The sequence below is a fragment of the Alphaproteobacteria bacterium genome (assembly GCA_039980135.1).
Classification (GTDB): Bacteria; Pseudomonadota; Alphaproteobacteria; order UBA6615; family UBA6615; genus UBA8079.
Genome location: JBDXCV010000011.1, coordinates 173014 through 229194 on the forward strand (window position 1 = coordinate 173014; position 56181 = coordinate 229194).

General features: G+C 61.4%; 57 protein-coding genes (1 of these 57 only partly in view). 21 read left to right on the plus strand and 36 right to left on the minus strand.

Annotated features, from left to right (window positions below):
• On the plus strand, positions 1-413 hold the end of the coding sequence (locus ABJ363_15445) for a phosphotransferase family protein (protein MEP4380388.1). Its footprint begins 583 nt before the window's first position; 413 of the gene's 996 nt are visible here — the last part of the coding sequence; its start codon lies beyond the left edge, outside the window; it ends in the stop codon at positions 411-413.
• Between the two features lie 5 nt (positions 414-418).
• On the opposite strand, the gene ABJ363_15450 is transcribed toward ABJ363_15445, so the two are convergent.
• From ABJ363_15450 to ABJ363_15460, 3 genes are read right to left on the minus strand one after another with little or no spacing between them, the layout of a single operon-like run.
• Positions 419-1483 carry an alcohol dehydrogenase gene (locus ABJ363_15450; GenBank protein ID MEP4380389.1) on the minus strand — a complete coding sequence of 355 codons (1065 nt, stop codon included), beginning with the start codon at positions 1481-1483 and terminating at the stop codon, positions 419-421.
• A gap of 36 nt (positions 1484-1519) precedes the next feature.
• Positions 1520-2314, minus strand: a complete 795-nt coding sequence (locus ABJ363_15455) for a fumarylacetoacetate hydrolase family protein (protein ID MEP4380390.1) — start codon at positions 2312-2314, stop codon at positions 1520-1522.
• A 6-nt stretch (positions 2315-2320) separates the two neighbouring features.
• Complete coding sequence (locus ABJ363_15460) at positions 2321-3268, minus strand: alpha/beta hydrolase (protein MEP4380391.1); 948 nt, start codon at positions 3266-3268, stop codon at positions 2321-2323.
• A gap of 178 nt (positions 3269-3446) precedes the next feature.
• Here ABJ363_15460 and ABJ363_15465 point away from each other — a divergent pair, with 178 nt between their 5' ends.
• From ABJ363_15465 to ABJ363_15480, 4 genes are read left to right on the plus strand one after another with little or no spacing between them, the layout of a single operon-like run.
• A complete protein-coding gene (locus ABJ363_15465; GenBank protein ID MEP4380392.1) occupies positions 3447-5507 on the plus strand; it encodes a hydantoinase/oxoprolinase family protein in 2061 nt (686 codons plus the stop codon).
• Positions 5508-5523: 16 nt separating this feature from the next.
• The gene (locus ABJ363_15470; protein ID MEP4380393.1) at positions 5524-7281 is read left to right on the plus strand and encodes a hydantoinase B/oxoprolinase family protein; all 1758 of its coding nucleotides are present in this window, start codon (positions 5524-5526) and stop codon (positions 7279-7281) included.
• 38 nt (positions 7282-7319) lie between these two features.
• Positions 7320-8081: an SDR family oxidoreductase gene (locus tag ABJ363_15475; protein MEP4380394.1), complete on the plus strand. Its 762-nt coding sequence runs from the start codon at positions 7320-7322 to the stop codon at positions 8079-8081.
• Between the two features lie 9 nt (positions 8082-8090).
• A complete protein-coding gene (locus ABJ363_15480) occupies positions 8091-9293 on the plus strand; it encodes an MFS transporter (GenBank protein ID MEP4380395.1) in 1203 nt (400 codons plus the stop codon).
• A gap of 5 nt (positions 9294-9298) precedes the next feature.
• On the opposite strand, the gene ABJ363_15485 is transcribed toward ABJ363_15480, so the two are convergent.
• The 4 genes from ABJ363_15485 to ABJ363_15500 all read right to left on the minus strand — a co-directional run bounded on the left by ABJ363_15485 (position 9299) and on the right by ABJ363_15500 (position 13102).
• Positions 9299-10135 (minus strand): nitroreductase family protein, encoded by an 837-nt coding sequence (locus ABJ363_15485; protein ID MEP4380396.1) that lies wholly within the window; start codon positions 10133-10135, stop codon positions 9299-9301.
• A gap of 51 nt (positions 10136-10186) precedes the next feature.
• On the minus strand, positions 10187-11809 hold the full coding sequence (locus tag ABJ363_15490; GenBank protein ID MEP4380397.1) for a 3-(methylthio)propionyl-CoA ligase: 1623 nt from the start codon (positions 11807-11809) through the stop codon (positions 10187-10189).
• An 89-nt stretch (positions 11810-11898) separates the two neighbouring features.
• Positions 11899-12699, minus strand: coding sequence for an alpha/beta fold hydrolase (locus ABJ363_15495; GenBank protein MEP4380398.1), 801 nt, complete (start codon positions 12697-12699; stop codon positions 11899-11901).
• 163 nt (positions 12700-12862) lie between these two features.
• On the minus strand, positions 12863-13102 hold the full coding sequence (locus ABJ363_15500; GenBank protein MEP4380399.1) for a hypothetical protein: 240 nt from the start codon (positions 13100-13102) through the stop codon (positions 12863-12865).
• Positions 13103-13633: 531 nt separating this feature from the next.
• On the opposite strand from ABJ363_15500, the gene ABJ363_15505 reads away from it, so the two are divergent.
• The 3 genes from ABJ363_15505 to ABJ363_15515 all read left to right on the plus strand — a co-directional run bounded on the left by ABJ363_15505 (position 13634) and on the right by ABJ363_15515 (position 16541).
• Complete coding sequence (locus tag ABJ363_15505; protein MEP4380400.1) at positions 13634-14134, plus strand: flavin reductase family protein; 501 nt, start codon at positions 13634-13636, stop codon at positions 14132-14134.
• Between the two features lie 125 nt (positions 14135-14259).
• On the plus strand, positions 14260-15759 hold the full coding sequence (locus tag ABJ363_15510; protein MEP4380401.1) for a CoA-acylating methylmalonate-semialdehyde dehydrogenase: 1500 nt from the start codon (positions 14260-14262) through the stop codon (positions 15757-15759).
• Positions 15756-16541 (plus strand): ATP-binding cassette domain-containing protein, encoded by a 786-nt coding sequence (locus ABJ363_15515; GenBank protein ID MEP4380402.1) that lies wholly within the window; start codon positions 15756-15758, stop codon positions 16539-16541. The genes ABJ363_15510 and ABJ363_15515 overlap by 4 nt, the downstream gene beginning before the upstream one ends.
• Before the next feature lie 6 nt (positions 16542-16547).
• On the opposite strand, the gene ABJ363_15520 is transcribed toward ABJ363_15515, so the two are convergent.
• Genes ABJ363_15520 through ABJ363_15560 form a run of 9 tightly spaced genes read right to left on the minus strand, consistent with a single transcriptional unit; the run spans position 16548 to position 25135 of the window.
• A complete protein-coding gene (locus ABJ363_15520; protein MEP4380403.1) occupies positions 16548-17456 on the minus strand; it encodes a PfkB family carbohydrate kinase in 909 nt (302 codons plus the stop codon).
• 9 nt (positions 17457-17465) lie between these two features.
• A complete protein-coding gene (locus ABJ363_15525) occupies positions 17466-18413 on the minus strand; it encodes a DmsC/YnfH family molybdoenzyme membrane anchor subunit (GenBank protein ID MEP4380404.1) in 948 nt (315 codons plus the stop codon).
• A gap of 20 nt (positions 18414-18433) precedes the next feature.
• Positions 18434-19183, minus strand: a complete 750-nt coding sequence (locus ABJ363_15530; GenBank protein ID MEP4380405.1) for a 4Fe-4S dicluster domain-containing protein — start codon at positions 19181-19183, stop codon at positions 18434-18436.
• Positions 19180-22131, minus strand: coding sequence for a molybdopterin oxidoreductase family protein (locus tag ABJ363_15535; GenBank protein ID MEP4380406.1), 2952 nt, complete (start codon positions 22129-22131; stop codon positions 19180-19182). The genes ABJ363_15530 and ABJ363_15535 overlap by 4 nt, the downstream gene beginning before the upstream one ends.
• A gap of 10 nt (positions 22132-22141) precedes the next feature.
• Entirely contained in the window at positions 22142-22660 is a 519-nt protein-coding gene (locus tag ABJ363_15540) for a universal stress protein (GenBank protein MEP4380407.1), read from the minus strand.
• Positions 22661-22665: 5 nt separating this feature from the next.
• Positions 22666-23457 (minus strand): TIGR02186 family protein, encoded by a 792-nt coding sequence (locus ABJ363_15545; protein ID MEP4380408.1) that lies wholly within the window; start codon positions 23455-23457, stop codon positions 22666-22668.
• Positions 23454-24380, minus strand: a complete 927-nt coding sequence (locus ABJ363_15550; protein MEP4380409.1) for a sulfite exporter TauE/SafE family protein — start codon at positions 24378-24380, stop codon at positions 23454-23456. The genes ABJ363_15545 and ABJ363_15550 overlap by 4 nt, the downstream gene beginning before the upstream one ends.
• A gap of 60 nt (positions 24381-24440) precedes the next feature.
• Positions 24441-24782, minus strand: coding sequence for a rhodanese-like domain-containing protein (locus ABJ363_15555; protein MEP4380410.1), 342 nt, complete (start codon positions 24780-24782; stop codon positions 24441-24443).
• 29 nt (positions 24783-24811) lie between these two features.
• Positions 24812-25135, minus strand: coding sequence for a metalloregulator ArsR/SmtB family transcription factor (locus ABJ363_15560; GenBank protein ID MEP4380411.1), 324 nt, complete (start codon positions 25133-25135; stop codon positions 24812-24814).
• A 69-nt stretch (positions 25136-25204) separates the two neighbouring features.
• Between ABJ363_15560 and ABJ363_15565 the strand changes: the two genes are divergently transcribed.
• Both ABJ363_15565 and mtnA read left to right on the plus strand, forming a co-directional pair.
• Positions 25205-25456 carry a sulfurtransferase TusA family protein gene (locus tag ABJ363_15565; GenBank protein ID MEP4380412.1) on the plus strand — a complete coding sequence of 84 codons (252 nt, stop codon included), beginning with the start codon at positions 25205-25207 and terminating at the stop codon, positions 25454-25456.
• Positions 25453-26556, plus strand: coding sequence for an S-methyl-5-thioribose-1-phosphate isomerase (mtnA, locus tag ABJ363_15570; protein MEP4380413.1), 1104 nt, complete (start codon positions 25453-25455; stop codon positions 26554-26556). Before ABJ363_15565 ends, mtnA begins: the two co-directional genes overlap by 4 nt.
• Positions 26557-26565: 9 nt before the next feature.
• On the opposite strand, the gene ABJ363_15575 is transcribed toward mtnA, so the two are convergent.
• The 3 genes from ABJ363_15575 to ABJ363_15585 form a co-directional block, all read right to left on the minus strand.
• Positions 26566-26874, minus strand: coding sequence for a DUF1330 domain-containing protein (locus ABJ363_15575; protein MEP4380414.1), 309 nt, complete (start codon positions 26872-26874; stop codon positions 26566-26568).
• A gap of 33 nt (positions 26875-26907) precedes the next feature.
• On the minus strand, positions 26908-27771 hold the full coding sequence (locus ABJ363_15580) for a c-type cytochrome (protein MEP4380415.1): 864 nt from the start codon (positions 27769-27771) through the stop codon (positions 26908-26910).
• A 70-nt stretch (positions 27772-27841) separates the two neighbouring features.
• Positions 27842-28309 carry a cytochrome c gene (locus tag ABJ363_15585; GenBank protein MEP4380416.1) on the minus strand — a complete coding sequence of 156 codons (468 nt, stop codon included), beginning with the start codon at positions 28307-28309 and terminating at the stop codon, positions 27842-27844.
• A gap of 234 nt (positions 28310-28543) precedes the next feature.
• Between ABJ363_15585 and ABJ363_15590 the strand changes: the two genes are divergently transcribed.
• Positions 28544-29308 (plus strand): DUF1223 domain-containing protein, encoded by a 765-nt coding sequence (locus tag ABJ363_15590; GenBank protein ID MEP4380417.1) that lies wholly within the window; start codon positions 28544-28546, stop codon positions 29306-29308.
• 12 nt (positions 29309-29320) lie between these two features.
• Here the strand turns inward: ABJ363_15590 and ABJ363_15595 are convergent, their stop codons facing one another.
• Positions 29321-30286: a GDP-L-fucose synthase gene (locus ABJ363_15595; GenBank protein ID MEP4380418.1), complete on the minus strand. Its 966-nt coding sequence runs from the start codon at positions 30284-30286 to the stop codon at positions 29321-29323.
• Positions 30287-30304: 18 nt separating this feature from the next.
• A complete protein-coding gene (locus ABJ363_15600; protein ID MEP4380419.1) occupies positions 30305-31099 on the minus strand; it encodes an enoyl-CoA hydratase-related protein in 795 nt (264 codons plus the stop codon).
• A gap of 107 nt (positions 31100-31206) precedes the next feature.
• Between ABJ363_15600 and ABJ363_15605 the strand changes: the two genes are divergently transcribed.
• The 3 genes from ABJ363_15605 (at position 31207) to ABJ363_15615 (ending at position 33173) form a co-directional block, all read left to right on the plus strand.
• Positions 31207-31590: a VOC family protein gene (locus ABJ363_15605; GenBank protein ID MEP4380420.1), complete on the plus strand. Its 384-nt coding sequence runs from the start codon at positions 31207-31209 to the stop codon at positions 31588-31590.
• 107 nt (positions 31591-31697) lie between these two features.
• Positions 31698-32438, plus strand: coding sequence for a hypothetical protein (locus ABJ363_15610; protein ID MEP4380421.1), 741 nt, complete (start codon positions 31698-31700; stop codon positions 32436-32438).
• A gap of 12 nt (positions 32439-32450) precedes the next feature.
• On the plus strand, positions 32451-33173 hold the full coding sequence (locus ABJ363_15615) for a hypothetical protein (protein MEP4380422.1): 723 nt from the start codon (positions 32451-32453) through the stop codon (positions 33171-33173).
• Between the two features lie 20 nt (positions 33174-33193).
• Here ABJ363_15615 and ABJ363_15620 read toward each other — a convergent pair whose 3' ends face one another.
• Both ABJ363_15620 and ABJ363_15625 read right to left on the minus strand, forming a co-directional pair.
• Entirely contained in the window at positions 33194-33778 is a 585-nt protein-coding gene (locus tag ABJ363_15620; protein ID MEP4380423.1) for a cupin domain-containing protein, read from the minus strand.
• A gap of 70 nt (positions 33779-33848) precedes the next feature.
• Complete coding sequence (locus ABJ363_15625) at positions 33849-34514, minus strand: hypothetical protein (GenBank protein MEP4380424.1); 666 nt, start codon at positions 34512-34514, stop codon at positions 33849-33851.
• 179 nt (positions 34515-34693) lie between these two features.
• On the opposite strand from ABJ363_15625, the gene ABJ363_15630 reads away from it, so the two are divergent.
• Positions 34694-35158 (plus strand): nuclear transport factor 2 family protein, encoded by a 465-nt coding sequence (locus ABJ363_15630; protein ID MEP4380425.1) that lies wholly within the window; start codon positions 34694-34696, stop codon positions 35156-35158.
• A gap of 61 nt (positions 35159-35219) precedes the next feature.
• Positions 35220-35474 (plus strand): hypothetical protein, encoded by a 255-nt coding sequence (locus tag ABJ363_15635; protein ID MEP4380426.1) that lies wholly within the window; start codon positions 35220-35222, stop codon positions 35472-35474.
• Positions 35475-35485: 11 nt separating this feature from the next.
• Here the strand turns inward: ABJ363_15635 and ABJ363_15640 are convergent, their stop codons facing one another.
• The 3 genes from ABJ363_15640 to ABJ363_15650 all read right to left on the minus strand — a co-directional run bounded on the left by ABJ363_15640 (position 35486) and on the right by ABJ363_15650 (position 38501).
• On the minus strand, positions 35486-36121 hold the full coding sequence (locus ABJ363_15640) for an NIPSNAP family protein (GenBank protein ID MEP4380427.1): 636 nt from the start codon (positions 36119-36121) through the stop codon (positions 35486-35488).
• Positions 36122-36223: 102 nt separating this feature from the next.
• Positions 36224-36784, minus strand: coding sequence for a hypothetical protein (locus ABJ363_15645; GenBank protein MEP4380428.1), 561 nt, complete (start codon positions 36782-36784; stop codon positions 36224-36226).
• 73 nt (positions 36785-36857) lie between these two features.
• Entirely contained in the window at positions 36858-38501 is a 1644-nt protein-coding gene (locus ABJ363_15650; GenBank protein MEP4380429.1) for an FAD-dependent oxidoreductase, read from the minus strand.
• A gap of 150 nt (positions 38502-38651) precedes the next feature.
• On the opposite strand from ABJ363_15650, the gene ABJ363_15655 reads away from it, so the two are divergent.
• Positions 38652-39089, plus strand: a complete 438-nt coding sequence (locus ABJ363_15655) for a DUF6789 family protein (GenBank protein MEP4380430.1) — start codon at positions 38652-38654, stop codon at positions 39087-39089.
• A gap of 21 nt (positions 39090-39110) precedes the next feature.
• On the opposite strand, the gene ABJ363_15660 is transcribed toward ABJ363_15655, so the two are convergent.
• The 3 genes from ABJ363_15660 to ABJ363_15670 all read right to left on the minus strand — a co-directional run bounded on the left by ABJ363_15660 (position 39111) and on the right by ABJ363_15670 (position 44029).
• Positions 39111-40145 carry a 2-oxoglutarate and iron-dependent oxygenase domain-containing protein gene (locus tag ABJ363_15660; GenBank protein ID MEP4380431.1) on the minus strand — a complete coding sequence of 345 codons (1035 nt, stop codon included), beginning with the start codon at positions 40143-40145 and terminating at the stop codon, positions 39111-39113.
• Between the two features lie 110 nt (positions 40146-40255).
• Entirely contained in the window at positions 40256-41992 is a 1737-nt protein-coding gene (locus ABJ363_15665) for a thiamine pyrophosphate-binding protein (GenBank protein ID MEP4380432.1), read from the minus strand.
• Between the two features lie 93 nt (positions 41993-42085).
• Positions 42086-44029, minus strand: coding sequence for an autotransporter domain-containing protein (locus ABJ363_15670; protein ID MEP4380433.1), 1944 nt, complete (start codon positions 44027-44029; stop codon positions 42086-42088).
• A 172-nt stretch (positions 44030-44201) separates the two neighbouring features.
• Here ABJ363_15670 and ABJ363_15675 point away from each other — a divergent pair, with 172 nt between their 5' ends.
• Positions 44202-44972 (plus strand): fumarylacetoacetate hydrolase family protein, encoded by a 771-nt coding sequence (locus ABJ363_15675; GenBank protein ID MEP4380434.1) that lies wholly within the window; start codon positions 44202-44204, stop codon positions 44970-44972.
• Between the two features lie 3 nt (positions 44973-44975).
• Positions 44976-45524 carry a hypothetical protein gene (locus tag ABJ363_15680; GenBank protein ID MEP4380435.1) on the plus strand — a complete coding sequence of 183 codons (549 nt, stop codon included), beginning with the start codon at positions 44976-44978 and terminating at the stop codon, positions 45522-45524.
• Between the two features lie 10 nt (positions 45525-45534).
• On the opposite strand, the gene ABJ363_15685 is transcribed toward ABJ363_15680, so the two are convergent.
• Positions 45535-45690 carry a hypothetical protein gene (locus ABJ363_15685; GenBank protein MEP4380436.1) on the minus strand — a complete coding sequence of 52 codons (156 nt, stop codon included), beginning with the start codon at positions 45688-45690 and terminating at the stop codon, positions 45535-45537.
• A gap of 170 nt (positions 45691-45860) precedes the next feature.
• Here ABJ363_15685 and ABJ363_15690 point away from each other — a divergent pair, with 170 nt between their 5' ends.
• Complete coding sequence (locus ABJ363_15690) at positions 45861-47456, plus strand: choline dehydrogenase (protein MEP4380437.1); 1596 nt, start codon at positions 45861-45863, stop codon at positions 47454-47456.
• 15 nt (positions 47457-47471) lie between these two features.
• Here ABJ363_15690 and ABJ363_15695 read toward each other — a convergent pair whose 3' ends face one another.
• Positions 47472-48515, minus strand: a complete 1044-nt coding sequence (locus tag ABJ363_15695; protein ID MEP4380438.1) for a 2-dehydropantoate 2-reductase N-terminal domain-containing protein — start codon at positions 48513-48515, stop codon at positions 47472-47474.
• Positions 48516-48537: 22 nt separating this feature from the next.
• A complete protein-coding gene (locus ABJ363_15700) occupies positions 48538-49695 on the minus strand; it encodes a cobalamin-independent methionine synthase II family protein (protein ID MEP4380439.1) in 1158 nt (385 codons plus the stop codon).
• A 158-nt stretch (positions 49696-49853) separates the two neighbouring features.
• Between ABJ363_15700 and ABJ363_15705 the strand changes: the two genes are divergently transcribed.
• The gene (locus ABJ363_15705) at positions 49854-51596 is read left to right on the plus strand and encodes an adenylate/guanylate cyclase domain-containing protein (GenBank protein ID MEP4380440.1); all 1743 of its coding nucleotides are present in this window, start codon (positions 49854-49856) and stop codon (positions 51594-51596) included.
• Positions 51597-51646: 50 nt separating this feature from the next.
• Here ABJ363_15705 and ABJ363_15710 read toward each other — a convergent pair whose 3' ends face one another.
• The 4 genes from ABJ363_15710 to ABJ363_15725 all read right to left on the minus strand — a co-directional run bounded on the left by ABJ363_15710 (position 51647) and on the right by ABJ363_15725 (position 55780).
• Positions 51647-52675, minus strand: coding sequence for a 2-oxoglutarate and iron-dependent oxygenase domain-containing protein (locus ABJ363_15710; GenBank protein MEP4380441.1), 1029 nt, complete (start codon positions 52673-52675; stop codon positions 51647-51649).
• 110 nt (positions 52676-52785) lie between these two features.
• Positions 52786-53778 (minus strand): zinc-binding dehydrogenase, encoded by a 993-nt coding sequence (locus tag ABJ363_15715; GenBank protein ID MEP4380442.1) that lies wholly within the window; start codon positions 53776-53778, stop codon positions 52786-52788.
• A gap of 38 nt (positions 53779-53816) precedes the next feature.
• The gene (locus tag ABJ363_15720) at positions 53817-54722 is read right to left on the minus strand and encodes an amidohydrolase family protein (GenBank protein ID MEP4380443.1); all 906 of its coding nucleotides are present in this window, start codon (positions 54720-54722) and stop codon (positions 53817-53819) included.
• 8 nt (positions 54723-54730) lie between these two features.
• A complete protein-coding gene (locus ABJ363_15725; GenBank protein MEP4380444.1) occupies positions 54731-55780 on the minus strand; it encodes a 2-dehydropantoate 2-reductase N-terminal domain-containing protein in 1050 nt (349 codons plus the stop codon).
• Between the last annotated feature and the right edge of the window lie 401 nt (positions 55781-56181).

Consider the following 56181-nt stretch of genomic DNA (forward strand, 5'->3'; position numbering starts at 1 on the left):
CCGAGGAGGTGCCGGCTGTGCTGGTGCATCGGGATTTCCGGACGGGAAATTTCCTCGTCGAGAACGGGCGGTTAACGGCCGTGCTGGACTGGGAGTTCGCAGGCTGGGGCGACCGGCATGAGGATATCGGATGGTTTTGTGCCCGATGCTGGCGCGGCGAGGCTCCGACGCGGGAGGCCGGCGGGCTGGGTGACCGGCATGTTTTCTATGACGCCTATATCGCGGCCGGCGGGGACATGCCGGACCCCGAGCGCATCCGTTTCTGGGAGGTTTTCGCACATTTGCGCTGGGCTCTCATCGCCCTGCAGCAGGGTGTGCGTGCGCGCGCCGGTGCTTTTCCGGCCTGGGAGCTTGAAGAAGCAGAAGCCCGGGTCCCTGGATTGCTGCATGTTGTGGCGGAAATGACCCGCTAGCGCGTTCAGGCCCCCTCGGGCACCACGACCACGCGGCCGATGATTCGCCCGTCTTCGAGATCCTGCAGGGTTTCCGTCACTTCCGACATGGGACGTGACGCCACGGGAATAGGGTCGACCTTGCCGGCCTTCACCAGTTCCATCAGCTCGTGCATCTCGCTGAGCGTGCCCACATAGGAGCCGCGCAGGGCGATATCGCGGGTCGGCAGCGCCAGCGTCGGGAGGTCGATCCGTCCGCCATACAGGCCAACCGCGATATAGCTGCCGCCCCTGCGGATCACGTCGATGCCCAGGCTGGCGGTCTCGGTGTTTGCCACGAAGTCGACGACGGCGCCCGCACCGGCGGTGGTGAGTTTGGCGATTTCTGCTCTTGCATCCTCGCGCAGGGGGTTGATCGTGTGGTCGGCGCCCGCTTCACGCGCGGCGGCGAGTTTCTCTTCGTCCACGTCGACCACGATTTTCTCGTTGGCGATGTAATCGGCGGCGATGCCCACGCCCGTCAGCCCGACACCACCCGCGCCGATGATCACGAGCTTGTCGTCGGGTGATATCTCCTTCGCCTTGCGGATGGCGCTGTATGACGTGATTCCGGCACAGGCGAGCGTGCAGGCGTAGTGGGGGTCAACCCCCTCGATATCCACGAGATATTTCTCGTCGGGGATGATCACGTGGTCGGCATAGCCACCCGGTCGCCGCACGCCCAGGGGGGCGGTGTTGGCGCAGTCGTTCTCACGGCCTTCGTTACAGCGTGCGCAGTCGCCGCAGCCCAGCCACGGGAAAATGAGATAGGTCTGGCCGACTTGCACAGTCCCGGCCGCGTCGGGGCCGAGCGCCACGACCTCACCCACGGGTTCATGGCCCATGGTGAACGGCAACTCGATGTTGCGGTCTTCCAGGGTCATCTTGTTGCCGTCGCCCAGATCGTAGTAGCCGTGCCAGAAATGCAGATCCGAATGGCACACGCCGCAGGCGGTGACCCGGAGCAACACTTCGCTGCCCTGGGGTTCCGGGGTCGCGCTCTCGACCAGTTCGAGGGGCTGGTTTGCGGCGACTAGCTGATAGCTTTTCATGGAATGTCTTTTCCCTGTGTCCTGTGCGGCTTGGTACTACGCGAAACTAATGGAAACCGAGCCGAGGCCCGGAATGGAATGGTCGATGCGGTCACCCTGTGAGACCCAGTGTGTCGCAATGACCGAACCGAGAGTCACGAATTCACCGGCTTTCAGATGGCGCCCGCGCTCGGCCAGGCGATTGGCGAGCCAGGCGAGCGCCTCGAGCGGATGACCCATGATGAGTGACCCGAGCCCGGTGCCGAGGTGTTCACCATTCAGCAGGACGGTGCCTTCGACGGCGGCGAGGTCGAGGTCATGCCAGTTCGGGATCGGATCACCCAGGATGACGGCTGCGTTGAAGAAGTTGTCGGCGGCCATGGTCGGCGTATCGAGTTCCCGATAGTTGCGGTAACGCGCCTCGACGAGTTCGATGGAGATCATCGCCGCACCCACGGCATCGCGGACGCTGTCTCTTGTGTAGGGGCCGCCTTCGGCGGGCATGTCCTTGGCCAGGGTCACCGCTATTTCGGTTTCCACGCCGGGATTAACATAGTCCGCGAATACAAGGTCCGCGTGATTCTGGTGCACGGTTGAATCGAAGACTTCGCCGTAGGCCGGTTCATGGATGTCCATATATGCCTGCATCACCGGCGTCGTGCAGCCGATCTTGTAGCCGACCAGAGTGCCAAGGCCGTGCCGGCCCAGAATTTCGTTGTGGCGCTCCTGCACGGCGTAGGCATCGTTCAGGTCTTGCGGTCGGTAGTCGGCCGGCAAGGAGTCGAGTTTCGTCCGGTTCAGCCTGTTTTCGGCAATGACCGTGGCGGCCTGACTGATTGCGTCTGTATCCATGAAATTCTAACTCCCGACGGAAAAAGCGCGTTGCAGGGCATCGATGGAAAGGTTCAACGCCTCGGCGGAAGCGTCGATCAGTTTGCCGTAGTGCCAGTAGCCATGGATCATCCCGGCCATGCAGCTGTATTCGACGGCGACCCCCGCCTCGAAGAGTCGCTCACCATAACGTTTACCATCGTCGCGCAGGGGATCGAACTCCGCCGTGACGATCTGGGTGAACGGTAATCCGCTCAGATCGTCGGCCATGCACGGAGACAGCAGGATGTCGTCTGTCGCCGTCACGCCGGGAGCATAGCAATCATAGTACCAGGCCATCTGATCGCGGGTCAGGAAATAGTCCTCGTCGAGGAACGCGTAGGACGGGAGATCCTGTTCAAAGAACATATCGGTCACGGGGTACACCAGAATTTGCGCAGATACGGAAGGCGCGCCGGCATCCCGCGCGCGTAGCGCCAGGCCGGCCGCCAGGTTCCCGCCCGCGCTTTCGCCGCCCACGGCGATCCGTGCCGGATCGCCGCCGAGTTCTTCAGCGTTTTCATGGACCCACTGCAGGGCGGCCCAACAATCCTCGGGAGCAGCCGGGTAGGGGTGCTCGGGTGCCAGCCGATAATCGACAGAAACGACGATGCACGGGACGTCGCGGCAGATCAGCCGGCATTGCGGGTCCCGGCTTTCGATGCTGCCGATGACGAAGCCGCCGCCGTGGATGAACAGGAAGACGGGCAGGGGACCGGTATCGGCTTCGGGCGTGTAGATGCGCACACGGATTTCTCCGTCGGCACCCGGAATCTGCCGGTCCTCGACATTGCCGACCGGCACGGAGTCGAAATTTCGAGGCACAATAAACCGGTCATAGGCCGCACGCGCTTCTGCCGGCGGCATGTCCTTGAGCGGTGTCGGCGCCTGATTGAGCAAATCGAGGACCGCCTGCGCTTGCGGGTGCAGCGTCATTTTCCATCCCTGTAGAGCCGAACTTGAGCGCCAGCTTGGTGGGAAAGAAGCATCCGCCGCCGATCCGGAGGCGTCAACCGGAATGAAGGGTTTCCCGTCCCATTTGATTGCGACAAACCCTATGAACATGGCCTTCGGAGTGCTTCAATCCGCGCTTGTTTGTTGAGGGAATGATTTGATGCGGTTTGCTTGCGACACCGGGGGCACGTTCACGGATCTGATCGTCGAGGACGATGATGGTGCCCTGTCCATGTACAAGGCATCGACGATACCTTCCGACCCGGTGAAAGGCGTTCTGGACGCGCTGGCACTCGCCGCGACCGACCTCGGTATCCCGCTTGGCGACTTGCTGGCCCGCGGCGAGATGCTCATCCACGGCACCACCCATGCCATCAATGCGATCATTACCGGTAATACGGCGCGAACGGCCTTTCTGACGACATCGGGGCACCCCGACATTCTGGTTTTGCGTGAGGGCGGACGGATCGAGCCCTTCAACTTCGTGGCACCCTATCCCGAACCCTATGTCCCGCGCGCGCTGACTTTCGAGGTGCCGGAACGGGTGAACAGCGCAGGGGAGGCACACACCCCGCTCGATGAAGCCGCGACGGTGGAGATCATCGGAAAACTGAAGGACGCCGACGTCGAGGCTGTCGCCGTCTGTTTTCTCTGGTCGATCTCCAACCCGGCGCATGAACTGCGCGTGGGCGAATTGTTGGAAAAGCATCTGCCAGGCGTGCCGTACACGCTTTCGCACCAGATCAATCCGGCCTTGCGTGAGTATCGCCGCGCGTCGGCAACGGCGATCGATGCGTCCCTGAAACCGCTGATGGGCAAATATCTTGGCGGGCTGACCGAACGCCTTGCGGCCGCCGGCTTCAAGGGGCGTACTCTCGTCCTGACGTCCCAGGGTGGGATGCTCGATGCCAGCGATCTGGCGCAAAAGCCGATCCATGCGATCAACTCCGGGCCGTCGATGGCGCCGATCGCCGGCCGTAATTATGCGGATATCGATTCGGCCTCATCGAACGTCATCATCGCGGATACGGGCGGGACGACCTATGACGTCAGCCTCGTGCGCGACGGGCGTATCCCCCTGACCAAGGAAACCTGGATCGGGCAGCCCTATCGGGGCCACATGACCGGGTTTCCCTCGATCGACATCAAGAGCGTCGGTGCCGGGGGCGGCTCCATCGCCTGGGTCGATGCGGGCGGCTTGCTGCATGTCGGCCCGCAAAGCGCCGGTGCCGTGCCGGGACCGGTCTGCTACGGCGCAGGCGGAAGCGAACCCACGGTGACGGATGCCTGCGTAACGCTTGGCTACCTCGATCCGGGCTATTTTCTGGGCGGAACCATGGACCTAGATGCGGCGGGCGCGCGCACGGCGATTGAGGATCATGTGGCAACGCCGCTCGGCCTTTCGGTCGAGGTGGCGGCGGCCTCAATCCTCAGTGTCGCAACCGAGAATATGGTTCAGGCAATTTCGGATATCACCGTCGATCAGGGCATCGACCCGGCGGATGCAGTCCTCATCGGTGGCGGCGGCGCTGCCGGCCTGAACTCCATCTACATCGCACGGCGGCTGGGATGCCCCACGTTGCTGATCCCGGAAACCGGTGCGGGCCTGAGCGCCGCGGGCGCATTGATGACCGATCTGACGAACGAGTATCGCGCGACCTTCTTCACCACGTCTGACGCGTTCGACCGGGATGGGGTCAACCGGACCCTCGATGGGTTGCGCGCCGAAGCCCGAGCCTTCATCGATGGCCCGGGTGCGAACGCGGTGTCGTCGCAAGTCGAGTTCGCCGTCGAGGCGCGCTACGCCTCCCAGGTGTGGGAGATCGAAGTACCGCTTTCGACTGACCGGTTCAGCGACGACCAACAGCTCGACGCGTTGAACGAGGCATTTCATGCAATGCATGAACGGATCTTCGCAATCCGGGATCCAGGCTCGGTTGTCGAGTATGTCGGCTGGACCGTCACCGCGCGGTGCGGATTGCGGGAAGGCGGCCCCGGCCGCCTCGGCGTCGGCAAGGGGCATGATGTCTCCGGCACACGGCGGGTCTATTTCGCCGGTGACGGCGCGGTCGATGCGGTGGTGCATGATTTCGAGACGATGGCGGCAGGCCGGCAGTTTCAGGGGCCGGCCATCGTCGAATCCCCTTTCACGACCGTCATCGCAGACGGCGAGACAATGTTCGAGCGGACGGCATCCGGCAGCCTTCTGATGCGGCCATAGGAAAGAGGTTGAGGCCATGACAGACAAGCAACTCGACGGCGCGCAACTCGCCATCATGGCCAACCGGTTCGAGGGCATCTCCTCGAAGATGGGCAACACCCTGCTTCGGACAGGACGATCCGGCGTGCTCAACCGGGCGAAGGATTTTTCCTGCTGCATACTGACGGCGGATTGCGACCTGCTGGCCGTGGCCGAGAGCCTGCCAATCCACGTGCTGTCCGGTCCGGACATCATGGCGCGCTCCATGAAGGAATTTCATCCGGAGCTGAAGAAGGGCGATGCGTTCTTGCACAACTCGCCCTACCACGGCTGTTCCCATCCGGCCGACCACACGATCATCATGCCGGTGATCGACGATGTCGGGGTCCACCACTTCACGGTCCTGGCCAAGGCCCATCAGGCCGATATCGGCAACTCGATCCCGACGACCTATCACGGCACGGCACGCGATGTTTACGAGGAAGGCGCGCTGATTTTTCCGGCGGTCCAGGTGCTCAAGGACTACGAAACCGTCGAGGACATCGTGCGGATGTGCCAGCTGCGAATCCGGGTGCCGGAACAATGGCATGGCGATTTTCTGGCGATGCTGGGCTCGGCCTTGATCGGAGAACGCGAGCTTCTGGCGCTGGGCCAGGAGATGGGTTGGGACACGCTGCATGCCTTCACCGGACAGTGGTTCGAATATTCGGAAAAACGCATGGCCGACGCCATCGGCGTCGTGCCGAAAGGGAAGGCATCGGCCCAATCCACCCATGACGCGATACCGGGCACACCGGACGAGGGGATCACCGTCACGTCCGAAGTTACCGTCGATCCCGATGCCGGGCGGATCACGGTCGATCTGCGCGACAATGCGGATCAGATGAACTGTGGCCTCAATGTCTCGGAATCCTGTACGCGCACGGCGGCATATATAGGCATTTTCAACTCGATCGATCACACGGTGCCGAAGAATGCAGGATCCCTGCGTCGCATCGAACTGCATCTGAAAGATGCGGGTGTGGTCGGCATTCCGCGTCACCCCATCAGCTGTTCGGCGTCGACCACAAACCTGGCCGACCGCATTGTCTCCGCGACGCAGCGTGCGATGGCGGAAATGGGCGACGGGTTCGGCATGGGCGAGGTGGGTTGCTTTTGCCCGCCCTCGACGGCGGTGGTCTCGGGCACCGATCCGCGCAACGGCAAACCTTATGTGAACCAGCTGTTTCTCGGGCATACCGCCGGTGCGGGCGCCCCCCATCAGGATGCCTGGCTGACCATGCTCCATGTCGGGAACGGCGGCATGTGCTTCATCGATTCCGTCGAGCTGGACGAGGTCTACACGCCGATCCATGTCCACACCCGCCGCCTGATCCCCGACAGCGAGGGGGCGGGTCGTCATCGCGGGGCCCCGGGCATCGAAGTGGAGTATGGGCCGATCGACTGCCGCATGGAGGCGGGTTTCGTGCATGATGGGAACATCCACGTGCCCCAGGGTGCTCGCGCCGGAATGCCGGCGGCACGGTCGAACCAGTTCAAGGCGACACGCAACAAGGATCTCGAGGTGCTCGAGCAATGTTCGATCGTCTGGATCGAGGACGGTGAGACCCTGGTCTCGATCGCACAGGGGGGCGGGGGGTATGGTGACCCCCGGTCTCGCGATCCCGACCGGGTGCTGCATGATGTGCGCGAGGGCATCGTCAGCCCAGCGCGGGCGGAAGAGGTTTATGGCGTGGCCATCGCGGACGGCATGTCCGTCGATGTCGCGCGGACAACGGAACTGCGATCGGCTTGAGGGCCGGTCCGAAAATTCAGGAAAGAGGGAGAATTCAGATGCGTTTGAAAGACAAGGTGGCCATCGTCACGGGTGGTTCGGTCGGTATCGGCGCGGCAATCGCCAAACGCTATGCGGCAGAGGGTGCGACCGTCGCCACGGTCTACAAGAGTAACGATGCGGGCGCGGCCGGGATCATCAAGGAGATCACGGATGCCGGCGGCAAGGGCAAGGCGTTCAAGTCCGACGTGTCCAAGGTTAAGAACATCGAGAAATTGGTGGCGGACGTTATCGCGGAGTTCGGCCGGGTTGATATTCTGGTGAATAATGCGGGTGTGTTCCGCACCGTTCCCGTGATGGAAACGACCGAAGAAATCTGGGATGAGCAGCTCGATCTCAACCTCAAGGGCTATTTCTTCATGGTGAAGAGCCTCGTACCGCATTTCCGCGAGAATGACGGCGGCAAGGTGGTCAATATCTCATCAATCGCCGGTACCGGCGCGTTTCCGAACTGCCCGGGATATTGCGCGTCCAAGGGTGGGGTCGTGAACATGACCCGCGCGCTTGCCGCCGAACTCGGCAAGGAAAAGATCAACGTCAATTCCATCGCACCGGGTAACGTTGCGACGCCGCTCAACGCGCATCTGCGCGGTCCCGGCAACGAGGAGTATATGGAGCTGATGAAGACCTTCACGCCGACGGGAATAGATTTCATCGACCCCGAGGACATGACCGGCACGGCCGTGTTTCTGGCGACGGAGGATTCACGCATGATCCACGGCGAGACGGTGATCGTCGATGCCGGCTGGTCCGTCTGGTAGGAGCCGGTCTTGCTCAATCGCGAAGGTGCGCATTTCCTGCTGCTGAACGTCGGTCACTTCTTCGACCATCTGTTCATGCTCATCTTCGCGACCGCGGCGGCGCTGGCACTCTCGCGCGATTGGGGAATGAGCTACGGACAGCTGATAACCTATGCGACGCCGGGATTCATCGCGTTTGCGGTCTTCACTATCCCCGCCGGCTGGCTCGCCGACCGATGGAGCCGCGAAGGAATGATGGCGGTTTTCTTCATCGGTATCGGCGCATCCTCTGCCTTGACTGCACTCGCCGATACGCCCCTGCAGATGGCGTTCGGCCTCTTCGCCATCGGCATGTTCGCGGCGATCTATCACCCGGTCGGTATTGCGCTGGTCGTACACGGACGTACGCGAACCGGGGTGCCGATCGCGGTGAACGGTGTTTTCGGCAATCTCGGAGTCGCGTCGGCGGCTTTGATCACGGCGTTGCTGATCGACAATATCGGCTGGCGGTCCGCATTCGTCTGGCCGGGCCTCGTCTCCATGGCCCTGGGCCTTGTCTACATCGCCGTGGTGCGCGGGCGCAGCCATGAGGCACAGGCGCGTGCACGGCCGGATGCCGTCGGTGGCGCCGCATCTCTGACGCTTGATCGGGGAACCATGATCCGGGTGCTTGTCATCGTCCTCGTCACATCGTCGCTGGGTGGGCTGATTTTTCAGAGCACCACATTCAGTCTGCCGAAGGTGTTCGATGAGCAGCTCGGCGATCTGGCCGTGTCCGCAACCGCGGTCGGGTCCTATGCGTTCCTGGCCTTCGCGATTGCTTCGGTTGGCCAGCTCGTCGTGGGATACCTTGTGGACCGTATGCCCGTGCGTCGCGTGTTCATGGTCGTGGCGGCCCTGCAGGCCGCTCTGTTCTCGCTGATGCCGGGTCTGTCGGGTTGGAGCGCCTTGCTGGTCGCCGTGGCGTTCATGTTCGCCGTCTTCAGTCAGATCCCGATCAACGATGTACTGATTGGTCGTGTCGCGCGCAGCGACTGGCGGGCGCGGGTTTACGCCCTGCGCTACACGATCAACTTCTCGATCATCGCCTCTTCGGTGCCGCTCATCGGCTGGATACACGGGCGCTGGGGATTCGATACCCTGTTCGTGCTGCTGGCAATCACGGCTGTCGGGATTCTGACCGCCGCGTCGCTGCTGCCCGCGTTGCGGTTCGCCACGGCGCCGGCCGAGTAGGAAGCCTAGTTCAGCTTGAAACCTTTTTTGCGAATATAGGCGCCGAAATCGGTGCGCTGGGGCTCGTTGTATTGGCGCGCCTTGTCTTCGGACCATGTGTAGGGGTCGCGGGTGCCGAAACGGTCGGGTTCTCGCTGTGACCCATAGGGGCGGAGATTCGCGCGCCGCGCGTCATAGGCCTCGATCGCATCCCACTGGACGTCGTCGTCGTAGGTATCTGTGTGGACGGTGGCGGCAAGCGGCAGGCGCAAGTTGATCCTCGGTGTGCGGGCCGGCCAGCCCAGGGTCATGCCGGCCACGGGGAATACCCAGTCGGGCAGGCCGAGCAACGCGTTGACCGTCTCGAGATGGTCGCGAATGGTGCTGATCGGACAGGTGCCGAGCCCCGCGGCATCGGCGGCCAGCACGAATGCGGACAGCGCGATCCCGGCGTCCACGCCGGCGTTGAAAAACGCGTCGAGATGATCATTTTCGAACGGGTGGCCGTGGCGCTCGTGGATCTGGCGCAGGCGACGGTTGTTGCCACAGAAGACGAGAAACACCGGCGCGTCGGCGATCCAGGGGCTGCCCGGGAACAGCGCATTGATCGCGGCGCGCTTGTCCGGATCCTCCACGATAATGATATCGCGCTGCTGGAGATCGCTCTTGGTCGGGGACGCGAGCGCGAGCGCACATAGCTGGCGAACCAGATCGGGACTCAAGGGCGTGTCCGTGTAACTGCGGCAGGATTGGTGGTTGGCGATGGAATGCCAGAGCGCGGCATCCGGTGCGTCTGGGATATCCTGTGGCGCGTCGTCAAAGCGAAGTTGCAGCAGCTCGTCGATGTCTGGGGCGTCGGCCATGATATGTCGTCTTTCCGTGATGTCCTGGCATGTCTGCCCGACCGTGCGGGGCTAAGCGTCCGGCAGTTGATGGTCGCCAAACTGCTCGCGTAGCCTGGTCTTGAGAACCTTGCCCGTCGCGCCCAGCGGCAGCTCGTCGATGTAGACCGTGTCATCCGGCAAACACCATTTGGCCAGCTTGTCGCGCATGAACGCCGTCAATTCCGCATGGCTCGGCTGTTCTTCGGCGGCGGGCACGACGATCAGAAGGGGGCGCTCGTCCCATTTCGGGTGGGGAACGCCGATGACGGCCGCCTGGGCGACATCCGGATGGCTCATGGCGAGGTTCTCGATCTCGATCGAGCTGATCCATTCTCCTCCTGATTTGATGACGTCCTTGGACCGGTCCGTGATCTCCATATAGCCGTCGGGATCGATGGTGGCGACGTCGCCCGTGGCGAACCAGCCTTCGGTGTTGCGTACTTCGGAATTTTCCAGCTTGAAGTAATTGTCGATAATCCAGGGGCCGCGAACCTGCAGGTCTCCGAAGGCCTTTCCGTCATGGGGCAGTGCCTTGCCGGCATCGTCTGTGATCCGCATCTCGACTCCGAACACCGGACGTCCCTGCTTGGTCTGCTGTCGCAGCCGTGTCGTCTTGTCGGTCATCGATGGTTTGGGAATGGAGACGGTGCCGAGGGGGCTCATCTCGGTCATGCCCCAGGCGTGCCGGACCTCGACGCCATAGTCGTCCTGGAACTCGCGGATCATCGATTCCGGGCAGGCGGAGCCGCCGATCACGGTGCGTTTGAGTGCGGGCGCGTGCGTCGATGCCTCACGCCAGTGCGCCAACAGCATGAGCCAGATCGTCGGGACACCTGCGGCGAATGTGACGTCTTCCTCGATCAGCAGTTCGTGAATGCTGGCGCCGTCGAGTTTCGGTCCGGGAAACACGAGCTTTGCCCCCACCATCGTCGCACCATAGGGGATGCCCCAGGCGTTGACGTGGAACATGGGGACCACCGGCAGGATGACCTCGCTTTCACCCATATTCAGCACATCGGGCAGCGCGGAGGCGTAGGCGTGGATCATGGTCGATCGGTGGCTGAACAGCGCGCCTTTGGGGTTGCCGGTCGTGCCCGACGTGTAACAGAGCGACGAGGCGGTGTTCTCGTCGAACTCCGGCCAGGTCAGGTCGTCTGAGTGGCCGTCGATCAGTTCTTCGTAGCAATGGACGTTCGGCAGCCCGGTCTCGGGCATGTGCGCGCGATCTGTCATGACGATCAAGCCTTTCAGCCCGCGCAGTTCGTCGGCCACATTCTCGATCAGGGAAATGAGGTTTGCATCGACGAAGACGAAGGCGTCTTCGGCATGATTCATGATGTAGGTGAGCTGGCTCGAATGCAGGCGGGGGTTCAGCGTGTGGGTGACGGCGCCGATCCCCGACACGGCATAGTAGATTTCGAAATGGCGGTGGGTATTCCAGGCCATGGTGGCGATCCGATCACCCAGTTTCACGTCGAGCGCCCGCAGGGCGTTGGCGAGCTGGCGCGCGCGCTTGTGGGCGTCACGGTAGGTGTAGCGGTGGATCGGGCCCTCGACCGTACGGGTCACGATTTCGCGGTCACCCGATGTGAAATCGGCGTGCTCGAGCAGGCTGGAAATCAGCAACGGTTTGTCCATGATGCATCCAAGCATGGACGGTCCTCCCTATGAGTCCGGTGTTGGCCACCGGTTTGTAGGCGAAGTATCAACCGGTCCCGGCCCCGGCTCAAGGGGGCTGCAGGCTAGCCTGCCACCCGCCGCAGGAACTCGAGACAGATAGCCGCGAACCCGTCAGGGTCTTCCATCAGCGCCACGTGCCCGGTCCCTTCGAGTATCTTGAGCTCGGACCCCGGGATCTGCGCATGTATTTCGGCCGACAGATGAGGCGAGGCGATCAGATCGAGATTGGAACATGTCACGAGTGTCGGGACGGTAATGGATGGCAGGCGGTCATAGGTATCGCCCCGGATGCAGGCCTCGAGCTGGCCGATCCAGCCCGCGTTGACGGGTGATTTTTCCAGCAGGAACTGGCGGTGGGTGTCCATCTCATCGACATGGGCGTCGTAATAGGCGCTGGCGTGCAGCGCCAGCATGCTGATTTCGGCCAAGGCCACGCGTTGGTCATGCTGGGCCAGATAGAGCCGGGTTTCCTGGAATTTCTTGAGCCGCGGGCCGTTCCGGGTCCAGCTGTGGTGGATTCCGAGACTAAGGACGCGGTCGGGGTGATTGAGGGCGAGTTCCTGAGAGATATGCCCCCCCATCGAGAATCCCATCACATGGGCCTGGTCTATGCCCGCGCTGTCGAGGACATGCGCGGCGTCGTCGGCCATGTCGGCCAGACTGTAGCCGCGCTCGGGAACACTGGACGCGCCGACACCGCGATTGTCGAACACGATCGTGCGATAATTCGGCGCGAAGTGCGGAATCTGTCCCGCCCAGAAGCCGAGATCATGCCCCGTACCGCTCACCAGGATCAGGGGCGGCCCGTCCCCGTGTATCTCGAAGTTGATTTCGACGCCATCACGCGGCGGGGTCATGGGCATGGAAGAACTCCGGCTGGACTGACCCGCGCAGCATGCCCAAGCCCTGATGCGGATTCAAGGTTGTGGAACGGAAAACCGCCCCAGGCGACTGCCCGGAGCGGCTCCAAAATTTCATCCGTTACCTTCGGGTCCGCCCTGTGGCAGCCCCGGCGGCGTAAGCGCTCTAACTCGGATTTCTTTTGGCAAACAACCAGAGAATGATCGCGACCGCGATCAGACCGACCACACCGTTGTCGCCGAGTGTCTGGATCAGGCTGATCAGCTCACTCACGACGCCTCCGAAGAACGGCAATTCTCCGGTGGTCAGGATATCAAGCACGATCGCGAGGGCGATGAGCAGGAGGCCAAGCTCGGTGAGCTGGCCGACCGCCTTCTTGAACTTGTCGATCATATTTTCGGGCATTTTTTCCCCCTTATGAGTTAATTCAGACTTACAAGCCTTCGGACCACAACATTTCGTGGGCGCCGAGGAGTATCACACAACATGTTCGAAATCTGTCAAGGAGGCGAATACAGTACAAGTGTACAAAATTAAGTATATATAATAAAAAATGCTAAGGAAACTTTCTTATATACTGTATAATATTTTGTAATTTGCGTATATATTCCATAATTGTGCCAGAAATTTGGAATATATTACTATGTTAAATTGATAAGTCCGTTTTATTTACATAATTTTATTACTTGCGGCGGCGCCGATGCCGTCAATCGGACGCTGCCACTGAAGTATGCAGACTATGACGGCTCGCCATATCGAACGGGCGTTGGTCCGCGTGAAACGGATTATTCTTGGCATACATCGGTCTGGCGCCCACTAAGTGATCTTGAAGTCCTCAGGCGGTTGCATTCCCCGACCTGTCAGCGGTACATCTCGACTCTATCGTTTTCCCGGCCTTCGGCGCCTGGATAACCCGGAGAATAAGAGGTATTGGCTATGCCGGAAGCAACCATCGACAGTCGCGAGTTTCGTAACGCATTGGGCAACTTCGCGACCGGGGTCACGATCATTACGGCCAAGGGCGAGAACGGTGATCTGGTCGGGGTTACCGCCAGCTCGTTCAATTCGGTATCGCTCGATCCGCCGCTGATTCTATGGAGCCTCGATCGGAACTCGGCGAGCCTTCAGATACTCGAGGCGGCAAGCCACTTTTGTGTGCATATACTGAGCAAGGATCAGGGCGAGGAATGCATGGCATTCGCGAAGACCGGCGTTGATAAATTCGCCGACCTGGAATGTGGCGAGGGTCTGGGTGGTGCGCCTCTCATCAATGGTTGCCTGGCGCGATTCGAATGCCGAAACGTGGTGCATCATGACGGCGGAGATCACGTGATCATTGTTGGCGAAGTCGAGCGTTTCGACGTTCAGGACGGCGAGCCGCTGGTTTTCTTTCGCGGCAAGCTGAGCAATCTTGCCCCCCAGGCCGGCGACGCCTGAAGCGCGGCTTTCCGTCGCTTGCCGGGAGTCCCCCTGTTCCAGTTACCCGGCTATAATCAAAGGGCACATCCGTACAATCGGATACCCGAACAGAGGCGTTCGCGCCCACGGAGGAGAAATCGGTTATGAAAACCTTGGACCACTGGATTAACGGCGCGGCCTCTGCCGGCACATCCGATCGTATGGGACCCGTGTTCAATCCGGCGACGGGCGAGCAGGTGGCGCAGGTTCATCTGGCGAGCGGCGCGGATGTGGATTCGGCCGTCGCCGCGGCAAAGGCCGCATTGCCCGAATGGTCGGCGACGCCGCCTCTGCGGCGCGCCCGGGTCATGTTTCGCTTCAACGAGCTGATCCTGCAGCACACCGATGAACTGGCCGAGCTGATTACCCTCGAACACGGCAAGACGATCGAGGACGCCAAGGGTGACATCCTGCGCGGTCGCGAGGTCGTCGAGTACGCCTGCGGCATCCCGCACCTGCTGCGCGGAGACTTCACCGAAGATGTCGGATCCGGCGTGGACGCGTATTCCATGCGCCAAGCAGTCGGTGTGTGTGTGGGCATTACCCCGTTCAATTTTCCGGCCATGATCCCGCTTTGGATGTTCCCGCTGTCGATCGCCTGCGGAAATACCTTCATCCTCAAGCCGTCGGAACGTGACCCGTCATGTCCGTTCCGGCTGGTCGAGCTCGCCCATGAAGCCGGTGTGCCCGAAGGGGTGATCAACATGGTCAACGGCGACAAGGAGGCCGTCGATGCGCTCCTGACCCATGCCGATGTCGATGCCGTTTCCTTTGTCGGCTCGACCCCGGTGGCCTCCTACATCTACGCGACGGCTGCCGAGCACGGGAAACGCGTACAGGCCCTTGGCGGCGCGAAAAACCATATGGTCGTGATGCCCGATGCGGATCTGGATCAGGCCAGCGACGCATTGATCGGCGCGGGATACGGCTCCGCCGGCCAACGGTGCATGGCCGTCTCGGTCGCTGTCGCGGTCGGGGACGATACGGCTGATGCGCTGGTTGAGAAACTGGTGCCGAAGATTGAAGAGCTCAAGATCGGCCCCGGATCGGCCTCGGATATTGAGATGGGCCCGGTCGTGACCAAACAGGCCCATGATCGGATCCTGAGCCTGATCGATCAGGGTGTTGCCGATGGCGCGACCCTCGCGGTGGACGGCCGCGGTCTCAAGCTTCAGGGTTACGAGAATGGCTACTTCATGGGCGGTACGCTGTTCGACCATGTGACCGAGGACATGAGCATCTACACCGAAGAAGTGTTCGGGCCGGTCCTCGCGCTCGTCCGGGCGAAAGACTATGAGTCTGCGCTCGACATGGTGAACCGCAATGAGTACGGCAACGGCACCGCGATCTTCACCAAGGACGGGGACGCCGCGCGCGACTTCGCCGAACGGGTGCTGATCGGCATGGTCGGCGTGAATGTGCCGATCCCGGTGCCGGTCGCCTATCACAGCTTCGGTGGCTGGAAACGGTCCCTGTTTGGCGATACCCACATGCATGGCATGGAGGGGGTCCGGTTTTACACGCGGCTGAAGGCTGTCACATCCCGCTGGCCCAAATCCGGTGTGCGTGAAGGTCACAGCCTAACGATGCCGACAATGCAGTGACCGAAAGCGACGACACGCCGAAAATCCGCCTGGCCGGGGTGACACGCAGTTTCGACGGGCTGCGGGCCCTCGATGCGGTGGACCTCCGGCTGGCGCCGCGGCAATCGCTTGTGTTGATTGGCGGATCGGGCAGCGGGAAATCGCTGCTGCTCAAATGCATTCTCGGATTGATCGTTCCCGATACGGGTTCGATCGAAGTCGATGGTGTCGAGACCGTCGGCATGCCGGAAAGCCAGCGTATGGAATGGATGCGTCGCTTCGGCGTGTTGTTTCAGCGTCAGGGTCTGTTCGACAGTTTGACCGTCTGGGAAAACGTGTCCTTCCGCCTGCTGCAGGAACCGGGCACGTCACGAGGTGACGCACGGGATATCGCGATCGAGAAGTTGAGGCAGGTGGGACTGTCGCCAGACACGGCGGATATTTCGCCGTCCGAACTCTCGGGCGGCATGCAGAAACGCACCGGTCTGGCGCGCGCCATTGCGACAGATCCGGAAATTCTGTTTCTCGACGAGCCGACCGCGGGCCTCGATCCGATCATGAGCAATATCATCAGTGACCTGATCAATGACCGTGTCGACGATCTGGGGGCGACGGCGATATCGATCGTCAGCGATCTTGCCGTTGTGCGTAGGATCGCCGACCATGTTGCGATGCTGCATGAAGGTCGTGTTGTGTGGCGTGGGCCCGTCGCCGAACTCGATGAGACGGACAACGCCTATGTGCGCCAGTTCGTGAGCCAGTCCATCGAAGGGCCGATCCGGATGCCGGCGCTCGCAGGCTAGGGTCGGTCAGGCGGAGGTTGCGCCGTCCAGGATTTCCCAGATTTCCGCCCGGCACGGGATGGCCCCGCGGCCGCCGGGTTTCGAGCATTTGAGACCGGTGGCGGTGTTGGCAAATTGCGCCGCCAAAGCCATATCCTTTTCCTCGCCGATGGCCAGCGCAAACGCGCCGAGAAATACATCCCGGGCGCCCAGCTTGTCGATCACGGGGAGGTCCAGCGCGGCGATGCTGTGCATTTTGCCTTCTTCGTCCAGCCAGCTGAAACCGTCCCATCCGGCAGTGACACTGACCCGCGCTTCCGTTGTTGCGGCGACCGCTTCGAGGCTGGCTTGCATGTCCGCCACGGCCGAATATTGCAGCAACCCGGCGCGCGAAAAGACCACGTGGCTCGCCATTTCGATCATTTCACGGGGAACGGCATTGCGACCGGCTTCGCCGTCTAGGATTGCAGGAATTCGGTGGTCATATGCGCTCTGGAGCGCGGACATGGCAGCTTCGGGCCAGCACGGGTCAACCAGAATGGCACTCGTATCCTCGATCCGACCGAATGGCAGCCAACTCGCGTCCGTATCCAGGTCTCGCCCGGCGAAAATGGTTTCATGGCGTTCGCCGTCCCCATTGATGAGGATCGACGAGACCGGCGACTGGCCACCCGGAACGAGACGCACCTGCTCGGTCTGCACCCCGTGTCGCTTGAGGCCGTCGAGTACCTGCAGGCCCGTTTCATCGTCGCCAAGCCGGCCCCAGAAGGTGGAGAAACCGCCCAGACGAACAACGGTGACGCTCGCGGTTGCCGCCGTGCCGCCGCCGTACTGATTGAAGTCGTGTGCGAATGCGAGGTCCCCGCCGGCCAGTTCGAAATCACCTTCGAACACGTGGTCGAGAAATGCGATTCCAACACAGATGACTTCAGCCATGACCTCTCTCTAGACCTCTGAAGCGCCGTAGTAGAGGGAGGCCGCATGCTGCGCTTCGGCGAAAAACAGCCAGCGCTCGATCAGAATGCCAATGGTCGCGCATATCAACGCGACGAACGATGCTGCCGTGGCATACGGGGCCGCCAGGAGGCCAGCGATGACCAGGGCGAGGGAGGTTGTCACGCCGCCGACAAGAAGCGCGATCCTGCGCAGTCGTGCGGCGTGTTTGCGGGCGATTGTGTAGCCCATCTCTCGCATGACGTAGTTCTCGCTGCTGTGCGGCGATTCCAGCAGCCGGACTTTGCCGATCGCGCCGAGGCCTGTCGCCGATTCAGCGGTGGCGACAGGTTGTGCGTTGTCGATCTGGCGCCAATAGGCGATTTTCAGCATCCATGTCGCGAGCGTAATCACGGCGGCACACCAGGCAACAAGGCCGGGTGTGGGCCAGAATACCGACGCGATCGCGATCACGAGGACGGCGCCCGAGGACATGGCGAAGGCGATATAGAGAGGCACGACCAGCGGTGTCGACCAGCGCGGGATGGCGCGAAGGCTGGCATAGATCATGCCCGTGCAGCCCACGGTAGCGAGACAGAGCAGTGCGGCAATCAGGCCGGCCCAGATCCAGATGGCGTCATATGCGCCAAAGAACAAGGATCCCACGGCGAAGATCAGTATCGGTACATAGGTCATGAGCGCGGCCACACCTTCGCGCGACAGCCATGACGATCGCCATTGGCTCAACGCCCGCCAGGCGCGCTCGGGATGTCCCAGGTGAAAGGTCGATGAAAGGAGGCCCGCGGTGATCAGGGCCAGAGACACGATGATCACCGACGCACCGAGCGCCGCGGTCAGGGGAACGAAACCGACCAGTGCGAGCACGACAAGCCAGACGATGGCGCCATAACCGGCACCGGATGCGCTTGTGAAGAAAATGACGGAATAGGCGGGGTTCATGGAATTCGTGGTCGCTCAGGTTAGCGGGAAAGCATGCGGTCGACCCAATTCAGGAAATCGCTACCCGTGTCGTTTGATGCCGGGAGGGATTCGGGCGCCGGCGCGGGCGTCGCGAGATCATGGCGCGTCGATTCACGCGGCGGGAGATACTTGTTCACGGGCTGCATGCCCATTTCGGGCATCAGGTCATAGCCGCCACGGTCTGCGACGATTTGGCTGACATCGGAGTTCGGGTCGCCGAGGTCGCCGAAATGGCGCGCGGAGGCCGGGCAGGTCGAGACACATGCCGGCAACCGGTCTTCCGGCGGCAGGTTCTGATTCTCGATCCGGTCGATGCACAGGGTGCATTTCTTCATCACCCCGTCGGCATAATCATACTCGCGTGCGCCGTAGGGGCAGGCCCATGAACAGAGCTTGCAACCGATGCAGGTGTCCGCGTTGACCAGGACGATACCGTCGCTTTCGCGCTTGTACGATGCACCGGTGGGACACACGGTGACGCAAGCCGGTTCATCGCAATGCAGGCAACTGCGCGGGAAATGGACCGTTCGACCGCTGGCCCCGTCGCCGGCCTCGAAGCTGTGGACCCGGTTGAACCAGACGCCGTGCGGGTCTGCGCCATAGGGGTCTTCATCGGTCAGGGGGGCGGAATGACCGCCCGTGTTCCATTCCTTGCAGTTCACGGCGCAGGCGTGGCACCCGACGCAAATGTCGAGATCAATGACCAGGCCGAGTTTGCGACCCTGTGAGGCGTCGGGAAGGCTCGTCATGTGTCTGCGCCACCGCGATTGCGCCGCCAGTTCGATGCGGGCAGAAAACGCGCGCCAAACCGCAGTCTCTTCGCGGCCTCACCGACACCTGGCGCACGTGGCAACACATTGTCCGTTGGGGAATCTGCGGTGGTCCCGTCGTCCTTGATAATCCGCACCCGCAGGTCGAACCACGCCGCCTGACCCGTGATCGGGTCTGTGTTCGCAAAGCGGTAGCCGTCCTTGGGTGGCAACAGGTCGGTAATGAGATGGTTCAGCAGGAAGCCCTTGTTCGATTCCGGTGCGTCCGGAGACAGGTTCCATGTGCCGCGCTTCTTGCCGATCGCGTTCCACGTCCACACAGTGTTGCCATTGCAGCCCTCCATGAGCGCGATCGTGGCCTTGATGCTGCCGTAGGGGCTTTCGACCCGAACGGCGTCGCCATCGGCGAGCCCCTGTTCCTCGGCCGTATCGCGATTCATATGGAGCTTGTTCCAGCCGTGAATCTGGCGGAGCCAGGCGTTCTGCGATCCCCAGGAGTGATACATCGCCATCGGGCGCTGGGTGAGCGCATGGATGGGGTACGCGTCGAGATCGGTATGCGATTCCTCGAATGGTGCGTACCAGATGGGAAGAGGATCGAATGTCTCTGCGATGCGATCGCGGTAGCGGACCGGCGGGAGCACATTTCCAAATCCCTGGCCGGCGAGTTTGAAGCGCTGCAATGGTTCGCTGTAGAGTTGCAGGACGATCGGGTCGGCGGATGCGATCCAGCCCATTCTCGCGGCCTTGTCGAGATAGGCGCGATTGGAGTGCTTGTAATACCGCTCGTCCGGCGCAAACTCCTCGCTCCAGAAACAGCCATTCTCGATGTAGCGGTTTAGTTGGTTATCGTTGGGTGCCCCACTACCGTGGGATGAGCCGTCCTCGCCGCGCCAGCCGGCCAAAGGCCCGATGCCCGGTGCGCGCTCGTGATGGACGAGATAGTCGGCATAGCCACCCGGATATTTAGCGGTTCCGGTTTCTGACGTGAAGGCGGGCAGGCCGAGCCGCGCGCCCAGTTCGATCAACACATCCTGAAACGGTCGTACATCGCGATCGGGCGCCATAACGGGCTGGCGGATCGCGTCGGCGGGACCATCGGCGCTGCAGATCGGCCGATCCAGCAGGCTGACGCAGTCCCAGCGTTCCAGATAGGTGGTGTCCGGCAGGATCAGGTCCGCATAGGCGATCATTTCCGACTGAAAGGCATCGGAATAGATGATCTTCGGGATTTTATACTCACCGGTTTCCGGATCGGTGTCGGTGAGCATCTCGATGGTTTCGGTGGTGTTCATCGACGAGTTCCAGCTCATGTTCGCCATGAACATGAACAGAACGTCGATCGGATAGGGGTCACCCGCCCAGGCATTGCGGATCACCGTGTGCATCATGCCGTGGGCCGCCAGCGGCGCATCCCACGAATAGGCCTTGTCGATTCGCAAAGCCGTGCCCTGATCGTCGATCAGCAGGTCTTCGGGGCTGGTGATGAAACCCAACGGCGGTCCGGCCATCGGCGAACCCGGCGACACCTGATGGGGCTTGCCGGCCGGCTTGGGCCCGGGCGGGGCCGGGCGCGGAAAGGGCGGTTTGTAGCGAAATCCACCGGGGCAATCGATGCTGCCCAGCAGCATCTGCAACAGGTGGATCGCCCGGCAGGTCTGGAATCCGTTCGAGTGGGCGGAAATTCCGCGCATGGCATGCATCGAGACCGGACGACCTGTGATCTTGTCATGTTTGCGTCCGGCCCAGTCCGTCCATTCAATATCGAGCGAAATTTCCTGCTCGAAGGCGGCGTGAGCAAGTTCGGCGGCGATCCGGCGGATCCGGTCGGCATCGATGCCGGTTTGTTCCGCAACCGCGTTCGGGCTGAAGGCTTCGTCGAGATACCGGTCGAGCACCAGCTGGAACGCAGGTACCGCCTCGCCGTCAGACCCGCCATCGCCCGGGGCGCCTTCATGGAGGGAAAAGCGTCCGCGCATGGCGGGCGATATATCGGTCCGGGCGGCATCGACGATTTGGTCGCTGTTGCGGTCGTAGGCGAGGGGTTTGCCGTCGCGTCCGCGGACGAACAGGCCGTCATCCGCGGTCCCTGGGGCGCGTCTTACGAGCCAATGCGCGTTGGTGTATCGGGCCAGAAAATCGAGATCGACGTTACCGGTACGAACCAGTTCATGAATCAGGGCCATGACCAGCAAACCGTCCGTACCCGGCCGGATGCCGACCCACTCGTCGGCGATTGCGGAATATCCGGTGCGCACCGGATTGACCGAGACGAATTTCGCGTCGCCCTTGGTCTTGAGTTTCCCCAGTCCCATCTTGATCGGGTTGGAATCGTGATCCTCGGCGACGCCGAACATCATGAAATATTTGGTATTTTCCCAATCCGGCTCGCCAAACTCCCAGAATGATCCGCCGATTGTGTAGATGCCGGCCGCCGCCATGTTGACGGAGCAGAACCCGCCATGGGCGGCGTGGTTGGGGGTGCCGAACTGGCTGGCCCAGAATCCGGTCAGCGACTGGCTCTGGTCGCGACCGGTAAAGAACGCAAGTTTGCGCGGGTCACGGCGGCGAATTTCGGCGAGCCATTCGGTCGCCGTGTCGAGCGCCTCATCCCAGCTTATGGCCTCGAACTCGCCCGAACCGCGAGGGCCAACCCTGCGAAGGGGCTGGGAAAGGCGGGCCGGCGAATAGTGCTGCATGATTCCGGCCGAGCCCTTGGCACAAAGAACCCCCTTGTTGACCGGGTGATCGCGGTTGCCTTCGATATAACGGATCGCACCGTCTTTCAGGTGGACCTTGATGCCGCACCGGCAGGCGCACATGTAGCAGGTAGTGGTTTTTATCTCGTCGGATACCGCAGGAGATTGATCGACCCTCTCGTATCGGTCGTCATCGAAACGGTCGTCTGGGCGTATATCGTCGGGCATTCGCTGAAAACTAGACCAGGGTGTCGATTTGTTCGTCGGTCAGCCCGCCGGGGATGATGGTGACGGGGATGCGAAGCTGGCCGAGCGCCTTCTTTGTGAGATGGGTGATCAGGGGACCGGGACCACGGCGGCCTGTCGAGGTTGCGAGGACGAGGATTCGAATATCCTTTTCTTCCTCCAGCAACTCGACGACGGCGGATTTCGGGTCGCCTTCGACCAGATAGAGGATCGGCAGACCGCCATACAAACGGAAGACCTCGGCGGCGTGTTCCTGAAGAAGTTGTTCGGCTTCTTCACGGGCTTCTGCCTGCATCAAATTGCCGACGGCGGCCCAATGCTGGAAGTCCGCGTCATGAATGACGCGGACAAGTCCGACCCTTCCGCCGGTGCGTCGCGCGCGCAGGCTCGCCCACCGCAGGGCGACACGCATCTCCGGTGAGTTGTCGACAACCACGAGAAAGACAGCAGCACGCTCTCCGGTTGTCGGGTTGTGATCCTGTGTGTTCTCGTGGGCGGGCGAATCGGTCATGGCCATCAAACCTTACGGAACACGAAGCCGGCGAACCAGCCGGCAATCAGCGCGATGACAACGGCTATCAACCCATAGACAGGCGCTTGTTCGAACGCGAATTCGGTGACCTTCGCTTCGAACCCGACCTTTCGGACCTGCAGAAGAGATTCCGACCGGTCCGAGATCGCGCCGTCCTGCACCAGATACACCGTCACCTTATAGTCGCCGGTCGGCACGTTCGCGGGGAGTGCGACCCGGGTGCGAAACAGCCGGTTGCCGCGAAAATCGACGTCCCGGAGGCCTTCGGTATAGAGATTGCTGCGCTGCTTGTTGCGGATCAGTGCTTTGCGGAATGCTTCTTCCTGTTCCAGCGACAGGAGGAAGTGCGGGTTGAAGGAGATATGGTCTGTGCCGATCTGGTTTGTATCGAGGAGCGGTCGCGGCAGAATATCGTCGAGCGGCGCGGATGCGGCCACATGGTAGAAGCCGGGGGCATCGTCGAACACCAGTTCGGATGCGTTCACCCAGATGCCGGCCACGCGTTCCTTGCGCCGGACGATTACCTGGCTGCTCGGAGAGCGCACGACGACGATGACGTCGCCTTCGCCTTCCGTTGCACCGAACAGAATAACATCGGCGCCCTTGAAGCCGGTGCTGATGCCGATCAGATCCTGGCTGAGGTCGATTACGAGCGCGTCGTCGCGCGCGGCGTCGGCCGGGATTTGCAGCAATGCCAAGACGGCGGCAACGGTGATCCCCGCGCGCATGGCGCCGAATATGCGCAGATATTCGAATATTTGCCGCGGATTTCTCATAGGCCGAAACCGGGTGTTTCGCTGATCGAGTAAATGTCTTCGGGCGTGGAAACCAGGTCGAACCCGATCTTGGCGCAGACCCCGAGCACCATGAGTGCCAGCAGGCCGCGGAGTTCCTCGCCGCGCAGGCGCCCGCTGACCTTGGTTCCCAGCTGTGCGCCGATCACGGCGCCGGTGAGCAGCAGCAGCGCGAGTACAACATCGACGGTCTGATTGTTGACGGCCTGGAGGAAGGTGACATTCGCCGTCACGAAGATGATCTGGAACAAGGATGTCCCGACCACGACGGCTGTCGGCATGCCCAGGATATAGATCATCGCCGGCACCATCAGGAACCCGCCGCCCACGCCCATGATGGCCGCGAGGATGCCGACGAAAAACCCGATACCCAGCGGTAGCAACGCGCTGATATAGAGCCGTGAACGCCGGAAGCGCATTTTGAAGGGCAGGCCGTGCAGCCATGTGTGCTGGTGCAACTTGCCGCGCGTTGCAGTACCGGTGCGGCTTCGGAAAATTGCGCGGGCGCTTTCAAACAACATCAGGAAACCGACGATCCCCAGAAACAGGACATAACTGAGCTGGACCAACAGGTCGACCTGACCGATTTCCCGGAGGAATGTGAAGATTCCGACACCGAGTCCGGATCCGGCGAATCCGCCAATCGTCAGGACGGCGCCCATCTTGAAGTCAACATTGCGCCGGCGCATGTGGGCAAGCACGCCCGAAACGGAGGCCGCGACGATCTGGTTGGCTTCGGTTGCGACGGCTACCGCAGGCGAGATGCCGATGAAGATCAACAGCGGCGTCATCAGGAACCCGCCGCCGACGCCGAACAATCCGGACAGGAACCCCACGCCGCCACCCATCAGGAGGATGAGGAAGGCGTCGACCGACATTTCGGCGATGGGAAGATATATGGTCATTCTGTCCGTACGTAATCGATCGGGCCTCGGTTGGCCCGGGTTCTGGTTTTCCGGCCCTGCTCAGCCGGTCTCGACGGGAAAGTCAGCTGCCATCCATTCAAGGATACCGCCGGTCATTCGGTGGATTGTCCCTGAATATCCCTCGGCGATGAGTTGCTCCGCGGCGACGCCACAACGCTGACCGACCCGGCAATGCAGGATCAGGTCCTTTCCGTCGTCCGGCGTGATGCGTGAACCGTCGAAATTGGATAGCGGCACCAAGTGAGCGCCGGCAATGCGCATCTGTTCATTTTCATGGGGTTCGCGCACGTCTACGATATAGGCGGTGCTTTCTGCGATGCGCGCGCGCACGTCATCTGCCGATAGCATGACGACCTGGGGCACCGTTGGGGATTCAGTCATTACGTGCGCATCCTTTGGTCGTCTCCCGGTCAGTCCGGCGGCGCGATATCGGCTTCTGCATCGGCGCAGTAGAGATCGTAGAGTGTGCCGAGTACCGACTGTGCCTCATCGCTCGAGATGGAGTAAAATATTGTTTGTGCATCCCGGCGCGTTTTGACGAGGTGCTCGCGACGAAGCCGCGCCAGATGCTGAGAGAGTGCGGACTGACTCAAACCGACCAGCGGCTCGAGTTCGCCGACGGACTTTTCGCCCTGGCTCAAATGGCACATGATCAGCAGCCGGCGCTCATTCGCCAGCGACTTGAGCAGGCGGCTCGCCTGGCCAGCCTTTTCCTGAAGTGCCGCAGGGTCCATTCGGGGGTCCATTCGGGGGTCCATTGGATTAGTGTATTCGTATATTAGAAAACCGGTCAATGTGAACTGATGACAGAAATGCAATCCGACGGCGATCAAACGCTCGACACCAGTGGCATGAAATGCCCGCTCCCGGTCCTGAAAGCCAAGAAGGCGTTGAAATCCATGGCGCCGGGCGCGACGTTGCGGGTCCTCGCGACCGACCCCGGGTCGGTCCGGGACTTTGCGCATTTCTGCGAAGCCACGGGCGATTCCCTGCTGGAGGCGCGCGAAGGTGAGGGGGTCTACATCTTCCGGATTTGCAAGGCGGACAGCGCGTGAGGATCGACGGCAATCCATACCGGACGATCTGGTTGGGCGATGATGGCTGGACGGTGGAAATCATCGACCAGACAATGCTGCCGCACCGGTTTGAAATCGCATGTTTGCGCTCGCTTGATGATGCCGCGCACGCCATTCGCGCGATGCTCGTGCGCGGTGCGCCTCTCATCGGTGCGACGGCCGCTTATGCTATGGCCCTGGCGATGCGTGCCGACAGTTCCGATGCCGGGCTCGACAATGCCCACACCACCCTCATGGCGACCCGCCCGACGGCGGTGAATTTGCGCTGGGCGCTCGACGACATGCGAACCCGCCTGGAGAGCCAGCCGGAGGATACTCGTGCCGCGTTGGCGTATACGCGTGCGGCGGAGGTGTGTGATGAGGATGTGGCGATTTGCAGCGCGATCGGCGACCACGGCCTGACACTTATCGAGGCGGCCTTCGAAGCGCGGACGGGCGAGGGGCCGGTCAACATTCTCACCCATTGCAACGCAGGCTGGCTCGCGACCGTGGATTGGGGCACCGCGCTGGCGCCGATCTACAAGGCGCATGATCTGGGTATTCCCGTACATGTGTGGGCCGATGAAACCCGCCCGCGAAATCAGGGCGCAGCGCTCACCGCATGGGAGCTTGGCCGCCACGGAGTGTCCCACGCCGTCATCGCAGACAATGCCGGCGGGCACATGATGCAGCACGGGCTTGTGGATCTGTGCATCACCGGTACGGACCGAACCGCGGCGTCCGGTGATGTGGCGAACAAGATCGGCACCTATCTCAAGGCGCTTGCGGCCCGCGACAATGAGGTGCCTTTCTATGTCGCCCTGCCGTCACCGACGATCGACTGGACGCTTACGGATGGGGTGCGGGATATTCCGATCGAGCAGCGTGACCAGGACGAGGTGACGCATATCGCCGGGAAGACAGCTGCGGGTGATCTCGTCTCGGTCCAACTCACACCCGATGGATCCCCGGCAGCCAACCCGGCCTTCGACGTGACGCCGGCACGGCTCGTGACCGGTTTGATCACGGAGCGCGGAGTCTGCCCCGCCAGCACAGAGGGGCTGGCGGCGTTGTTTCCGGATTTGGCCGACGCGTTGTAGCGCCGCTTCCTAGCGGGGTGTCGCGTCACCACCATCCACGATGACGAGCTCGTTCTGTGCGATGCCCGGCACCCGGCGGAACTTCGCCGCTTCAACATATTCCGGTGAGTTGAAGCAGGTCTCGGCGTCGTCCAATGAATCGAATTCGATCACCACGAACCGCTCATAGGGGGTCTCGCCTTCGAGCACCCTTTTTTCGCCGCCACGCGCCAGCACGCGGCCATTATACTTTGCGAGAATGGCAGGGATGTGGTCGGTGTACTTCTTGTATTCGTCGGGGTTGTTGATCTTTGAACGTGCGAGCCAGTAGGCGGGCATGGTCATTCTCCAATAAGTGGGTATGTGGCCGGTTTATCGTGCGTCGGCTATGGGCGGCAAGGACGACAGATAGGTCGCGATCGCTTGCAGGTCATCTGCCGATAGCTTGCCCGTACTCTCTTCGACGACATCGGTCATGGCGCCGCCGACAAAGTCTCCGTCGGGCAACAGGCCGATCTCGAGCATGGAAACGATGTCGTCCTCGCTCCAGTCGCCGATACCGCCAGGGCCGGGCGTGATGTTCGGGACGGCGTCGCCCTCGGGTCCGTTCGAATTGCCGGCGAGTGGGCGATCGGAATCGACAACCCCCAGAATATTTCGCGGTGTGTGACATTCGCCGCAATGGCCCGGGCCGTTTACCAGATAGGCGCCGCGGTTCCAGGCATCACTCTGGTCGGGGTCTGCCACGAAGGGGTCGTCGTTGAAGAACAACAATTGCCAGCCGATCATGCTGGCGCGAATGCCGAAGGGGAACGGCAGGTCGTGATCGGGGACGGGGTTGCGCACCGCCGGGACAGTATCGAGATATGCCTTCAAATCCAGCATGTCCTGCCGGGTCATGCGCGTATAGGAGGTGTAGGGAAAGGTCGGGTAATAGCGACCGCCGTCCGGCGACACGCCCTTGCGCAGCGCGCGGATGAAATCCTCGTCGCTCCAGCTGCCTATTCCCGTTTCGGGGTCCGGCGTGATGTTGGGGGTAAAAAAGGAACCGAAATCGGTCTTGAGTTCGCGGCCGCCGGCGAGGAACGCGCCGTCCTTCGGGACCGTATGGCAGGCCACACAACCGGCCATCGCGAGCACGTATTCGCCGCGCACGGCATCGCCGGTCTGTGCGAACGCGGGCAGGGAGCCCATGAGCGCCGCCAGTATCGGTAGTGTTTTGATCATCGCTTTCATGGACCGATCCTAGCAAAAAAAATCGCCCGGGACTGCCGGGCGATTTTCTTGTTGGCTGACGCGAGTACCCTCAGACTTTGGGACCCCGGTAGGCCTTGTGGCAAGCGCCGCACGTGGCGCCGATCTTGCCGACGACGGCCTTCGGATCGGAACCGAGTTTGCCGGCGGCGGCGTCTGCGGCGACCGAATCGGCGGCAGCTTTCAGCGCGTTGGCCTTGGCCGTGAAGTCGGCGAAGTTGGTCCAGATCTCGGCCTTCGCGCGATTTTCGCCCGGCTTGCCGTCCTTGAACAGTTCGGGGATTTCGGCGGCAGTCTCGCTGACCTTGGCCGCGATCTGCTGCGCTTCGGCTGCATTGCCGCCGGCGACGGCGCCGCCGAGTGCCTTGAGCGCGCCACCCAGTGACTTCATCGCGGCGCTCCGGTCTGCGTGATTGTCAGCCGATACATCGATGCTGCTGAACGACGTAAATGCGACCGCCAGTGCCAGCGCGGCACCGGCGATCAGGCCGGTCTTGGTTAGTTTGCGAACGGTGAACATATATATCTCCCAATTCCCCATAAACGTGACGCCGTTACCCGGTTACGAGCCGAAACGACCATGCCACGAGACCGCGTAAGCCACTGGATTACCACCGAAAACGGGTGTTGTTCACGGGAACGTGAACAAAAACGCAGAAACTGACTCAAACTTGTGTGAGTGGTGGAATAATCGCCCGCCGAGGCTGTTAACGTGAATGTGTGTTCGCATTCACTACACGGCAGGAGAGACGATATGAGAGCAGTTCGAGTCGCAGTCGGGGGGCTGGTTCTGGCCGGTGCGTTGCATGCATACGGACCGGCAGTAGCCGAGAGTGACCTGCCGACGGTGATCGAGTTGTTTACATCCCAGAGCTGCTACTCCTGTCCGCCGGCCGAGGCCTATCTCGGCGAACTGTCCGCGGAGAAAGACATCCTCGCGCTGGAATATCACGTCGATTACTGGGACCGGCTGAACTATGGCCGCCACGGTCGCTGGAAGGATGTTTTCTCCACACCCGAAATGACCCAGCGGCAACGTGCCTACAATGTAGAGATTCGGGATACTGGCAGCGTCTATACCCCCCAGATGGTGATCGACGGTCGCACCGAGGCGGTCGGCTCGCGCCGCCGGGAAGTGCAGAACCTCATCGCCAAGGCTCGAACGGACGATCAACCACGTGTCGCCGTTGCGGTTTCGGCCGCTCCGAATGGCGGCGTGACGGTTTCGGTTGGCAATGTCGCCAATGGCCAAGCCGATGTCTGGCTGGTGACGTTCATCCGTGAAGTGACGACGCAGGTGGTGCGCGGCGAAAACCACGGCAAGACACTGACCAACCACAATATCGTTCGCGCGATGCGTCATATCGGCGAATGGGACGGCACGAAGACCGACATCGGCGTCACCGACCTCACGCTCGAGGAAGGGCAGAGTTGTGCGGTTCTCGTCCAGGACGGCAGGGTCGGCCCGGTCCTCGGGGCGGCTTATTGCCCGCCGGGCGTTGGCGGCGCGGCGTCCTGATGACCCATCCGCTCAGCGCGCGAGGTTGTCGGCGCTGAGGGTCCGCAGGTTGTCCACGTTTTCGAGATACCAGACGTAGGTGCGTTCGACGGCATCGCGAAGGCTGATCTTCGAGCGCCAACCGAGGTCGGTCAGCCGGGAAACATCGACCAGCTTGCGGGGCGTGCCATCCGGGCGCGACGTGTCATATTCGAATGAACCCGTGTAGCCGACCACGTCGGCAACGAGTGTTGCAAAGTCGGCAATCGAAATATCCTCGCCGGTGCCGATGTTGACGAACGGTTCGTCTGAATAGTTGTTCATCAGATAGATGCACGCATCAGCCATATCATCGGCGAACATGATCTCGCGCTTCGGTGTGCCCGTGCCCCAGATCGCGACCTTCTCTGCATTCGACAGTTTGGCCTCATGCATGCGCCGGATCATTGCCGGGGCCATGTGCGAGGTCTCGTAGTCGAAATTGTCGCCGATCCCGAACAGATTTGTCGGCTGCACGCTGATCGCGTCGAATCCGTATTGCCGTCGATACGCCTGGCACATCTTGATCCCGGCAATCTTGGCAACCGCGTACCACTGGTTGGTTTCTTCCAGCGGCCCGGTCAGCATGTATTCTTCCTTCATGGGCTGGGGCGCGTCGCGCGGCATGATGCAGGTCGATCCGAGAAACAGCATCTTCTTCGCACCGGCGCGATAGGCGGTGTCGATGAGGTTCGTCTGGATCTTCAGATTGCCCGCTATGAAATCTGCCGGATACATCTCGTTTGCCAGAATTCCACCCACGATCGCGGCAGCGTCGAGCACATAATCCGGTCTTTCCTTGTCGAAGAAATCACGCACGGCGGCCTGTTCGGTCAGGTCGAGTTCCGCACTGGTCCGGGTCACGATATTGGCGTGGCCCTGGGCAATGAGCTGTCGCACCAGCGCCTGGCCGACCAGCCCGCGATGTCCCGCGACGTATATCTTGGCGTCCTGTTCCATGTTCGTATCCGCTTGGCGTTACTTGACGTACTTTCGGAACTCCGGCTTGCGGCGATCCTGAAACGCCCGGCCGCCTTCCTTGGATTCCTCCGTGGCGTAATACAACTTCAGAGCCTCGAACCCCAATGCGCCGATCCCCTTTATATGGTCGGTGTCCGCGTTGAAGGACCGCTTGGCGATCGCAAGTGCGGTCGGGCTGCGTTCCATCAGATCGGCACACCAGCGGTCCACTTCGGCATCCAGGTCCTTGTCCGGTACGACCGCGTTCGCCAGTCCCATCTCCAGGGCCTCGCGCGCGGTGTACTGGCGGCACATGTACCAGATCTCACGGGCCTTTTTCTCGCCCACCACCCGGGCCAGATAGGCGGTGCCGTAGCCCGGATCGACTGAACCCATGCTGGGGCCGACCTGGCCGAAAATGGCACCCGCACCGGCGATGGTAAGATCGCACACGGTGGCAATCACGTTGCCGCCGCCGATGGCGTAACCGCGGACCTTGGCGATCACGGGCTTGGGCACATCGCGGATCAGCCCCTGGAGCTCTTCGATGGGAATGCCGGTGGTACCGCGGCGGCTGCCATAGCCTTCGGTGGCCTTGTTTTCGAGGGACTGGTCGCCGCCGGACGAGAAGGCGCGATCACCGGCGCCCGTGATCACCATGACACCGACCGACTTGTCCCAGCCGGCGTCCTGCAACGCATCGATCATTTCCTCGATTGTGTGCCCGCTGAACGCATTGAGCTTGTCGGGGCGATTGATGGTGATGGTCGCCACGCCGTCGCGGGTTTCATACAATATGTCGTCAAAGCTCATGGTTTCGCTCCCCCTCATTGGGCGCAATCATAGCCGTAACGCTTGACCGGCGCCCGTTTGGTTATAGTTGAGTTGGTATCGCGCAGCATATTTCCGGAGATATTCGAATGCCAAAGAAGCCTGATAAGCGTCCGCCGGTCGCGGTGGGACATGTCTCGCTGCATGTGAAGGATGTGCCGCAGGCGAGTGCGTTCATGCAGGTGCTTGGCCTGCGTTCGGTGTTCGAGGCACCGAAATTCGCCGTCCTGGAGTTGCGGGGCGGCACCCACCTGATCCTCAATCAATCACGCAAGAAGATCAAAGCGGGCGATATCGCACCCGTCGACCTGATGGTCGATGACGTCGAGGCGATGCGTGACTATTGCAAAAAGCACAAACTCAAACCGTCGAAAATCACGTCGGGTTCCGTGCACAGTTCGTTCTATGTGCCCGGCCCCGATGGCTGGTCGATCAAGATCACCTCGTCACACACCTCCGGCCGCCCGGTTTGACTGGGGCATTCCGGACCTGTCACAAGCCTCGTGATTGAAAGCGCTCTTATGGAGGAATGCCGGAACCGCTAGTTTCCGTCCCATTCTCAAGGACTGGAGAGCCTTTCTTGCCTGATCGTTTCGGACCCCGCGGTGTCGTGGCCGTCATTATTCCGGTGCAGAATTCGAACATGCAGCCGGAGTATGAACTGATGCGCCCGGCTGATATCAGCCATCAGATGTACCGCTTCGACATTTCGGACCACGGCAGGGTTCCCGATGCGGTGCTGCGCGTTGTGCCCGACACGCTGCTGTGCTGGCCTGACGTCGTTATTGGCGGAAACTCTCTCGAGATGCGCGACTGGTCGGTCTCGCAACAGGCTGAATACCGGGCGGCCTTCGAAGCGTGTGCCAAGGGGGTGCCGGTGGTGCTTGCGACGGATGCCACGGTTGCGGCGTTGCGGACAATCGGGGCAAAGCGAATCGGCATGCTTTCACCCATGTCGTCCGAACATTCGACAGGGGCGAAGAATTACTACGAGACCCAGGGCTTCGAGGTGCCCCACGACACCTCGCTGAGGGTCGAGAAATCAGAAGACATCATCAACATGAAGGCAGACGATGCGATCGCTGCATTCGAGCGGATCGACATGGATGATATCGACACACTCCTCCATGTCGGCGGTGCGCTCGGCATCGTGTCCCACATCGAGGCGATCGAAGCTCATTTCGGCAAGCCGCTCGTTTCCGTGAACGCTGCCACATACTGGTATGCGCTGCGGAAAATCGGCGTGAATGAACCGATGCCCGGCTTCGGACAGCTGCTGATCCATACCGCAGTCACCGACAAAACAACTTCAACATCATAGAGAGCTATAGCCATGCCCGATCGTTTCGGACCCCGCGGCGTCGTCGCCGTACTCATCCCCGTCCAGAACTCCAACATGCAGCCCGAATACGAGATGATGCGTCCCGAGGGTGTCAGCAATCAGATGTACCGGTTCAACATCACCAGTCCTGACACGGTCGGCGAGGCCGTGCTCGACGTGGTGCCGCATACGCTGAAATGCTGGCCCGACATGATCGTTGGTGGCAACTCGCTTGAGATGCGCGACTGGTCGGTAGAAAAGCAGGCCTGGTACACGGGCGAGTTCGCCAAGCGGGCCGGGGACAAGCCCTTCGTGCTGGCGACCGATGCGGTCATCGCGGCACTTCGCACGGTCGGAGCAAAGCGTTTCGGCATGATGTCGCCACTGTCGGTCGCGAATTCACAGAGCGCGGTGGACTACTACACCGCACACGGTTTCGATGTCGCGTCGGCGACAGCTCTGCTCGTGGACAAGCCAGAGAACGCCGTGAATGTTCCCATGGAACGGGTCATCGAGGCCTTCGAGGAGGTCGACGCGCTCGACATCGACACGTTGCTGCATGTCGGTGGGTCGCTCGGCATCGTGCCGCTGATCGCCGAGTTGGAGGAGCGTTTCAAGAAGCCGGTCATCTCGGTCAATCAGGCAACTTACTGGTACGCGCTGCGCAAGATGGGCATCACCGATCCCATTCCGGGGTTCGGAGAGCTCATGCTGAAAGCCGAGATCGTGGAGTAGCCGAAGCCGCGCCGCCGGGTTTACTCGGCGGCGATGCGATCCGCCATGCGGAAGCCGACCTTGTCCATCGCCACAAGCGTATCCTCGCCGAACTTCTCGACGATTTCCTGGCCGACCTGCGGGTGAAAGACGACTTCATCTTTGACGTCGCCCTCGACCGACTGGATCATAACCAGCAGGCGTGCTGTTTCGTCGGAGATGTTGTTGAAGTCGCGATAAACACCGGCCGGCACGGAGATGAAATCCAGCGGCTCCAGCTCGACGGAGTTCTCGCCGTTCTCGCCCCAGGAAATGCGGAATTTTCCGTTCAGGCAGAAGAAATTCTCGACCGTATGGGAGTGGCTGTGCAGTCCCGGATTGTTCCCCGGCGGGCACTCGGCGATGGTGACGGTCAGGCCATTCATGCCCTTGACGGGGGCGACCTTGGAGCGGCCTTCCCAGCCTTCGGGTGACATGACCGGATAGACCGATTTTGCCGAAACGATCTCCACCGCTTCGGCCGGAATACCCGTGCCTTCCATGATCGATTGCTTGTAAGGCTTGAGATCTCTGAATCGCGCGATGCGGTTGGACATGTCCGGGTTATTGAGGTCGACCGTTTTCATTGTGCGTCTCCATCCCTTTGTTGTGTAAATCCTAGCTTAAAAGCTGGACTGCGGGAAAGTGCTCGCGTCATCAGGCCGCTTCTTCTCGCGTGAAGAGTCGGTCCAACAATTGCTGTAGCGGGGGCGCCGTGCGACCCGGAACGCCGATCTCGTGACTATCCTGTTTGAGCGCCGACAGCATTGAAATAGCGAGGTCGCCGAGGAAGTTTTCGTCGGTGTCACCGCGTTGGCACACGAACAGCCGGGCACTTCGGTCGCCGTTCGACGGGGCGTGACTTTCGGTGATCGGCCCGAACATACGCATGACGAAAACGCAGGTCGTCGATGCGTAGGAAATGAACGCCGCCTTGGCTTTGGGGTCGAGCGCGACGACACGCGCGTCATCGAGATTGACGCCTCGCGACGCAAACGCCAAATCGAATACACTGCGAAAATCGGCCTCGAACATTTCGGCTGCGAAGAAATTGCCGTGTAGCCTTTCATAGAACATTGTTATCAGCGGGCCGTGACGCCGGTTGTCCGGATGCCGCCAGGATTCCTGGACGCGGTCGGGAAGTTCGTTGCGCTGCATGTCGAAAAAATTCGTGTTTGAACTACGATGAAATTCGCTCTCACCCGGCGCGATCACCTGCCAGTCAGAAGCACCCAGATCTTCCCCATCGACGCTCCTGTTCTCCTGTGCCGCGGCGATGCCGAGGCCCAGCATCATCGCAAGGGCCATACCAACGGCAAGCACAGGGGGGATCCATCGTCTCGCGCGCGTGGCAATTTCGATTTTTTGGCTCATGGCCGCAGTCTGCCAATCGCAAACTGGTTGGACAATGCGGGCCGGGTAGCAGGATGGGGCCAACGCGTTCAAACCACGAAATCGTGAAAACCAACCCCCTAAATTCAGGCTGGTCGGGGCTATTGTGAATGGACCAGCACAAATATTGGGGGGATATTATGCGACTCATCAAACATTTCATCGCCGTGTCGGCTGTCGCCGGCATGCTCACGATTGCACCGTTCGGGGATTCCTGGGCCGGGGATGCCGAGACGAAAGCGATCGTGGAACACCATCTGGCTGCGTTCGGAGCGGGCGATATGAAGGACACCTTGTCCGATTACACCGAAGAGTCGGTGGTTTTGACGCCGGGCGGTGCGCTGAAGGGGCTTAAAGCAATTGAAGGCCTGTTCGGTGCTCTGTTTGCCGAATTTTCCAAGCCCGGTGCCAGCTTTGAGCTCAAGCTTCTATCAACGAGCAATGATGTCGGGTACATCGTCTGGTCGGCCGAAACGGCGGACAATGTTTATGAACTCGGCACCGATACATACATCATCGAGGACGGCAAGATCGCGGTGCAGACCTTCGCAGCCAAGGCGGTGCCAAAGATGTAGCTCTATCGGTCACGGGCGCGCTGTGGCACATAGTGCGCCCGTGATCGAAAGAGTGTCGATGATGCCTGATTACTACAGCCCCGATCTGGGGATGAACCCGGACGACCCGTTTGCACGCGGTGCGGACGGCAAACTCGTGCGCCGCAGCTACTGGCTCGACCTGAGCGATCGGTCGCTGGTCATGGCGATGACCCAGGGGGTCGGCGCCGATCTGACCAACGAACACAAGCGCGCGCACCTGGACGATGTCGGGCGTGCGCATCTAGTCGACCAGGTCTGCGTTCAGGAAATCCTGCCGCCGGAGACCGGCGTCTAGGCCGTACGCACCTACGTCAGCGGTGAGAAGCTTGCCGGCATCAGCATCGTCGAGTGCATCTCCTCGAGGTCGGGCCGTCCGGCGGCGGCGAATTCCTGCCACGCCGCCTCCTTGGCGATCCCGTTGCGCGCTTCCATGCGCTGTTCGAGGCTTGTATAGGCCCAGAGGTGACAGACCTCATTGGGGTTCGGGCCTTCGGTGATCCAGGCGCAGACGTTCTTTGAGTATTTTTCGCGGACCGGCATGACGTCGATGAAACGCTTCATCCAGGGGCCGGCTTTGCCGGCTTTCAGGCGGTAATTGCGAAACTCGTAGAAATTTCCGTCATTCTTCGGGGCGACGAGGTCTTTCGCCGGTTTCAAGAAACGCGTGGTTTGATTGACCAGGAGTGGGCGGAGCACATCGACATAATTGTCCATCCAGTCCTTGTTCTTGGTGAGTTCGACGCGCAGGCGCGCGCGTTCCTCGAAACTGTCATAGCGCCACAGATGCATAACCTGGTTCAGCGGTCCGATTTCGGTGAACCAGTAGCCTTCCAGCACGCCACAATCGTCCCCTCGGGCGGCGCGCCCGACCTCTTCGTTCAGCTTCAGGACCTCGGGTGTCGTGCCCGCCTGAATGGTGTAGGTGCGAAGTTCATGAAGCATGTTATTCCCCCTTGGAACCTGTATTGATTTGCCGGCTAGCCTGATGCGCGCGCGCGAGCAAAGCAAGAGGCCCGGCGCTGTTTTTCCGGTGAATGAGCGCGATCAGTCGATGGGCCAGACGGTCGGGGGAAGCGGTTCGGTCCGGTGCACATGGCTGCCGCCGGCCTCCGTCAGAATAGCTTCGGCGGATATTCTCGAATCATCGTCCGTGGCACGCACCCAGCAGATAATCCCGCCATCCCGTGCGCTCTGTTCCAGGCGGTGATGCCACTGCTCGTCGCTGATCCGTTCCAGGAACCCGCCGATACTCTCCTCGGTTTCCTCGGCCGCGCCGGTCGAAACCCCAATCGGCCCGCCGACGGCGAAAGCGGCGGCCGCGGTTCCGATTTGCGCCACGATCGCCATCGTATCGCTCAGGACTTCGACGACATCGCCGAGAAGTTTGTGAGATTCCAGGCTGTCTCTCGGCGTGTCCATTCGATCCGAGAGTTCATCCACACTCGGGATGGTGCCGAAATGATCGAGAAGCGATTGATGGTTGCCGAGTATGCTGATGTCGGCGGCACGAAAGCCCCCTGCGACGAGTTTCTCGAGCGCGGCGGAGAAGGTCGCCACATCGCCAAACACGCCGACGACGAGGCATTCCTGTGAAGTGTCCGTCATGATGTCATGCTCCAATACACGGGTGGCAAGTCGTGAGCCTCGCACGGGAGGCCGGCTGACCGGATGATCGAGATCAACCTCCCGTCACCCGGTCCCAAAGCTGATCCGGGTCGGCGGGCAGTTCGTCGCCTCGCCAGGCGATATGGTGATCGGGGCGCAGCAATACCAAATCGGCACCATATACGTCGCGCACCCGCGCCTCGGTAATATCGACCACGGCATGGGGAATATTCCGCGCTTGTGCGGCATCAATCAACGCACTGGCGCTGGGTGGACTTCCGGAAAGACGCAAGAGCGTGAAGTGCGCACCGAACCTGTCGAACAGCGCATCGTCCGTTCCGAGCCAGATATGCGGCGCGCGGCCGCCCGGGACCGCGCTCGGCACATATTCGAAGGGTGAATCAGGCGGTGCCGTCGTGCCGTCGGTCACGATCAGGCTCGATTCGTCATACCGCGCGCCCAGCTGGATGCCGAGCGATCTGAATTCCTCGGTGAAGGTTGCGAGATGCGCCCCGATGCGGTCGCGTTCGGCCTGACCCGCCGGGGTATCGTCTTCGAGATCGGGAGGTATTTCGAGTCCGGCAACGGCGCTGGCGAACTGATGCGACATGCTGGTGTTGCGAATCCCGATGGGGCGGCGTTCGGCCTCATAGGTGTCAAGCAGGGCCGGGGGTGCCCAGCCATGAACCACGGCGGCGAGTTTCCAGCCGAGATTGGCCGCGTCGTCGACGCCGGTGTTCATGCCGAACCCGCCCGTGGGCGTGAACAGATGGACCGAATCACCGGCCATCAGAACGCGTCCGTCCTGATAACGGTCGGCGACGAGCGCCAGACCGGCCATCCAGGACTTGACCGACAACACCTCGACCGGAATGTCCTGGCCGACGGTCCGCAGGAATGCCGCCGCCGCGTCGATTGTCGTCTCGTCCTCGTCGGGCGGCATGCGTGTCAGGGCCACGTATTTTCCCTTGGCGTCGAGATTGGCAATGCTCGAGCGGTCGTCCTTGTTTACCGTCCAATAATGCCAGCCGGGTTCGAAGTTCATGACCTTTTGCAGCGCCGGTGCGTTCACATAGGTGGAGAGCATGCGCCCGCGCATGAATGTCTCGTCTTCTCCGCCCTTGCCGGCATAGCCGATGCCGAGCGCCTGGCGTACCGTTGAACGGGCGCCGTCGCTGCCAATCAGCCAATCGCAGCGGATTTCCAGCGTGGTCCCGTCCGCGACACGTTCGACGGTGGCGTTCACACCGTCCGCATCCTGTTCGTAGCTCACCAAACGGTGGCCGAAGCGCATGTCGACCGACGGCAGGGTTTCGATGCGCGCCTTGAGGATCGGTTCCACATAGAAAAAATTCGCCCTATGGATCGGTTCCGGCGTCTGGATTGTTTGGTCCGGGTCGCCGAGTTTTTCAGCGGTCGACGGCATGGGCAGTCGCGCCAGCTCCCAGCCGGCAAAACGGGTCGCATAGACCACGTCGGTGGCATGATCCGCCGGCAACCCGGCGGCGCGAATTTCTGCTGACATGCCCAGGCGGCGGAAATGCTCCATGGTCCGCGAATTCAGGGAGTTGCCCTGCGGGTGTCCGGCGGTGGTCGGGCTGTCGGTGATCAGGATGCACGGGACGTCGCGACTGCCGAGCTCGACGGCCAGAGACAGCCCCACCATCCCGGCGCCGACGACGAGGACCGGAGTCTGCAAATCACTTTCGGCGTTCAAATTACCACCCTGTTTGTGAGTTACCGGACCGCGAAAAGGACCGCATTTGCTCCCCACGAAGCAGACGCGCCGTGTACCTTCTGAATATAGAGCTTGGAAACCGGCTCATGAACCGGTGAAAATCATTGCGCTTTATCCTGGGAGGGGACGATGGATCTGGAATTCTTCATTCACGTGTCACTGGCGGGTCTGCTGGCGACCTATCTGCACCTGGTCGGCGCGCTGTGGGCGGATCGTTACGGCCTGCCGCGAATCGATCTGCCGCGGGGCATGACCCAGCTCACCTTCGGAGACTCCTTCGAGGGACCGGCACCTTATGGCTGGGGAATCGCGGTCATCCACGTAAACGGGATCGCCTTCGCGCTTCTTTATGCCACCGTGATCGCCCAATACCTGCCGGGTGAGCCCTATATCAAGGGGCTGATCTTCGGCGGCATTCTGTATGTGGGCGCGATGCTTGTCTTCGTACCGTTCTTCCTGAAAGACGGGTTCTTCGGCTCCAAGGGTCATCCCATGGGCTGGCTGACCGCGCTGATCATTCATCTGATCTACGGGCTGATCGTCGGCTGGCTGTCGCCGATCCTGTAGCCAAAACGGGTCGTCCGGCACCTAGAAAGAGAATCGGCTCTCTTCTGGCGTCGGCGGTTCCGGCCGCGATTTTCCGAGCTCATCGAGATAGTTCTGGTTCACGTACCAGTCGCGATAGTCGAGAAAACGCACCGGCTTATACTTCGGCGGATTGTCTGGGCCGACGCAGGTCGGCATCGGATCCGCAAGCGTGTCCCAGGACGGGCTGAAGAAAAAGGCCAGCGAGTATCGGTCCTTCTTGGGTGGGATCACCCGGTGGGGTGTCGCCATGAACCGACCGTTCGTCCAGCGGTTCAGGAACTCGCCCGTGTTGACGATGATCGCGCCCTCGATCGTGTTGGCAGGCAGCCAGCGCCCGGACTGGGTCTGGATTTGCAGCCCCGGGGTGTCGGTCACCGGCAGCAGGGTAATGAACCCGTGGTCGCGGTGCGGGGCAATCCCGAACTGGTTTTCCTCGCTTTCGACCGCCGGATAATGCTGGTTGCGGGTCGTCCAGAGCGGGTCGTCGAACATGCCGTCGAAATAGTCGGCAGGCAGGTCGAGCGCGCGCGCATACAGCGGCAGGAGCGCGTATCCCAACTTTTCCATGGCGTCGTAATACTCGATCATCTCGGCCTTCCAGCCGGGAAGCAGGGCCTCGTCGGGCCACTGGTTCGGCCCGAAATAGGGAAGCAGGCCAGCCTTGACCCCGGGATGGTCGGGGGAGCGCTCGCGCACCATGCGCAGCATCTCGTTGAGATCAGGCTTGGTATTCTCGTTGACGGTTGACGAGACATAGATCGTCGATCCCGGCGGGATGTAATTCTCGTGCTTGCGCTTCTCCGCATCCGGCAAGTCGAAGAAGCGGACGAGGTTGCCGTGGGTTCGCTCGATCAGCGGGCGCGGCACGTTGTGGTTGATGGCGAAATAAAACCCGACATCCTCCTGTGCGTGACGCAATTCGGCGGCGAGTTTCTCCAGGGCGCCGTCTTCGCCGGCCAGATAGGGGCCGAAATCGAGGATGGGAATTTCCTCATCGGCGAATTCCTCGGAGATCACATTCTCTGCGTTCGACATGTCGTGCCTCGCTCGTTTCAGCGCACTTGTTCGGCAATGTTAGCGCAGTTTCCGCTTTCGACAAGCGCGGTCGAGGCAAGGTTCACGATGTGAGCGAACCTGTATGGGGCTTATTCAGGCCGAATGCCGCGCGCCGCCTCGACCGCGAGCGGCGAATAGATCGCCTGGCGCATGCCCTCGGATTTGTCGATGACCACATCGATGACAGCCGGTTTTTCCTGCGCGAGGCCAGCGCGGATCGCCGCACCGATGTCGTCGGGTTTTTCGATGCGTTCGGCCCAGGCGCCGCAGGCCCGGGCGATACCGGCATAGTCGGTGTCGGGGAAATCATTGCCGTGGGACTGGTTCCCCATGCCTTCGGCGGTCATACCGAGGCGGGAATTATTCATCACCACATAAACGGGATTGGCCCCGTACTGGGCCGCCGTCAGCAGCACATGCATCTGCATCGCGAAGCCGCCGTCGCTGCAGATGCCGATCGCCGGTCGCGCCGGGTCGAGAATCTTCGCGCACAGGGTGGCTGGCAGGGACCAGCTGACACCACCCAGGCCGCCGGAGCCGAAATAGCTGTTGGGCCGGCGTGTCTGGAAAAAATGGTTCATCCAGTGGCGGTTGCTGCCGGCGTCGGTGCAGACAATCGCCTCGGTTGGCACGGATGCGTGAATTTCGGCGACAAGACGCTGGGGCGCGATCGGGATATTGGCTGATGCGAGCATCGGGTCGGCGAAGAAATTCCGCGCCGTCTTCAGATCAAGGAATGCCTTGCGACGGTCCGCAACCGCGTTTGCGCCGAGTCGCCCGTCCAGGCCCCAGAGCATGAGTTTCAGGGTCTCGTTTGCGTCGCCGACGAGAGCCACCTCGGCCGGGATGGTCCAGGACGCATTGCGCGCTTCGATATCGATCTGGACGATCCGCTGGCGGTTCGGGTCGAACATCTGCGGATGCTCGAAACAGGTGTCCTGGGGTTTCAGCCGGCTGCCGACGACCAGAATCATGTCGGCCATGCCGACGATCTCGTTGGCGAGCGGCAGGCCGGTGTAGCCCATCGGGCCGGCGGACAGATCATGGGTCTCGGCGACCGCGCCCTTGCCGAGGACAGTTGTCACCACGGGCGCACCGAGCAGATTGGCCATGGCTTCGAGTGAGTCGAATGCCTTGGAAATGCGAACCCCGTTTCCGGCGACGATCACCGGCGCCTTCGCGGCGATGAGAACCTCCAGCGCCGCATCAATGGCGGCGGTCGGGGGGACGGACTTGCTGGTGTTCAGGAGCCGCTTCGTATCGTGGATTTCCGGTAGCGCGTTATCGGCGACCGGGTCGCGCAGCGTGTTGGCGCGGAACAGGCAGGCCGTGGGGCCGGGCCGCCCGGTGATTGCGTGCTTGTAGGCGAGTTGGGTGCTCATCACCGCCTCGCGCGCGGTGTGGGCGACGGCGGTGTATTTGGTCGTCGATCTGAACATGCCGGCCAGGTCGAACGAGCCGTAGTGCCCGGCACCCGACTGGATCGGGCCGTGCATGACGAACTCGTTATGGTCCGACAGCTCGGTCAGCACGAGCATTGGGGAGGAGGCGAGAAAAGCTTCGATCACGCCGAACATGCCAGTCGAGCCGGTGAAGCCGCCCTGTCCGGCGAGTATGCCGGGCTTGCCCGTCAGCTTGCCGTACATGTCAGCCATGCAGGACGCGGTCTGTTCGTCGCGGGGTACGATGGCCCGAATTTCGTCCTGGCGGTCGTGGAGCGCGCGGTAGATGTCCATGGTCGCGCCGCCGGGCAGGCCGAAGAAATGCTCGGTCCCGGCCTCGATCAGGCAATCGACGATCCGCTCTGCGGCAACCTGCTCGCTCATGTCACGCTTCCCCGCTCAAATACACCAAAGTGGAGCGTAGCGAAGTTTCCGCGCCGGGCAAGGCCGACCCGATTGTTGGCGATCTGCAGGGACCTAGAAAACCGGAATGACGACCCTGAGCATGAATGTCTGGCCCGTTTGCGGCTCGGCTGTGAACTGGAAGTTTGTCGTGGCGTTCGGGCCCAGTCCCGGGAAGATCAGGTTCACGGGTGCACTCGCACCGGCTGTGACCGACCAGCCATCGACATCGCTGAAGATGCCCGAATGGGTATAGCCGAGGCTTGCGCTGGTGCCGTTTGTGAAACTTACGGATGCCCCGGGGGTGAGGGATGCGGACAGGTCGTCGCTGGTCAGGATGACGCCGTTGTTAAACGTCACATCGCCGCTGTGTTTGTAGTTGTAGGTCCCATTGATCCCGAGAGATGGCGTGATCAACGCGAAGGGGCCGGCATCTTCCAGGGTGTGGAGATAACTAATGGTGGGCCCGAAATTGATCGCACCTGAACGGTTGGTACTGGAACCGTTGACGTTTCCGTTGCTGTCGGTGAAGCCGTCGCTGCGCGTGACCGAATAGGAGATGCCGACGGCCGGCGCGAAGGTCCAGTTGCCCTCCGACCAGCTGCCGCGAATGCCGAAGGTCGCCAGTTGCTGGTTGCTGTCGAAGCTGCTGGTCGCACCGCCGACGTTCAGGTCGGTGCCAGTGCTGCCCGCAGACACACTGCCTGACAGGGTGATGTTCGGGGTCGGGTTGAACCGAACGAACGGCCCGATCAGGTAGCTGAAGCTGTCTGAGTTGGAATTGATCGTCGCGGTCTTAGAGGTGTTCGAGGTGAAGGCCGTGAAAACGCCGAGTGCCCAGGCATTGGTCAGCCGATAGTCGAGCCCGACCGTGCCCTGCCAACTCTTGCTTTCGTATCCCGCGCCGTTGGCATCATTCTCGACGTCCGAGTAGCTGATGTTCGCGAACATATCGAGAGCGGAGGGAAGTTTCGGCCGACGGCGGAACAGGGGTTGGTTTGTCTCTGTCTGGCCGAGCCTCGTGTTCGAAGCATTTCGTAGAAGCTCCGAGAGCCGGAACGACGTTGCAAACGCCTGTTGCGCACCGCGGCGGTCTTTAGCGCCGAACAGGAGAGCAAATTGTGATTGGGAGGGTGTCGCGGTGGTGCCTCCTGCGTTCGTGTGTTCGCGCAGTCGCTCCCTGGCGCTTTCGACTCGGAGGCGGCCGCGTTCAGCGTCCTTTTGTCGATCTGTGATTAAAACCTGGCCTTGGAAGACGTATGCCAACATGGCTTCCTCTGTTCTAAGAAGATCCGCATCCAGGCTTTCTAATTCCTCTTCGAGGTTATTGACTGCGATCTGGAAGAGCACCCCCCCGCGTCCCGAATTGCGCAGCGTTTCCAGTTGTTCTTCCGTGTTCCCAATCTTTATTTTCACGGCCACCAAATCTTGTCGAAAATTGCGGACGTGGTATTCGACATTGTCGCGCATCCACTGAATGTTTTCCGTGATTGCCTGGTGATCTTGTTCGGCGTTAAAGAGTTCGCCCTCGAGAGCAACTTTGACGGGATTTTCTTGCGGCCCGAAGACAGTGCCAGAATCCAACGGAATATCTGTCGTTGTGGCTCCTCCGTTTCCACCACCAAAGAGCGCTTCGACTTGGGCGTTGTTGTTCGCCACCGCTGCCGCCCCCGCTTCCGAGGCAGAGGCGGTTGCTGCGGTCAGGCTGACGTTGCCGGCCAGCTGGACAGTCCCGACCGCCGGGGTCGTGTAGGTGAAGGTGGTGCTGCCACCGGCGAAGTTCTTGTTGGTGATCGTGGCGCCATCGGGCGGCACCGTGCCGGCCTGGACCGTGCCGGTCGGACAGTTCACCGAAGCACCGACCGCGAAACCATCGATCGCGGCACCGCCGCCGACGGTACACGCCGCGTGAGCGGGCGCGGTGGAGAATGCGATGGCCGCCGCAACGATCACGCTGCTGGTGAGCGCCGGAATACGCAAAGCAGATATGAAATGCCGAACTGGTGCGTGAATTGGCATTCAGGCTCCCGTCTCCCCTAGGACGGTTCCGAATCTACATCAGGGACTCGTGAAGGACTACCATTGCATTCACGCGCAGGCGTGTGATTGTGGGTGGCCGAAAGTCACTGTGGTCGAAACTCGGCGTTAATCGCGCTATCACGTTGGTTGGCAATTAGACGGAGTGAGTGACGTGAGCAATTGGGTGCGATTTGAGAAAGACGGCGCGGCGAGCTTCGGTGCGCTCGACGGAGATACCATCGCGATTCATGACGGCGATATGTTTGCCGGGGCGACGGCAACCGGAGACACAATCGCATTGGATGCGGTGGTGCTGCTGACGCCCTGTGTCCCCGGAAAGTTTATCGCGTTGTGGAACAACTCGCGGTCCGCCGCCGACAAACAGGGGTTGGAACAGCCGGAATATCCGCTGTTCTTCCTCAAGCCGTCGACGAGTTATCTCGCACCCGGCGGCATCATCCGCAAACCCGCCGCCTATGACGGCCGGGTGATCTACGAGGCCGAGCTCGGCATCGTCATCGGCAAGTCTGTCAGCAATGTCGATGAGACGGCGGCCGCCGACGCGATCTTTGGCTTCACTTGTGTGAATGACGTGACGGCGATGCAGTTGCTCAACGCCGACCCGTCGTTTCCCCAATGGGCGCGGGCGAAGGGGTTCGATACGTTCGGTGCGTTCGGTCCGGCGATCGTGACCGATACAGATTTTTCCGACAGCACGATCCGGGCCGAGCTCAATGGCCGAGAGCGGCAGAATTATCCGGTGGCGGACCTGTTCATGCAGCCTGCCGAGATCGTCGCCAAGCTGTCGCAATCCATGACATTGGAGCCGGGTGATCTGATCGCCTGTGGCACCGGGCCGGGCGCATTGCCGATGAAACCTGGCGCGACCATTGATGTCATCATCGATGGCATCGGCACCCTGTCGAACACCTACGAGGATTGACCGGTGACGGCGCGTTTCCCGCCCTTTGACCCGGAGAACCTCCCGGCTGACGCGCGGGCCGTGTACGACCGGATCATGACCAAACGCGGCTATGTGCCCGGGCCGTATCAGTTCTGGCTGGCGTCGCCGGGGTTTGCCGACCGTATCGAGCCGGTGGAGGAGTTCCTGCGCCACGGTGTGTCCCTCGAAGAACGGCTTGTCGAGATCACGGTTCTCGTCGTCGCCAAGCATTGGCGCGCCCAATATGTCTGGACGTCCCACGGTCCGGCGGCGGAGAAGGCCGGTGTCGCCCCCGCCATTGTCGAGGCGATTCGTCTCGGCGAGAAGCCGGTATTTGACCGGGATGACGAGGCGGTCTGCTATCGGTTTTGCGCCGATATGATTTCCGGACAAGGCACGAATGATGCACTTTGGGCCGAGACACAGGCGATCTTCGGTGAGACCGGTGTCAACGAATTGCTCGGGTTGCTCGGGCTCTACACGTCGGTTTGCCTGACCATGGTCGGCTACCGGATGCCGACCAAAAACGGTGAGCCCGACCCGCTCCCTTGATGTTTGGCGGCTAGCCGTTGACAACCGCTGCCGTCACATAGAACTCCGCAGAAGCGCCTTCGAGGAGCAGCGCCGCTACGCCGACACAGGTGCTCGAAGCCGACATGTCGTCGCCATGGAAATCCATCATCGCCCTCATGGTGATTGGCCGTTCGTTCCGGCTCACTCTCGATTGTGTCGGAGACCAGGCCGGACAGGTGGACCGTCTTGCCACCTTCGCCGGCTACGAGGTTCATGAAATACGGTTTGTTTCGGGGGAACGCCAAGCGAATGGCATAGAATATAAGTGGGCACCTCGATGATAGGCAGTGGGATCGGCACATAACGGAGAACTTCATGACGTTCGATTACATCATTGTCGGTGCCGGAAGTGCGGGCTGCGTTTTGGCGAACCGGCTGTCGGAATCAGGGCAGTACAATGTCCTGCTGCTCGAGGCGGGCGGGCGCGATACCAACCCGTGGATTCACGTCCCGCTGGGCTATGGCAAGCACTTCACAAATCCGAAGGTGAACTGGCTGTATTCGAACGAGCCGGATCCGGCGGTGGCGGACCGGCGTATTCCCAATCCACGCGGCAAGGTTCTCGGCGGTTCCAGCTCGATCAACGGGCTGGTTTATGTTCGCGGGCAACGCGAGGACTACGATCATTGGCGTCAGCTCGGGAATGAAGGCTGGAGTTTCGATGATGTGCTTCCGTTCTTTCGCAAATCGGAAGATCAGGAGCGCGGCGAAAGCGAGTATCACGGTGCGGGCGGGCCGCTCGGCGTGTCCGACACACGTACACGGCATCCGCTCAGCGATGCCTTTATCGAATCCGCTGTTACGTGCGGTTACCAGCGCACGGATGATTTCAACGGCCCGCAGCATGAGGGTTTCGGCTACATGCAGCTGACCGCGCGGAAGGGAATGCGCTCCAGCACGGCCGTGGCGTTCCTTCGTCCGGCACAAAACCGCAAGAATTTGACGATCGTCACGGAAGCCCATGCCACGCGGGTGCTGTTCGATGGTCGCCGTGCGACGGGCGTGGAGTATGAGCGTGGGGGTGAGACACATGTGGCGCACGCAAGCGGCGAGGTTGTTCTCTCCGGCGGCGCGATCAACTCGCCGCAACTCCTGCAACTGTCTGGCCTCGGGCCGGCCCAGCACCTGCGGGATCTTGGTATCGATGTCGTGGCCGATATGCCGGATGTTGGGGCCAACCTGCAGGACCATTTCAACATCCGGCTGGTCTACCGTTGCAACCAGCCGATCACGCTGAACGATGCGGTGCGCCACCCCCTGCGCGGCGCGCGCGAGGTGTTGAACTACGCCCTTCGCCGACGGGGTTTCTTCGCGATGGGCGCATCGGTGGCCGCCGGTTTCTTCCGGACCGATCCGGCGCTCGCCACGCCGGATATACAGATCGGAATCACCTTGTTCAGCGCCGAGAAGATCGGCCGGAAGCTGCATCCGTTTCCGGGCATTTCCCTGATCGTGCGGCTCCTGCGGCCCGAGAGCCACGGCTTCGTCATGACCCGTTCGGCGGACCCGTTCGAGGCGCCGGCGATCCGCCCGAACTTCCTGCACGCGGCGCGCGACGGCGAAACCATTGCGCGGGGGTGCCAGATGTCGCGCCAGATTGCGGCGGCGAAACCGCTCGCCGATTTTATCGAGTCCGAGCATATTCCGGGCGACCAGGTCGTCACCGACGCCGACATGCTCGACTATCTGCGCCGCTACGGCGCGACCAGCTTCCACCCGGTCGGCACCTGCCGCATGGGCCCGGACGAGCGCGCGGTCGTCGATGCGAGGCTGCGGGTGCGGGGCTTCGAGGGGCTGCGGGTGGCCGACGCATCGATCATGCCGAAAATCGTCTCCGGCAACACCAATGCGCCCACCATCATGATCGGTGAGAAGGCATCCGCGATGATCCTTGAGGACGCGCGCGGCTGACCCGCGCGGGTGGCGTCAGCGGGTCGTTTCCTGGCGCAGCAGTTCGAGATTGTCGATGTCGGGGGAAAGTTCGCCGGCGTGTATGCGCCGGGTGATCTCGACAATGGCGTCGTTCATGGGTGATGCGCGGCCGTTGGCGCGGCACTCGTCCGCGACCATACCGTTGATCATGTCGACCTCGCTGTAGCGGCCCTTCATGTGGTCCTGGAGGACGGTGTTGATCGCGGTCGGCCCGACATCGGCCACGATCTTGTCGAGCAGCGTTTCGAGGAGGTTGTTGGTGTTTTCGACCTGTTCGGGCTTGAGACCGTAGACGGGCACCGGCTTGTAGCCAAGAAACTGCCCGGCCGCTAAAGCCTCTTCGCCGGATTTCAGACAAACGGCCCGCGCCATCGCGGCGTATTCGGGACCATTTTCCTGGAACAGCTGGCCGTTGGTCGCGTTGCAGATCGCCTTGATGCCCATCGACATCGTGTTGGTGATCAGCTTCATCCACTTGGCCGAGATGACGTCCTCGCTGATGTCCACCCGACCGGCATGGGAAAGCACTTCCGCGACTTCCGCGACGCGGTCTTCATGGGTCGGGTCGAAAGCACCGACGCCGAACCATGTGCGCGCGGTCTCGGTGTTGCGCTTGATCTCGGCCGGTTCGAACAATTGCGACGACAGCTCGACCACGCATCCGACAGTGCGCTCCGGCCCGACGATTTCCGCGATCATTTCTGCGGTCATGCAGTTTTGCACGGCGACGAGCAGACCGTCTTCGGCCAGGTGGGGGCGGATAAACTCCGTCAGCCAGCGAGAATCATAGGCCTTGGACGTCAGCAGCACGATGTCGAAAGGCTCGGTCAGCGTGGCGACGTCACAAAGGTGGATCGCGTTGACCGGCGTGGTGGTCGTGCCGTCCCGGGTCTCGATGGTGACCCCGTTCGCCTGCATGGCCTCCACGTGGGATGGCCAATGGTCGATCACGGTGACGTTGAGACCGGCCGCGGTCAGGTCGGCACCGATGCAGCTGCCGTTGGCACCCGTCGAGAGGACAGCAATTTGCTTGTTCATGACCTTCAAACCTGTGCCGAGGTTATGACCAGAGCCGTTCCGTGGCCATGCGCGCGCCCTCGGCCATGGCGCGGAACTTGCCGAGTACCACACTCGGGAACACGCCCTTGCGCCCGGCGTAGGTGCCGAACCCGCAGTCGCTGCCGGCCAGCACCCGCTCGCGCCCGACGATGTCGGCATACTGGCAGATACGCTGGGCGATCAGTTGCGGGTGCTCGACGAAGTTGCTCGTGGAATCGATGACACCGGGGATGAGCACCTTGTCGTCGGGCACACCGGCATCCTTCAGGTCTTCCCATTCATGGGCATGGCGCGGGTTGGCACCCTCGAACAGGAGGGCCTGCGGGCGTGCATTGGCCAGCACCCCGAGAAGCTTCTTGAGCGGGATGTCGTGGGTGTGGGGCCCGGGATAGTTCAGCCAGCAGATGTGCATCCGCATGGCTTCGGGCGGGATGTCGCTCGTGGCGGCGTTGAGGGCCTCGATGCTCTTCTCCGCATCCGCAAGAAACTCTTCCTCGTCCATCGCCTGGTAGTCGGTGTGACGCGCGCCGGCCAGATCGGGGCAATCGAGTTGCAGGACGATGCCGGCCTCGTGGATCGCGTTGTATTCCGGGCGCAGCGCCTCGATCAGCCCTTCACGATACGCATCCCGGTCGGGGTAATGGCGGTTGGGTACATAGGTCGACAGGCAGCCCGGTGAGACCGTGTTCATGAACAGTTCGGTTGGCTTGGCGGCGTCTGCGGCCACTTTCAGGTTGGCGATGTCCCGCTCGAGCGGCCCGCGGTCGGCATAGGACACCGGTCCTTCGCAAACGGTCGCCGTCATGAGTTCGGTGCCGCCCTTGCCGAATGCCTCCATCATTTCCGGGAAATCGTTGAAATCCGCGGGCGCCGGACGACCCACAACGCCGGTGCCGTCGGTTGCCTCAAGCCCGGCCAGCCGGTGTCGGGCATAGACGTGATAGGAGATCTTGCTCATCTCGCCATCGCACACGACGTCGATACCGGACGCCACCTGATCGGCCACAACATTCTTGACGGCCTCGGCTGTTCGGCTGTGCAGCGCTTCGGTATCGACCGCTTCGTCGCGATCTTCTTTGCGGAGCATTTCGAGCAGGTCTTCGGGGCGCGGCAGGCTGCCGACATGGGTGGTGAGAATACGGTCGGTGCTGAGTTTCATGTGTTCGTTCCTTGGAACTGCCGGGACGGCGACACGGCCAGTTTCGCGGCATATGTGCGCCTGCGCAAGATGGGCCCCGTTCGTCGGAAAAGAATCAAGTTACCGGACGAGTGAATCCCGGTTTGTTGTTCCTCGGGTGCGCGGATAGGATGCCGGCCATGGAACGTCGTCTCGCCGCAATCCTTGCCGCCGATATGGTTGGGTTCAGCCGTCAGATGCAGGATGACGAAGTCCGGACGCTCGAGAGTCTCAACCTGGTCCTCACCACGATTGTGGAGCCAGAGATTTCCGCGCATCGGGGCCGCATTTTCAAGAAAATGGGTGATGGGTTCCTGGCAGAGTTCGCGAGCGCCGTCGATGCGCTGAACTGCGCGCGCGCGATCCAGACGGCGATCCATCTGCACAACCAGCCGGAAACACCCGGCGAGCAGGTCGTTTTCCGGATGGGCCTGAACATCGGCGATATCATCCTGGAAAATGATGATGTGTTCGGTGATGGCGTGAACATTGCCGCGCGTCTTGAGCCGCTCGCGCCGGCAGGCGGCATCGTCGTTGCGGATACGGTCCACGACCAGCTCTGGAACAAGGCTGATGTCGGGTTCGAGCCACTCGGGAGCAAACAGCTCAAGAACATCGCCGACCCTGTCGATGTCTATCTCGTTGTTCCGGAGCCGGTTGCCGAGCGTCGTCGCAATCAATCCCCCACGGCCGCGCTACCAAAGGAAGATGTTCCGGTCCTGGCGATTCTGCCGTTCGAGAATATGAGCGCAGACCCGGATCAGGAATTTCTGGCTGACGGCATCGCGGAGGATTTGATTTCCAGCCTGTCGCAGATCGGTCATCTTTCGGTGACGCCGCGAAGCTCCGTGTTCACATTCAAGGGCAGGGCGGCCACGGTTCAGGAGATTGGCGATACGCTCGGAGCCCGCTTTGTGGTGACCGGAAGTCTGCGCAAATCCACCGACCGAATCCGCGTTTCCGTGCAACTTGCGGATGCGCAGACCGGCAGCCACATGTGGTCGAACCGCTACGATCGACAGCTCGACGATATCTTCGCAGTCCAGGACGAGATTACGCTCACAGTGGCCACCGCGCTCCAGGTCGAACTGACCGAAGGTGAGCAGGCCCTGCTTCGTTATACGTCGACGAACAACGTCGAGGCCTGGACGGAGTTTATCCGCGGTCTCAGCTATTTCCGAACTGTTCACGCAGAGTCCTACCGCCACGCCCGCGCTTGCTTCGAGCGTGCCCGGGAGCATGATCCCGAATCCGCGCAGATCATGGCGATGCTCGCCTGTACCCTGGCGATCGAAGGGCGGTTCCACTGGAGCGTGGATCGGGATGACACGTTGCTCCGGGCAAAAACAATTGCGGACCAGGCGTTGGAAATTGATCCGAAAAATGCCGACGCCTGGGCGGCGCTGGGCTACTGGCACATGGCGCATATGCAACTGGAGGAATCGGTCGCCGCATATGGCCGGGCGGCCGAACTGGCGCCCGAGCATGCGGACCTCCGGGCGTTGTCTGCGCTGGCCCTTACTTTTGCCGAGCGTCCGGAAGAAGCGATTCGTGAAGTTCAGTCTGCCATTCGGCTGAATCCGCTGGGCCCGGGATGGTATTTCGGTATCCTGGGGCACGCATACCGCTATGCCGGTCGCTACGACGAGGCCCTCACGGTGCTATCGGAGTATAATGACCGAAGTACCGGCTTCGGTCTCGTCGACATGGTCCTGACTTGCGCCGATATGGGGGACATGGACGGCGCCCGGTCTCACGGCGTGAATCTCCTCGCGGCCCGACCCGAATTCACCGTGGAGAATTGGGCGCTCACCCAGAACTGTCTGGATCCGGACAGGTTGACACGTGACCGTGCCAGTCTTGTGGACGCAGGTCTGCCCTAACCATATATCCGGTTTCGCAACTGCCGTTTCTTTGGGCGACGCGCGTCAGGCTACGACTTGTCATTCTTGTACACGTCGAAGGTGTTGCTCATGTACCAGCCGAACCATTCCCGATAGGTCTGAACGGGATATCTGGGTGGGTTGTCCGGCGCGGTGCAGGTGGCCAGCGTTTCGTTGCGCGCCTCGAAATCCGGGTTGACGAACACAGGGATCGCGTAGCGGTCGTTTTCCAGCGGCGGCACGACCCGGTGAGTGGTGGCCTTGAACCGGTCGTTGGTCCAGCGGGTCGCGAACTGGCCGAGATTCACGACCATCGCGTCGTCGGGCATTTCCGGCCAGAACCAGTTTCCGTCTTCATCCAGCACCTGCAAGCCTTCCTCCTTGGCAGGCGGCAGGAAGGTCATGAAGCCGGTGTCGCGGTGGGCGTGGATGCCCATCTCGGCGTCCTGATGTTCCGGCAGGGGTGGGTAGGTGGCGATTCTGAAATAAGTGTAGGGCGTCTCGAAATGCGGCGCGAAATAGTCTGCGGGCAGTTCAAGCGACAGCGCCCAGATCGGCAGGAGTTTCCTGCCCAGCTCTGTCACGACATCCATGTAGTCCAGCGTCGTTTCGCGGAACGCGGGCGCGATATCTTCCGGCAGCCACTGGTTCGGGCCGTAGAACTGGGCGCCGGCCCGGACGAAAGGGTTGTCGGCCGGGTATTCCGTCGCGGTGAACATGGCTTGCGAGATGGACGGTTTGCGGTTGTCCTCCATCTCGCCGGTCTCAAGATAGTCGGCGCGAATGCCCATATAGCCGCGATGGTCCGTATTCAGGGGGACAGTCTGTTTCACGTCTTCCGGGAGGTCGTGGAACTGCTTGGCGGCGGCGAACATGCCGTCGATCTTCGCCTGCGACACACCGTGATTGACGATGCACATGAACCCGATCGTCTCCCAAACCTCGCGCCACTGGTCTGAAATCCTGGCGGGCGCGTCTGGATCGCCGGCGATGACATCGCCGACGTCGACTACGGGTAATTCGCGACGCGGGACGTCGCGGGCCGCGCGGCTGGCCGCGGACTGGGTGATGATGTTCATGACGCGCTCCCCTGGTCAGGCTTATTGCTGGCCTTTACCGGTGCTGAAACGACTCTAGGAGCAGAAAATAGGTGAGTCCACGTCGCGCGGGAATTGTGTACGCGAAGACGCTACGCGTCGATCGTCAGCATGATGCGGCCGAAATGCTGGTTCGCGGCCATGCGTTCGAGGGCAGAGCCCGCTTCCGCGAGACGGAACGTGCTGTCGATGGGCATCCGGAATGCCCCATTGGCCAGCGCGTCCCAAAGCCCCTCGCGCGCGAGCCGCACGACTTCGATATGCTCATCAAGGGAACGCGTGCGCCCGGTCGTGCCGATGTAGGTGAGACGCCGCTCCGCATGGCGGTTGAAGTCGAACTCCGCCTTTTCGCCGCCTAGCCGTCCGACATTGATGATCCGGCCATGGACCCTGGTGGCCGCCATGTTCTGGTTCGCGGTGTAGCCCGAGACCTGATCGATGATCAGGTCGACACCTTGTCCGTCGGTCGCCTCCAGCACCTGATCGACCCAGCTCTCGTCGCGGGAATCGAACGCCATGTCTGCGCCGACGTCGGATAGCCGCCCGCGTCGCCCGGCATTTGTCGATGTGCCGATGACCATGCTCGCACCTAAAAACTTGCCGATCTGCATCGCGATGATTCCGACGCCGCTGCTGGCACCCTGGACCAGCATGCTCTGCCCGGCCTCGAAATGTCCGTTGGTGACGATCGCGTCATGCATGACGCAGAGCCCCGACGCGAGCCCTGCCACCTCGATCAGTTCGATCCCGCTCGACGGGACGGGCAGGGCGCGTTGCCAGTTCGAGACTGCATACTCGGCCCAGCCGGCCGCACCGGTCGCGGCCACGCGATCTCCGACCGCAATCCCCTCGGCCTCGTCGCCGACCGCGACGACTTCGCCGGTAAACGACGCGCCCATGATTTTCTGGGCGCCGCCGACATGTCCGTAGTTCTGTCCCTGCACCGTCAGCAGGTCGGAACGGTTGACGCTGCAGGCGACGACCTTGACCAGCACCTGGCTCGCGTTGATTTCCGGGACATCGACCTCGGCGGTCTCGACGCCGTTCTCGCACACGACGACGGCCTGCATTTTATTGTCGGGCATGATTGAGCTTTCTGCCGAGTTGTGGGCTTGGGTCGTTCTCAGACCAGACGATAGAATGCCGCAGCCGTGTCGTAGAAAAAAGCCCGCTGTTCTGCCGTCGTGCGGTCCGCCAGTGCTACCCGGGAAAGGGCCATTACCTCGTCATAGGTTGTCATCAGTTTCTCGACCGGGAAGTTGCTCCCGAAGAAACATCGATCAGCACCGAACATATCGATCAGCGCGTTGTATTGCCGCGAGACCGCCGTGAGCGGCCGGGGTATTTCCCAGTTGATGACGTTCGGGCCGGAACATTTCACAGACAGATTGTCGAATTTGGCCAGTGGCTCGATCGCGCGACGCCAATCGTCGAATGTCTCGTCGTCGTCGCCCGTCAGCAGACCGCCATGGACCAGGCAGAACCGCAGCCCCGAATGGCCGGCGACGAGTTCGGCGAAAATGTCGAACTGGTTGGCGAAGCCCTGCAGTTCGAAATGGATGCCGCGGGCTTCAAGCGCCTCCAGGCCGCGCCTGAATTCCGGCGACATGCAGAAATCCGGCCGGTCAACCACCTGCCAGACCTCCTTGTCGGGGTGCCACGCGACGACATGGCGGATTCCCCTGAAATTCGGGAACTCGAGATGTCCGTCCAGCACGTCGCCAATATCATCGCCGGCGATGTTCGCGTGGCCGACGATTCCATGGGGAAAGCCGTGCGCGTCGGCGACCCCCTGCAGCCAGCGGGTCTCGCCGACATGGTCGGGCGGGTTGTAGTGGGCCTGTTCGTGGACTGACTTGACCACGTTGTTATCACCGAAATCGGCCAGTAGATCGTCGATCAGGTAATCACGGCGCAGCAACTCATATTCGGGGCCGAATATTTTCGGGGAGGGGGGTGCTGTCAGCCACGGATAGTTCTGCACTTCCCAGATGTGATGATGGGTATCGATAACCGGTCCGTCATACATAACTCCCGCTACCACCCGGCCCGTTCGAGATTCTCGGGGCCCGGCTCCAGTTCGCCAGCGTGAATCTGTCGCGCCATCTCGGTGATGCCCGCGCAGACGGGGGCGGGGCGGCCGGAAGCCTCGCATTCATCAGCCACGAGTCCCTGGATCATATCGGTCTCGCACAGGCGGCCCTTCATCAGGTCCTGCAGGCTGGTGTTGACCGGGCCGGGGCCGATGTCGTCGAGAATCTTGTCGAGCAGGGTCTCGAGCAGATTGTTGGTGTTGGTGACGTCCTCGGGCTTGAGGCCGAAGACCGGCACGACTTTGTAGTCGAGGGATTGGCCGGCCGCGAGCGCTTCCTCGCCGGCCTGTAGGAACCATTTCCGCGCCCGCGCGGCGTATTCGGGGCCGTTCTGCTGCAGAACCTGTTCGGGCGTGCCACCAAGGACCGCCATCGAGCCCATGATCATCGCGTTGACAACCAGCTTCACCCACTTGGCCGACAGAATTTCATCCATGATCTCGACCGACCCGGTGTGACTGCACAGCGCGGCGACCAGTTCGATGTGCCGCTCTTGTGAGGGATCGAAGGCACCGATGCCGAACCATGTGTGGTCCTTGTTGGTGCTGCGCTGGACGGTGCCGGGATCAAACAGCTGCGAGGCGAGCTCGATGACGCAGCCCAGGGTGCGCTCGACACCGACGATGTCGGCGATGATCTCCGCCGTCATGGCGTTCTGAACGCCGACGATCACGCCGTCGTCGGCAAGATGAGGCTCGATGAACTTCGCGAGCCAGCCCGCGTCGTAGGCCTTGGAGACGAGCAGCACGACGTCGAATTTACCGGTGAAGGTACACACGTCGGACAGGTGATGGGCGTTGGCTGGTACGTTGAAGCTGTCGCCGTGGGGGCTCGTGATCGACAGCCCGTTGGCCCGCATGGCCTCGACATGCTCGGCCCACATGTCGATCATCGTGATCTCGATGCCCGCATTGATCAGGTCACTCGAGATGACGCTGCCGTTGGCGCCGGTGCCCAACACCGCAATTTTCTTGTCGGCGATTTTATTGTCCATGTCCCCACCCTTTTTACCTTGCCCTTCGTATTCAAGAGCGTCGTTACGGTACCGCTCCAGAGGGCAAAATTACACCATCGTCGTGACGCTGTGAGTACCCGTTGAAAACCTAAAGTCATGTAGTCATGCGTGGTGATGGCGCCGGCTGCAGATATTGAACCCATGCCGCGGCGAAGGCAGTTAATTCGGTAATGATGCTCCATTATCCCATAACCTACAGGAATGCTTGCATGTCGATAAATTTGTGCCTATCGGGGATGGGTACGCTTAAACTCAATACTCGTATGTAGTTAATGTGGATTAAGTATAATAATTGTTCACATTAGCATTTCGTCTAAAATACTAAATTATAAATAAAGTAAAAAATATAAAGACGTTATGAATACTCTGAAAACGGAGCA

Excerpts from the sequence above, each read along its gene's own strand:
- ABJ363_15590 (MEP4380417.1), top strand. The coding sequence starts at position 28,544 with ATGAGAGCAGTTCGAGTCGCAGTCGGGGGGCTGGTTCTGGCCGGTGCG.
- ABJ363_15530 (MEP4380405.1), bottom strand. The coding sequence starts at position 19,183 with ATGACGAGCCTTCCCGACGCCTCACAGGGTCGCAAACTCGGCCTGGTC.
- ABJ363_15700 (MEP4380439.1), bottom strand. The coding sequence starts at position 49,695 with ATGAAACTCAGCACCGACCGTATTCTCACCACCCATGTCGGCAGCCTG.
- ABJ363_15635 (MEP4380426.1), top strand. The coding sequence starts at position 35,220 with ATGCCTGATTACTACAGCCCCGATCTGGGGATGAACCCGGACGACCCG.
- ABJ363_15660 (MEP4380431.1), bottom strand. The coding sequence starts at position 40,145 with ATGTCGAACGCAGAGAATGTGATCTCCGAGGAATTCGCCGATGAGGAA.
- ABJ363_15485 (MEP4380396.1), bottom strand. The coding sequence starts at position 10,135 with ATGGCCGACGCCCCAGACATCGACGAGCTGCTGCAACTTCGCTTTGAC.
- ABJ363_15690 (MEP4380437.1), top strand. The coding sequence starts at position 45,861 with ATGACGTTCGATTACATCATTGTCGGTGCCGGAAGTGCGGGCTGCGTT.
- ABJ363_15475 (MEP4380394.1), top strand. The coding sequence starts at position 7,320 with ATGCGTTTGAAAGACAAGGTGGCCATCGTCACGGGTGGTTCGGTCGGT.
- ABJ363_15720 (MEP4380443.1), bottom strand. The coding sequence starts at position 54,722 with ATGTATGACGGACCGGTTATCGATACCCATCATCACATCTGGGAAGTG.
- ABJ363_15490 (MEP4380397.1), bottom strand. The coding sequence starts at position 11,809 with ATGCTTGGATGCATCATGGACAAACCGTTGCTGATTTCCAGCCTGCTC.
- ABJ363_15450 (MEP4380389.1), bottom strand. The coding sequence starts at position 1,483 with ATGAAAAGCTATCAGCTAGTCGCCGCAAACCAGCCCCTCGAACTGGTC.
- ABJ363_15560 (MEP4380411.1), bottom strand. The coding sequence starts at position 25,135 with ATGGACCCTGCGGCACTTCAGGAAAAGGCTGGCCAGGCGAGCCGCCTG.
- ABJ363_15465 (MEP4380392.1), top strand. The coding sequence starts at position 3,447 with ATGCGGTTTGCTTGCGACACCGGGGGCACGTTCACGGATCTGATCGTC.
- ABJ363_15565 (MEP4380412.1), top strand. The coding sequence starts at position 25,205 with ATGACAGAAATGCAATCCGACGGCGATCAAACGCTCGACACCAGTGGC.
- ABJ363_15595 (MEP4380418.1), bottom strand. The coding sequence starts at position 30,286 with ATGGAACAGGACGCCAAGATATACGTCGCGGGACATCGCGGGCTGGTC.
- ABJ363_15575 (MEP4380414.1), bottom strand. The coding sequence starts at position 26,874 with ATGCCCGCCTACTGGCTCGCACGTTCAAAGATCAACAACCCCGACGAA.
- ABJ363_15585 (MEP4380416.1), bottom strand. The coding sequence starts at position 28,309 with ATGTTCACCGTTCGCAAACTAACCAAGACCGGCCTGATCGCCGGTGCC.
- ABJ363_15670 (MEP4380433.1), bottom strand. The coding sequence starts at position 44,029 with ATGCCAATTCACGCACCAGTTCGGCATTTCATATCTGCTTTGCGTATT.
- ABJ363_15535 (MEP4380406.1), bottom strand. The coding sequence starts at position 22,131 with ATGCCCGACGATATACGCCCAGACGACCGTTTCGATGACGACCGATAC.
- ABJ363_15620 (MEP4380423.1), bottom strand. The coding sequence starts at position 33,778 with ATGAAAACGGTCGACCTCAATAACCCGGACATGTCCAACCGCATCGCG.
- ABJ363_15630 (MEP4380425.1), top strand. The coding sequence starts at position 34,694 with ATGGACCAGCACAAATATTGGGGGGATATTATGCGACTCATCAAACAT.
- ABJ363_15640 (MEP4380427.1), bottom strand. The coding sequence starts at position 36,121 with ATGCTTCATGAACTTCGCACCTACACCATTCAGGCGGGCACGACACCC.
- ABJ363_15510 (MEP4380401.1), top strand. The coding sequence starts at position 14,260 with ATGAAAACCTTGGACCACTGGATTAACGGCGCGGCCTCTGCCGGCACA.
- ABJ363_15580 (MEP4380415.1), bottom strand. The coding sequence starts at position 27,771 with ATGAAAGCGATGATCAAAACACTACCGATACTGGCGGCGCTCATGGGC.
- ABJ363_15500 (MEP4380399.1), bottom strand. The coding sequence starts at position 13,102 with ATGCCCGAAAATATGATCGACAAGTTCAAGAAGGCGGTCGGCCAGCTC.
- ABJ363_15655 (MEP4380430.1), top strand. The coding sequence starts at position 38,652 with ATGGATCTGGAATTCTTCATTCACGTGTCACTGGCGGGTCTGCTGGCG.
- ABJ363_15710 (MEP4380441.1), bottom strand. The coding sequence starts at position 52,675 with ATGAACATCATCACCCAGTCCGCGGCCAGCCGCGCGGCCCGCGACGTC.
- ABJ363_15615 (MEP4380422.1), top strand. The coding sequence starts at position 32,451 with ATGCCCGATCGTTTCGGACCCCGCGGCGTCGTCGCCGTACTCATCCCC.
- ABJ363_15725 (MEP4380444.1), bottom strand. The coding sequence starts at position 55,780 with ATGGACAATAAAATCGCCGACAAGAAAATTGCGGTGTTGGGCACCGGC.
- ABJ363_15460 (MEP4380391.1), bottom strand. The coding sequence starts at position 3,268 with ATGACGCTGCACCCGCAAGCGCAGGCGGTCCTCGATTTGCTCAATCAG.
- ABJ363_15665 (MEP4380432.1), bottom strand. The coding sequence starts at position 41,992 with ATGAGCGAGCAGGTTGCCGCAGAGCGGATCGTCGATTGCCTGATCGAG.
- ABJ363_15540 (MEP4380407.1), bottom strand. The coding sequence starts at position 22,660 with ATGACCGATTCGCCCGCCCACGAGAACACACAGGATCACAACCCGACA.
- ABJ363_15455 (MEP4380390.1), bottom strand. The coding sequence starts at position 2,314 with ATGGATACAGACGCAATCAGTCAGGCCGCCACGGTCATTGCCGAAAAC.
- ABJ363_15545 (MEP4380408.1), bottom strand. The coding sequence starts at position 23,457 with ATGAGAAATCCGCGGCAAATATTCGAATATCTGCGCATATTCGGCGCC.
- ABJ363_15495 (MEP4380398.1), bottom strand. The coding sequence starts at position 12,699 with ATGCCCATGACCCCGCCGCGTGATGGCGTCGAAATCAACTTCGAGATA.
- ABJ363_15525 (MEP4380404.1), bottom strand. The coding sequence starts at position 18,413 with ATGAACCCCGCCTATTCCGTCATTTTCTTCACAAGCGCATCCGGTGCC.
- ABJ363_15695 (MEP4380438.1), bottom strand. The coding sequence starts at position 48,515 with ATGAACAAGCAAATTGCTGTCCTCTCGACGGGTGCCAACGGCAGCTGC.
- ABJ363_15550 (MEP4380409.1), bottom strand. The coding sequence starts at position 24,380 with ATGACCATATATCTTCCCATCGCCGAAATGTCGGTCGACGCCTTCCTC.
- ABJ363_15715 (MEP4380442.1), bottom strand. The coding sequence starts at position 53,778 with ATGCCCGACAATAAAATGCAGGCCGTCGTCGTGTGCGAGAACGGCGTC.
- ABJ363_15470 (MEP4380393.1), top strand. The coding sequence starts at position 5,524 with ATGACAGACAAGCAACTCGACGGCGCGCAACTCGCCATCATGGCCAAC.
- ABJ363_15555 (MEP4380410.1), bottom strand. The coding sequence starts at position 24,782 with ATGACTGAATCCCCAACGGTGCCCCAGGTCGTCATGCTATCGGCAGAT.
- ABJ363_15705 (MEP4380440.1), top strand. The coding sequence starts at position 49,854 with ATGGAACGTCGTCTCGCCGCAATCCTTGCCGCCGATATGGTTGGGTTC.
- ABJ363_15600 (MEP4380419.1), bottom strand. The coding sequence starts at position 31,099 with ATGAGCTTTGACGACATATTGTATGAAACCCGCGACGGCGTGGCGACC.
- ABJ363_15605 (MEP4380420.1), top strand. The coding sequence starts at position 31,207 with ATGCCAAAGAAGCCTGATAAGCGTCCGCCGGTCGCGGTGGGACATGTC.
- ABJ363_15645 (MEP4380428.1), bottom strand. The coding sequence starts at position 36,784 with ATGACGGACACTTCACAGGAATGCCTCGTCGTCGGCGTGTTTGGCGAT.
- ABJ363_15520 (MEP4380403.1), bottom strand. The coding sequence starts at position 17,456 with ATGGCTGAAGTCATCTGTGTTGGAATCGCATTTCTCGACCACGTGTTC.
- ABJ363_15505 (MEP4380400.1), top strand. The coding sequence starts at position 13,634 with ATGCCGGAAGCAACCATCGACAGTCGCGAGTTTCGTAACGCATTGGGC.